Source organism: Dyella sp. NPDC103356 (assembly GCF_055584465.1).
Genome location: NZ_JBVJLZ010000003.1, coordinates 570,237 through 625,962, shown reverse-complemented (window position 1 = coordinate 625,962; position 55,726 = coordinate 570,237). Strand labels below are relative to the sequence as shown.

Below are 55,726 nucleotides of genomic sequence, written 5' to 3'. Positions count from 1 at the left end.
TATTTCGATTGCGCATGGAGTCACCGGCGTTGATGAGGGCCGTTGGCTGCATGCTTTCGACGAAGCGGCGGGGAACAGTACCCATGGAGCCATCGTCGGCGGCAAGCGGCGGGAACTGTTCGATGGCCATTTTGTTTTGCGCCAGTACGGCAGCCATCGCCGCGGGTGTGCGTGATGCGCTCAGCGCCTCGATCGTTTCAGGATGGTTGGCAACAAGGAACGCCTGAGCAAGGTGCCCAGCGATCTCTGCACGCTTTATCGAATCCACGCTTAACTCCGATTCGAGATCCAGGTCCTTGGTGATCGCATGGGGGGGATACCCGGTTCGATCGCATATGGCGGAGATGACTGCTTGGAGAACGTCCGGCATCGAAGGAGTGTTTTGCACCATGGGCGTGGTCTCATCGGCGTCCAGCTTAATGACATCGCAGATGGCGTTTATGGTTCTAGCTTGAGACAAAGCTTCAAGTGTTGCTGGATCATTCTTCGACAGCCATTTCTTTTCATCCATCGATTGCACGATATGGCCAATGATCTCGGCGCGCTTGATGGAGTCGATGCTCAGGTCGCTTTCCAGATCAAGGTGATGTTGGAGCGCGTTCGCGGGGTAACCGGTGCGCTCACTGATGATGTGAGTGACGATGGACTCCACGGAATGGCTGGACGCGGACCGCTCATGCAGCTCCAAGGGCAACGCCGTGGTCGACGGTATCGGGCTTGCCGCTGGTGGTGCGTAGTCGTTGGAGGCCGGCAGAGGCGCTGATGAATGGCCGGGTCGACCCCCCAGATGTTGCAGCAGGACATCGCGCTGAGAAGCAATGGCATGGCTCGCGCTCTGGATAAACTGCTCGACAAGAGCATAGTCATTGGGCTGATCTTGATGGCTCGGCGCTGCGGTAACGCATGTTGCAACAGGCAGTGCAGGCTTGATGCCATCCGTCAAAGGCATGCCATCGGGCGATCGAACGTAATGGCCGTCGACCAGCCAGAACGATTCCGGCTCTCGGCTGGCTCCGCGGAGCGAGTGATTTCGCCCTTCGACAAGCCATGATTCATCGATAGCAACTCCCATGACGGCGAGCGAGGCCAGCGTTTGCATCAAGCCGGCAAGCGTTCCATCGGCCTGCGGGTCTATCGATAGCGCTCGATGAGGACGTTCTCCGAGAATGGCGCGTGTCAGCCCGCAAAGAACATGCCCAGGGCCGACTTCCAGAAAGACTCGGGCGCCGGCATCGTGCATCGCCCTGATTTGATCCACAAAGCGTACCGGGCAAGCAATTTGCTCTGCCAGTTCTTGTGCTATGTTCGATGCGTCCATCTCATACGGCGTTGCCAGACGATTTGACCAGACTTGATGGTTAAGTTCCGACAACGAAAGGTCCGCCAGCACATTGCGGAAAGGCGCGCTTGCCGCCGCGACAATCGGGCTGTGGAAAGCGCACGCGACCGGCAATGGCCTCGCACCGATGCCTTTTTGCTTCAAAAAGGCACATACGGAAGATATGGCTTCAGTTGTCCCGGATATGACGGTTTGTTCGGGGGCGTTGTGATTGGCGCATACGACATCCGAAGCGCCTTCACACATAGCGAGCCATGGCCGAATGGCTTCGGGTGACGCATTGATGGCGGCCATGGATCCTGGATCGTCCCCCAGGGAGTCGAAGATGCACGCGGCTCTGCGCTTGCTCAGTTTGAGCAATGTCTTCGTGTCATAGGCGCCGGCCACGCACAGGGCGACCAGTTCACCGTAAGAGTGGCCCGCCGACATGTCAGGAACGATGCCGAGACATTCAAGCACCTCAGTGACCATCATCGAGGCAATACCCAATGCGGGTTGCGCGATGCGTGTATCTTTTAGTCGTTCGACTTGGTCGTTGCGCGAATAGTCGTCAACCGGCGTGCTCGTAAACCAGCGTTCCTCGATGTCCTTGTCTAGCGCCAGGAATTTGCGTAGCGAGGGAATGTAGGTAGGAAGCTCGCTCAGCATGTTTGGCCGCTGGCTGCCCTGGCCAGGGAAGAGGAAGGCAAGCTTTCCGACGCCAGAATGGTCCGGATCGCGGATATTCAGCTCGCCGGCAATGGGTATGCCTTCAAGTGCGGACCGGAGAAGCTTCGCCAGGTGAGGAACGCTTTTTGCGACGAGAGAAAATTGTACTGGCTGGCGTCGATCAGTTTGCGTATAGGTCTCGACGGTCAGGGCGAGAAGCGACATGGGAGTCGCGCTTTCGATCTTCTCCAGATATCGAGCGGCGATTTCCTCGGCCGCCTCCCTGGTTTCGCCTCGTATCAGTATGAGTTCGCATGGCCTTTGGATCAGTGCGGGATCGATGTCATTTTGATTTCCGGCACTGGAAAGCACGGTGTGGAAATTTGTGCCGCCGAAACCAAACGCGCTCACTCCGGCGATACGCAGCTCTTCGCTTGCGGGCCAGGGTTGAGGTATGGATTGAAGGCGTAACGGGCCCTGGTTCGGCCATGCTGCGTTGGGTGTTGCGATGTGAGCCGTGGGTGGGCGAATGCCCGTATGCAGCGCAAGCGTGGCCTTGATGATACCGGCCATGCCGGCGGCACACTTGGTATGCCCGATGAGCGCTTTGGCGGAGCCCAGCGAACAGCTCTCCTTCGTTGCCTCTGCCTCTTCGAGGATTTGTGATAGCGCCGTCAACTCGGTCTGGTCGCCTACTACCGTGCCTGTCCCATGTGCTTCGATAAGTCGAACAGCCGCGGGGCTTCGCTGGGCCTGTTCATAAGCTCGGCGAAGAGCCGCGCATTGGCCTTCCACACGTGGAGCGGTCAATCCTCGAGCTCGTCCATCGCTTGCTGACCCCACCGCTTCGATGACGCTATAGATGCGGTCGCCGTCGCGTTGAGCGTCTTCGAGACGCTTGAGCACCAAGCAAGCAACGCCCTCACCGAGTACGATGCCGTCACTGCTCGCGTCAAACGGCAGGGAGCGGCCGCTTGGCGACAGCGCCCCAGCGGAATTAAACATCATGTAATCGCTGATGCCGTTGTGAAGATCGGCGCCTCCGCACAGCACCAGGTCGCTGCCATGGCGGCGAAGCTCTTTACACGCCGCATCGAGTGCTGCGATGGAGGATGCGCAAGCCGCATCTATGGTGAAGTTGCTTCCCCCAAGGTCCAACCGGCTGGCAATACGGCCGGCGATGACATTGGAGAGGGTGCCGGGAAACGTATCCTCGGTGAACTTGGGCAGCTGTTCGAGCAACGGAGGCGGAATGGAGTCGGCATACGTCGGCAGCGCCGCACGCATTATCAAGGCATCACGTAGTTCGCTGCCGGCCTCGGCGCCAAAGATGACGGCGGTACGGGAGCGATCGAAACCACCCTGGCTGTAGCCCGCGTGGTCGAGCGCCCGTTGTGCCATCTCCAGGCTCAGCAGCTGGATGGGCTCGATATTTGCCATCGATGAGGGTGGGATGCCGTAGCGAAGCGCATCGAATTTGATCGGCGTAAGAAAGGCGCCTCGCCGGGAGGCGACGGTGTCCTCAGTTACCGCCTGATCACCTTGGTAACGATCTGCATTCCATCGAGTGCTTGGCACATCACTGAATGACGCTTTGGCTTCGAGCATGCAGCGCCAGAAAGCGCTTACGTCTTCAACGCCTGCAAATGTGCACGCCATGCCGATGATGGCCACGTCGTAACGTTCTGGGACATTGTCTTGCTTGCTTTGATGCGCCAGGAATTGCTCTGCGCGTTGCAACAGGTGATCTGCTGCGTCTTTGGTAACCTGCATGTGCAAGCGATGAAGTGTTGACGTCTGATCTTGAAGAATGGATACGTCGCCCGCCATGAACATGCCGTCGTTGAGCTGGCTGCAAGAGTCGGCGACCTCAAGTGACTCGTTACGGCGCAACAGACCTTTGCTCGCCAGACGGAGCCGGCCGAGATTGAGCTGCTCCAGTGCTTGCCAGACTTCGCGCTCGGAAGCTCCCTGTGCGCGCAAGGCCTGCTTATGGCGGTGAAACTCCGGCACAAAAGGTGTGGAGAGGCATCGGGTTGCGTGCCCGGGAGCGGTTTCGAGCAGGCTGGTTTGCGTGGCGTCAACGAGCTGTTGCTGAAAGAGCTCGCCGATCGCGCCGTATTTCACGGCCTCGATGGTGAAAAGATAGGCCGTACCCATCAACAGGCCCGTGCGTACGCGGTCTGCGGGCAGACCGATGGTGAGGGCCATTGCGGCTGCAGCCGACACGGCATCGTGTATGCCGCCAGCGAACACCAGTTCGATGGGATGCGCCTCTTTGCCGGATGTCCTTTCCAGGTAGGTTTCGACGACATCCAATTGAGCTTCCCACAACGGGAAGCTGTTGCGTGGCCCGATATGACCGCCGCATTCGGCTCCTTCAAAGATAAAGCGACGGACACCGGCCTCAAGGAACTGCTCAAGAAGCATCGGCGAGGGCGCATGTAGGAAGCTGGTTATTCCGAGTTTTTCCAGTGCCGCGACCTGTGACGGCTTGCCGCCGGCAATGATGGCGTGGGTAGGTCGAGCCTGCACAATGGCTTCCCATTGCGCCTGGCGAACCGAATCATCGGCAAATCCCAAGATGCCTACACCCCAGGGGCGATCTACGAATTTCTCCTGGCATTGGCGAAGAAGCGTCATGGACGCTAAGCCGTCCAGCAAGGCTAGCGCGACAAATGGAAGTGCGCCGGCGTCCGCCACTGCAACGGCGAAACCGGGTTGGTCGCTGACGCGGGTCATTGGCCCTTGAAGGAGTGGCAAAGGCGTGCCCAGCGTTTCGTACAGCGTGGAGGGCCCCTGGGGTATCGAGGTCGCCAACTGGCGTGGAATGTTCCGGAACGCGGCTATCGTCCGCGACACTGTTTTGAAGCGCTTGGCGAATACTTTGGCTAGATAAGCATCTTGCCCGGCGACCAGCGGCGCTTCTGCCGGGGCATGCTTCCGACGGATGAATCGATAGCCGTTTTCCTTGGTGGTTTCGCTACCATCGACACGACCGAGAATATGGCGAACGTCCAGCGATGCATGGCTTTCGTCAAGCAACGCCAGCTGGATGTCCAAGACGATACCCGCCGCTCCCATGGCTAGCGCAGCAGTCGCCGTTCGCCATCCGATGCCTCCGCACGCCCAGATCGGAATGCCGATTTCCGGTGTGGAAATCAACGCCTGTAAAAGGATGAATGTCGACAACGAGCTACTGTAGCCGCCTGATTCATCTCCTCGTGCGATCAGGCCGATGGCACCGTCTTTTTGTGCCTGAAGCGCTTCGTCGACGCTGCGTACTTCGCGCATGATTGCGAAGCGATCGAACAGTGCTTCCGATGCATTCGTTTCAGCCGACAGGACAATGAGCGTCTCCCGTGGCAGGTCATCGCATAGATCGCCCAATGACGAAGGGGAGTATCCGCTTCCTATCCGAACTCCAAAGGGAGAGCGAGCGTTGTGTTGCAGATCGTCTAGCGCCTTTTTCGCCACCCGTCGGTCCGAGCCGAGGTCCAACACGCCTGTAGCGCCGCTTTGGCAGATGGCTGATGCGAGTCTCGCATCAGGGGTTTCCAGGGGCGTGATCCCCAGCACGATGTGGCTGACGTGTTCAGAAGCGTATTCGCTGCCCATGAAAATCCCTTTCTTGAGGCATGATGGAATGTGGCCATCGTAGGCGTTGTACAGCTGCCGTTTATAGTGGTTTGACACGGCTAACGACGTCGAAGGTTGCGCCATCAAGCGGTAGTCGAAGCGCCCAAACTATGCGTGTAAGGAATCACGTAGCTGACAATCGCAGTCTGGCCAAACACGTTCGGAGTGCGATTCATCGGGGCTGAAGGGCGTGAGTGGCTGTCCCCATGGTCGAGGTAAAGCTGGGTGCCGCCGTTGTGTGTTTTTTGTGTGCAGTGATTTCACAAACCGATCTTTTCTGTACCGCCAGCCAAATGACACACCACGGGTCCCTCCCTGGGTTCAGCCTGTTCCGGGGATAATCCAGCTGCGATAGCCCACTCTGTCAAAGGTCAAAGTTGGCTGGGTATACTTCGCAATCGCCTTAAGGCTTAAGAAAAGACAAACAAACCTGGTGCTCAACGTATGACCGGACAAAATGCGATGCAGCACGAGTTGGCCGTCCTGATCGTCAACGCCTTGAATCTGGAGTCGGTCGAGCCAGAGCAGATCGATGCGGACGCGCCGCTGTTCGGCGGAGAGCTGGGCCTCGACTCCATTGACGCATTGGAAATCGCCCTGGCTGTGTCCAAGCGCTATGGGTTTCAACTGCGCTCGGACAACCCCGATAACGGTCGTATCTTCGCCAGCCTTCGAAACCTGTCCGATTTCGTTGAACAGCACCGCGCTATGGCGCTATGAGCTCCGTCGGGCATACCGTGAGGCTCCTCGTAAGGGAGAGCCATCCCAGCCTAAAGGGGCATTTTCCCGGTAACGCCATTGTGCCAGGGGTAATGATTCTCGAGTCCGTGGCAAGCCAGCTTAAGGTCTGGCAGGGTTTGCGGTTGGCCAAGGTGCTGGAGGCCAAGTTCATGGCGCCGTTGTTGCCAGAGCAGTCAGCGGAGCTTTTGATGACCGAGAAAGGCGACGGACGCTTTGGCTTCACGGTCACGCTGGATGACCGCACACTGGTCCGTGGCGTTATCGAGGGGCAGGTATGAGCGAGCACTGGCAGAACAGGCCTGAAGGGGGAAACCGAATCGCCTTGATGGCGATTCGCGCGATCGCTTTGCATGGCGGACGAGTTCTCGTACATGCGCTGCTTTGGCCAATTACGCTGTACTTTTTATTCCGCCGCGGTCCCGAGCGCAGGGCGTCACGCGACTTCCTCACTCGAGTGTTCAGGCGCCGGGCAACGTTTGCCGAAATCTTCAGGCACATACGCTACTACGGTGCCACTCAGCTGGACCGGATTTTCTTTCTTGCCCATGGCGAGCGTGAGTTCGATATCGCGGTCGAAGGCATTTCCATGCTCGAGAGTTATATCGACCGAGGGACGGGCGTGCTGCTGGTCGGCTCGCATCAGGGAAGTTTCGAAGCGCTGCGAGCGTTGAGTTCCCGTCGCTCCGACCTGTCCTTGCGCGTCGTTCTCGACAAGAAGAAAACGCCGGAGATGACCCTCCTGCTCGAAGAGCTGGCGCCGCACGTAGGCGCCTGTGTCATCGATGCATCACGCGGCGGAACGTCAGTGACATTGGCTGCATCCGAGGCATGCCGGGATGGTGCATTGGTGGCCCTGCTGGCCGATCGCGGCCGCGAGAACGAAACCTTGCGACGCATTCCATTCATGGGTGAGTTGGCGGGCTTCCCGATCGGGCCGTGGTTGTTGGCGCATACATTGAAAGTGCCGGTCGTGCTTTGCTTTGGCATTTACCAGGGCGGTAACCGTTACAAGCTGATCTTCGAACGCTTTGCCGATGCAGTCGATATACCGCGTGATCGGCGTGGGCCTGCGCTGGATGCGATCATGACGCGCTATGCCGCTCGATTGGAGCATTACGCGCGAACTGAGCCGTACAACTGGTTCAACTTTCACGACTTCTGGCAAAGCGATTTTTCCGATGAGCCCATGATTCCGGTCGCTCGTGCGGAACACGCCGATGCCTGATTTGCCAAAGAGCGACTGGGCCCACCTGATTCCGCATGCGGGCAGCATGTGCCTGCTCGACGCGATACGTCGTTTCGACGAAAGCATGATTCATGCCGTCAGCAGTAGCCATCGGAATGCGGATCATCCGCTGCGTAGTACGTCGGGGCTGCATGCGGTGCACCTTGCCGAATACGGTGCGCAGGCAACGGCCGTGCATGGTGCATTGCTGGCGCGTTCGCGCGGCATCGAAACGGTCAGGCCAGGGCGTCTGGTGAGTCTGCGCGAGTTTGTGCTGAACGTCGAAACCCTGGATGAGCTGAGCGGTATGTTGGATATCACCGCACAATGCCTATACGCCGATGAAAGCGGTGCCCAATACAGCTTTTGTATCGAACACGACGGCGCGCAGCTGGCCGGCGGTCGCGTTGCGATTATCCACCCGCAGCCTTAGCGTTGCCAAAGACCGCATTGGGCACATCGCCCACGATCACCGGGGTCTCGCGCGAGCGGCGGTAGGCGCGACGAACGCTGCCGTAGTGAAGTATCTGCTTCACCGTATAGACCGTGATGCGCGTAACGTCGCGCACTGGGCTGAAATGGCTGAGTCGAAACTCGCCTTCATAACGTGAGGCGATCGGCACGGAAACGACGCCCAGATGCTCCTGGCGTGAAGCGGCGATCAGGATGGCCGCTTCGAACACGAAGTTTTCCGCTGGCAGGTCGACGAGATCGAGCGCTGCGCGCGGATACCAGCGCTGTCCGCTTTGCGTGTCGGCAACCGGTTGCGCGCAGGCCCACGAAATACCCCAGTCGGCAAAGGCGTTGGCAAACCGGCGTCCTTTGGGCTGTTGCTCGCGGTCGAGCATGCGTGCGCCGACCACGATATGGTTCGGATAGCGTTGGGCTGCCCTCACGATGCGCGGGATATCCGCGGCCAGATGCTGGCCGTCGCCGTCCATGGTGACGACGGCCTCGAAACCCTGGCGCAACGCCTCGCGAAAGCCCGTGCGTAGCCCTTCGCCTTTGCCCATGCGTTGGGTGTGACGCAACAGCGTGACGGGTAGCTGTTGCACGATCTCGATCGTGCGATCGGTGGAGCCATCGTCGACGACAATCACCGGCAGGTTGAGGGCCAGCACGGAGTTGATGACCCGGGCGATCGCGGCTTCTTCATTCAGGCAAGGAATCAGCACGCACCAACGGGAAGCGGAAGCGTTCATTGGATAATCTCCGTATGGACGTCCAAATGCATAGCAGGCGCCAACGCCAGCGCGGCGCGGCCACCATCCCTGGCCAAAAGCGTCAGAAGCGGCAAGGCACGCGCGCTCGCGTTATCGGTATACCACTCCGGCAGAGTCGCCGAAGGGCTTGTCGTGACGGGCGTTTCGCCGGCAGTCACGCGCAACTGAAGGCTGGCGACGCTGCGGTTACCTTTTTCCGGCGACAGCACCAGCGCGCAGCCAAACGACTGTCGGCAGCCGGTAAGTTCGTTCAATGCACCACTGCCGGCAATGTCGCTGCATACAAGTAATGCCGGACGCTGGTCGGCCTGCACCTGTGTTGCCGCTTCCAGCAACGCGGCACCGAAGCTGGTGTGGCCTGCACAGATCGCGGTAGAGGGCGCATGGCAGCCGATAGCGATCGTCCAGTAACCGACCGGGGCGTTGTGCACGGAATTATGGAAGCGTGTCGGTGAAAGTTCGGTCGGCGCCCGAGCAAGGGTAGAGCACATGTAATCGGTGATGACGTGATCGCCGTGTGCCGATGCGAAAACGCAGGCCAGTTGCGTCTGGTCGGCGCCACTCATGTCGATGGCCTGTCCGGCGACTTCGATCGCCAGTAGAACGCTTTCGGGTGCGCGTCGCCGTTCGTTGGCTGGCAAACGCTCAGCCGGTGGCCGGGTTCGTTCGGCAGGCGAAACGGTTTGTCCCGCGAGTTGTTCTCGCAAGGCGTGGAAGTGCGGCCAGTGAGCGGCCCAAAGCCCTACGCCATCGACGTGCACGCGAAGCGCACTCATGGCGCACGCTCCGCACGTGCAAATGCCAGGCAGATGTTATTGCCGCCAAAGCCGAACGAGTTGCTCAGCGCGACATCGATGCGCTGCCTTTCATTGCGCAGCGCCCACTGCGGGCCGCAGTGCACGTCGGGCTCGTCGCAGCCGGCATTGCCTGGCACGGCATCGTCGGCTATCGCCAGCAAGGTGATGGCCGCTTCGACCATGCCGGCCGCACCCAGGGTGTGTCCGGTCAGTGCCTTGGTCGAGCTGGCGCGTGTCGTCGACGGGAAGCTGCGTGTGACCAGTTGTGCCTCGACTTCGTCGTTCTTCAGCGAGGCGGTGCCATGCAGATTGATGTAGTCGACCTGGGTGGGCTCCAGTCCCGCACGCGCGAGGGCGTCACGCATCGCCAGTTCGGCGCCCAGTCCTTGCGGATGCGGTGACGACATGTGGTGGGCATCGCTGGACTCGCCATAGCCGAGCAGCCGTAGCGCATCGGAGGCCGCTTCGCTGCGCTCCAGCAATGCAAAACCTGCCGCTTCACCGATGGAGATACCGCGCCGGGTACGGTCGAAAGGCTTGCATGGTTCGGGCGAAATCAGTTCCAACGCGTTGAAGCCGAACAGCGTGCTGTCGCATAACGTGTCCACGCCACCGACGACCGCCGCGTCGACCAGGCCAAGGCGGATCATCCGTTCGGCATGAGCGAACGCCTTGGCGCTGGATGAGCAGGCTGTCGATACCGTCAGGGTAGGACCGTTGAGCTCCAGGGCTGCGGCGACAAAGCCGGTTAGGGAGTGCGGGACGTGTATCTCCCGCCGACGCAGATCGGCCGGAATGCGCCCCTGGGCGTCGAGTCGGCGGTAGGCCTCCTCGGTAGCCCCGATGCTGGCGGTCGAAGTGCCCAGGATCAGGGCGATCCGGTCCGCGCCATAGCGTTCCCGGGCGGCGCGTACGGCGCCGGTGAAGTCGTCCTGGTTCAGGCCGAGCCATGCAAGCCGGTTGTTCCGACAGTCCCAGGCGGTCAATGGCTCGGGCAGGCCGGTGGCCTCGATACCCTCCACCCGACCGATCCAGCAGGCCAGCGGCTCGCTGCTGAAGTCATTGGGTTTCAGGCCGCTGCGTCCTGCCTCAAGCGCAACACGATGCGCCTCCAGGCCTTGTCCCAATGCCGAAGTGACAGTGAAAGCGGTGACGGCGAGGGAAGGGATCGGGTTGGGCATGACGCAAGCCTGCGGGCTTTGACTGCTTGTGTGTCGGTTGTGTGACATGGCTGAGCCTGCATGTATCCTCGCTCAGAAACCGTGAACGGCAGGCAGCATGCCGCTTCATCTCGCGACGCCGCGCCGCATCGGCGGGTTAGGGGGCCGCTTGTTAAGCTTCCCCTCCGATCCCCACGACTTAAGGCCAGACATGAGTCAGCAAGCCGACCTTGCCGAATCCTTTTTGCGCGAGCTGCAGGACCGCATCTGTGCGGCCGTCGAGCAGCTCGATGGCGGCCAACGTTTTGTCGAAGATGCCTGGAAGCGCGAGGCCGGCGGTGGCGGGCGTACCCGCGTGCTGCGCGACGGCACCTTGTTCGAACAGGCCGGCGTCAATTTTTCGCGGGTCCATGGCGACAAGCTCCCGCCCAGCGCGACCGCGCACCGGCCCGAGTTGGCCGGCGGCAGCTTTATTGCCACCGGGGTATCGCTGGTGCTGCATCCGCGCAATCCCTATGTGCCGACCACGCATGCCAATGTGCGTTACTTCGAGGCGAGCAAACCGGGCGTCGAGCCGGTATGGTGGTTCGGTGGCGGCTTCGACCTGACGCCGTTCTATCCCTTCGATGAAGACGTGATGCATTGGCATACCGTGGCGCGGGATGTGTGCGCGCGCTATGGCGACGATGTCTACCCGCGCTACAAGACCTGGTGCGATGAATACTTCTACCTGAAGCACCGCAACGAGACGCGCGGCGTGGGCGGTCTGTTTTTCGACGATCTCAACGAAGGCGGTTTCGAGCGTTGTTTTGCTTTCATCCGTGATGTCGGCCAGGGCTTTCTTGATGCGTACAGCCCGATTGCCGAGCGCCGTCGAGATACGGTCTATGGCGAACGCGAACGCGAATTTCAGCTATATCGCCGTGGCCGTTATGTCGAGTTCAACCTGGTCTACGACCGCGGAACCTTGTTCGGGCTGCAATCGGGCGGCCGTACCGAATCGATTCTGATGAGCCTGCCGCCGCGCGTGCGCTACGAGTACGCGTACCAGCCGGAGCCCGGTTCGGCCGAAGCGCGGCTTGCCGAGTATCTCAAGCCGCGCGAATGGGTCTGATCCAGTAAAGCCGGCATGCCTGGCATGCCGGCCTCTCTGACTACGGATTGGCGCCGCTGAACTTCTGTGGCGTCGCGCCCTCGACCGCGCCGATCTGCGCCGAGTCGCTCACATAGAGCTCGACTTCGCGGCGAAATTCCAGCGTGCCCTGCACCACTGCATGCGGGCCGATCACGATGTGCGGCCGGCGGTTGCTGTTGGGGTGCCAGCCGCTGGGCTTGTCGACCAGGATGCCACCCTCGACGCGCGAATCGGCGCCCACGGTGATGTCGCCATTGACGGTTTCGATACCGCCGGCGACGTGCGACTTGTCGAGCGAGATGGTGCCGTTGACGTTGGTGGCACCGCCGAGCACCTCGGCGCCCCTGCCCAGCTCGATCGCGCCATTGGTGGCTTCGACCACGCCGGAGACCTTGACCCCGGCGCCCAGGGTGATGCCGCCATTGACCGTGCTGACCTTGTTGGCCGTTGCCCGGTCGTCCAGCTCGATGGAGCCATTGACCGTGCTGGCCTTCTCGACCGTCGCGCCGGAGGCGATATTCACCGCACCGTTGACGGTGCTGACGTTGCCGGCATGTTGGCCCGAGGAAACGTTGACCGAGCCATTGACCTTGTCGATGTCGTCGCCGGCATAGGCGGTGGCGACCAGGGACAGAGAGAGGGCGAGGGCAAGCAGGGTGCGGCGCATGATGAACTCCGGTTTCGGCGTCTTGAGGTAGTCATAGGATGCCGCTTGCGGGCTTGGGGTTTAGCATGACCTATGACATGGATGGCTGAAGAGCGGGGAACAGGGAACGGGGAACGGGGGTGTGCGTTGGGGGCGTTCCGCTTTACCCTTCACTCTTTAAGGACGGCATGAGCCGTCGACCTTACGGACTCATCCCATGCACAAGCTCGTACTTATCCGGCACGGCCAATCCCAGTGGAATCTCGACAATCGCTTCAGCGGTTGGGCCGATGTCGATCTCACTGCCCAGGGCATTGCCGAGGCGCAAGAGGCCGGCAAGCTGCTCAAGGAGGCGGGTTTCAGCTTCGATATCGCCCATACCTCGGTGCTCAAGCGCGCGGTACGCACCCTGTGGCATGTGCAGGACGCGATGGATCAGATGTGGATTCCGGTCGTGACGGACTGGCGCCTCAACGAGCGTCACTACGGTGGCCTGACCGGTTTGAACAAGGCCGAGACGGCAGCGAAGTACGGAGAGGACCAGGTCAAGATCTGGCGTCGCAGCTACGATATCCCGCCGCCGCCGCTCGAGCGCGCAAAGAACGAATCGGTGCACGACCCGCGTTATGCCGCGCTCGATCCGAAAGACATTCCCGATACCGAATGCCTGAAGGACACGGTCGCCCGCGTGCTGCCGTATTGGCATGAGCTGCTGGCGCCGACCATCCGCGCGGGCAAGCAGGTCGTGGTGGCAGCGCACGGCAATTCACTGCGTGCGCTGGTGAAGTACCTGGACGGCATTTCCGATGACGATATCGTCGAGCTCAATATCCCCAACGGTGTGCCGCTGGTGTACGAATTCGACGCCGAACTGAAGCCGATCAAGCACTATTACCTGGGCGACGCCGCGGCGATCGAGGCGAAGATGGCCGCCGTGGCTAACCAGGGCAAGGCGAAAGCGTAGGAGTGAGTGGCTGACAGCCGTCATGTGTGGGCCAGGTCTTAAGTCAGTGGCGCAAGGCTGGGCTTGGTCCTAGGCTGTGCATTGGGTTTGAGATCGAGCGTTCACAGGCTCAACTCTCACTCCTCTTCACTCAACTCCTCTGCAGGATCCAAGATGGCCCCGCAACTGGTAATGCCACTGATCATGGCTCCGCTGATGGTGTTCGCGGTGTGGCGCCGAGTGCGTCGGACCTTTGGGCCGCAGCCGATCCAGCGCAAGCGGATGACGGCACGCATTGGCTTTCTTGCCCTGGCTGGCGTATTGATCGCCGCGCTCGGCGCACTCAATCTGCGTTTGCTGGAGGGGCTGCTCGGCGGCGTGGCGATAGGTGCGGCATTGGGCTTGCTAGGCCTCAATCTGACGCGGTTCGAGCGCAACGCGGCGGGTGCGGATGTGTATATCCCCAACCCCTGGATTGGCGGGCTGCTGACCGTGCTGTTGTTGGGGCGTCTGATCTGGCGCTTTACGGTATTGGGCACGCAGGCCGGTGCCGCGGCGGCGCCTCATGCGCCGCAGTTCGGTGACAGCCCGCTGACCCTGCTCGTGTTCGGCCTGATGATCGGCTACTACATTGCGTATTACACCGGCCTGCTGATCCATCACCGGCGCTTCGAACAGGAGCAGGTAGCGCGAGGCATCAAACCCCAGGACGGCGCCGGATCCTAAAGGGCGTCGTTGTCCAGCTCGCCGGTGCGGATGCGGATCACCTGCTCCAGGGCGCTGACGAAGATCTTGCCGTCGCCGATCTTGCCGGTGCGCGCGGCGTTCTGGATGGCCTCCACCACACGCTCGACCTGATCGTCGCTGACCGCCACTTCGAGCTTGATCTTGGGTAGGAAGTCCACCACGTACTCCGCACCGCGGTAGAGCTCGGTATGGCCCTTCTGTCGGCCAAACCCTTTCACCTCCGTCACGGTGATGCCCTGCACGCCTACTTCGGCAAGCGCTTCGCGCACATCGTCCAGCTTGAAAGGTTTGATGACCGCCACGACCAGCTTCATGAGTATTCCCCGGATATCGACAACAACAGGGCATTTTGCCCTTCGGAAGGGCGATTGTCGCCTTGGACAGCACTGTGTAGGAGAATTCCTACATTTTCTAGCGGAGCGGGCTGATGGCGCGGCATTTTAAGGATCACCTACACTTTTCGTCGACAAGCTCGAGGTGCCTACCATGATGGATAGGCGGGATATCGACCTACTTGCCCTGCGACTTGTTTCGTTGGTTCCGCCAGGACTGGCAGAGGCGCATAAGGATTTGCGCGCCAATTTCAGCGATGTCCTGGCACAAGGATTGCGCCGCCTCGATCTAGTCACACGCGAGGAGTTTGAGGTTCAAAGCCAGGTATTGGCACGTACACGTGCCAAGGTGGAAGAGCTCGAACGCCGCGTTGCAGCATTGGAGGCTAGCGCCCAGGGGTGATCCGTTGATCGGGTCCTTTGAGCGGTAGCCCACTTTCCGGGAGCCGCCCCCGATCGTCACCCTCACCCCGAGAATGGTCGGGGGCGGCTGTTTTATACAGGTTGCGAAGGAGCTACAGGGATGTCGCGCGATCGCAGCCAAAACGGTGCAGCGAAGTCGTCCCCTGAGCTACGACGCCTTTCGGGGATCTCCCGCACGTCATGAGCCTTGCCGTCACATTGAGCCGCGCCCAGGAAGGGGTTGCAGCGCCGCAGGTGATGGTCGAAGTGCATCTTTCCGCCGGCCTGCCGGGAACCCATATCGTGGGTTTGCCCGAGGCTGCCGTACGCGAGGCGCGTGATCGCGTGCGTGTGGCGATTCAGAGCGCGGCCTTTGAGTATCCCAATCGGCGGGTCACGGTAAACCTGGCTCCGGCCGAGTTACCCAAGGACGGTGGCCGTTTTGACCTGGCCATTGCGCTGGGCATTCTCGCCGCTGGCGGACAGGTGCCGCGCGAGAAGCTGGACGACTGCGAATTTCTTGGTGAGCTGGCCCTGTCCGGTGACCTGCGCGCGGTATCGGGTGTGCTGCCGGCGCTGCTGCGGGCACGGGCGCGTGGCCGTCGCGTGGTGGTTCCGCGCGCCAATGCTTCCGAGGCCGCCCTGATCCCTGAAGTCGACGTGCGCGTTGCCGATACGCTCGCCGAGGTATGCGGCTGGCTGCATGGCGCACAGGACCTGTCGACGCCCAGCACCGCGATGGAATGGGGCAGCGACGATCTGGGGCCGGACTTGTCCGATGTACGTGGGCAATTGCAGGCTCGCCGGGCGTTGGAAATTACCGCCACAGGCGGGCATCACCTGTTGCTGGTTGGGCCTCCCGGTACCGGCAAGACCATGCTGGCCGAGCGCTTGCCCAGCATTCTGCCGCCGCTGACCGAGTCGGAGGCACTGGAAACCTGCGCGGTGCTTTCGGTGGCCGGCCAGCAGGTCGACCCGAAATTCTGGCGCCGGCGGCCGTTTCGTTCGCCGCACCATACGGCATCGGCCGTGGCACTGGTGGGTGGCGGCTCGGAGCCGCGCCCCGGAGAGATTTCGCTGGCTCACAACGGGGTGCTGTTCCTCGACGAGCTGCCTGAATTTACCCGGCACGTCCTCGATGTCTTGCGTGAGCCGCTGGAGTCGGGACAGATCATGATTTCCCGGGCATCACGCCAGTCGGCGTTCCCTGCGCAGTTTCAGCTGATCGCCGCGATGAATCCCTGTCCCTGTGGCTATGCCGGCGATCCACGCCAGCGTTGCCGCTGTACGCCGGATCAAATCCAGCGCTATCGCAACCGTGTTTCCGGTCCGCTGCTCGACCGCATCGACCTGTCGGTAGAAGTGCCGCGCGTGCCCGTGTCGGAGATCGGCGCGCCACGTGCGGCGCAGGACGAAGACTCGGCGACCGTTCGTGCCCGTGTGCTCAAGGCCCGGCATCAGGCGCTGATGCGGGCAGGGCGCCCCAATGCGGAGATAAGCACCCGCGAACTCGAGCGCGACTGCGCCCTGGGGCCCGCCGAAAGGCGCTGGTTCGATGCGGCGCTGGAGCGGCTGGGCCTGTCGGCACGCGCCTACCATCGCACCCTGCGGGTCGCTCGCACGATCGCCGATCTGGACGGCGGTGCGGCGGCACTCGATCGCAGTCATCTGGCCGAGGCGCTGCAGTACCGGCGGTTTTGAGCCGGTAGACATCGAGCACGCTGCTGTCTCTTGTGACAGCAACGTCAGAAAGCCTCGAATAACCTCGCTTTTCCCTACCGTCATCCCGGCGCAGGCCGGACAAGGGCTTGCGCGTAGAACGCCCGTAAGGGCGGCCCCGAAGGGGCGAGCGAAGCGAGTAATCCAGTGGCTTCGATTTCCGGCTTTCGCGCTAGATCAGGGTGTTGCTGGCTCCCGCGATAACCCATCACCCAGTCACTGGGTCCCGGCCTGCGCCGGGATGACGACCAGGGAAGGGCGAGGCGTCCTGAATTTTGAGGGGTAGCCTGAAGCCCGAGCAGGACCTGATCACTCCTTAATCAATTTATGTACCGGAGAGTATTGACTTCCCCGGCCAGAAGTCTATTATCTGCACCGGCTAGTTCTCTAATGGACTATTGCCCCCCGCCACCCCGGTATCGGAACCCCCTCCCCCGCCCGATACCGGGGATTGGCCTTCCCCTTAAGACCCAATCCTTAAAAGACAACGACTGCGGCTGACAAGATAGTTGGCACGATGCGGTGGTTCTGTGCTCCGATAGCCTTCGTTTCGATGTGGTGAAGGACCGCGAATGACACTCGAACTCGGCTTGATGCTGGCGGGCATGCTTGGTATCGGCTTCCTCGCGCAATGGTTGGCATGGCGCGTAAAACTGCCGGCGATTCTGTTTCTATTGCTGGCGGGTATCGTTCTCGGCCCGCTGACGGGCATGTTGGAGCCGGACAAGCTGCTGGGCGACCTGCTGTTTCCGATCGTCTCGTTATCGGTGGCGCTGATTCTGTTCGAAGGCAGCCTGAGCCTGCGCTTCCATGAACTGCCGGACATCGGCCACGTGGTGCGTGGCCTGGTCAGCTATGGCGCCATCATTGCCTTGTTGATGCTTGCCGCCGCCGCACACTACGTTGCCGGCCTGAGCTGGGAGATTTCGCTGCTGTTCGGTGCGCTGACCTGCGTTACCGGACCGACCGTGATTGCGCCGATGCTGCGCACGGTGCGTCCGAACGCGCGTATCGCCAACGTGTTGCGCTGGGAAGGGATCGTGATCGATCCGCTCGGTGCGTTGTTTGCGGTGCTGGCCTACGAGGCGATCGTTTCGCATCGCCAGGGCCATACGATCGGGGTCTTCCTCGGTACGGTGATCTGCGGTGCCGCCGTGGGTGCGCTGGCTGCGTGGGGGCTGGGTACGCTGCTGCGTCGTCAGCTGATTCCCGAGTATCTACAGAATTACGGCGCTCTGGCCGCCGTGCTGCTCGCTTTCAGCATCTCCAATGCGATCGCGCATGAATCGGGTCTGCTCGCGGTGACGATCATGGGTATCGCGCTGGGCAATATGCGCCATGTGCATATCGATGACATTCTCGATTTCAAGGAACACCTCACCACGCTGTTGGTGTCGACCTTGTTCATCCTCTTGGCCGCGCGCTTGCAATGGCCGTCATTGAGCATGTTGTGGGCCGGCTTCGTTGTATTCCTGATCGCGCAGCTGATCGTGCGCCCGGTGACTGTCTTTGTTGCGAGTCTGGGCAGTTCGTTGACGTGGCGCGAGCGGGCGTTGATTGCCTGGGTGGCGCCGCGAGGCATCGTGGCGGCTTCGGTATCGGCGTTGTTTGCGTTGCGCTTGAGCAAGTTGGACAACATGTCCGGCGCCGATGCGCTGGTGCCGCTGGTATTTATCCTCATCATCGGCACGGTGGTATTGCAGAGTGCGACATCACGCACGCTCGGCATGTGGCTCAAGGTGGTCGAGCCTGAGCCGCGTGGCGTGCTCGTGTTCGGTTCTGACCGGGTGGCGCGGGTGCTTGCCAAGGCACTGGCCGATGCGGGTTTTCGCGTGGTGATTGCCGACGACCAATGGAACAACGTGCGCATCGCGCGGATGGAAGGGCTGAGCACCTTCTATGGCAATCCGGCGTCGCACTACGCCGAGCGCAATCTCGATCTTTCTGGAATCGGTCATCTGCTGGCGATGTCCACGCATAGCGAGCGCAACTCGCTGGTGAGCGTGCACTATCGACAGGAGTTCGGGCATAGCAAGGTGTTCTTGCTGCGGAACCTGAGTGACGAAGAGTCGGCCGGGCGAGCGGCGACCGCCGAAGCGACGGTGGCAACGGCATTGATCTCCGATGAGATGACGCACGGAAAACTCGACGAGCTGTTGCAGCAAGGATGGCGTACCAAGTCGACCAAGATCACGGCGACGTTTAGCTGGTCGCATTTTGTGGCGCAGTACGGTGGGCAGACGATGCCGCTGTTTGGTGTCGATGAAAAGGGCGATTTGCGTATCGCGTCGGCGTCGCGGCCGGTTGAGCCGAAGGCAGGGTGGACGGTGATTACGCTGGTGCCGCCGGTGGAAGCTGTCGCTGCTGCTGATGACGCGGTGTAGTTTGGATGCATAGGTGAGGTTTTCGCGAGCACCCGGCCCCCTCACCCCAGCCCTCTCCCCCGGCGGAGCCAGGGGAGAGGGAGCCATGATGCTTCACGCTGCCGATGCGCGGCGCTGCGCCTGGAACTGCGCCTCTTCGGTGGAGCCCTTCAACGCCGTGGTCGACGACTGGCCTTGCTGGATCGCCTGCGTCACCGCATCGAAGTAACCGGTACCCACTTCGCGTTGATGCTTGACCGCGGTGAACCCGCGATCGGCAGCGGCGAATTCTTTTTCCTGCAGCTCGACGAAAGCGCTCATCTGGCGGCGCGCATAGCCGTGCGCCAGATCGAACATGCCGTAGTTCAGGCTGTGGAAGCCGGCCAGGGTGATGAACTGGAACTTGTAGCCCATCGCGCCGAGTTCCTTCTGGAACTTGGCGATGGTGGCGTCGTCCAGATTCTTCTTCCAGTTGAAACTCGGCGAGCAGTTGTAGGCCAGCATCTTGCCGGGATACCTGGCATGAATCGCTTCGGCAAACTTCCTGGCTTCTTCGAGGTTCGGCTTGCTGGTCTCGCACCAGATCAGATCGGCATAAGGCGCGTACGCGAGACCGCGGCTGATTGCCTGATCGAGGCCGGGCTTGACGCGGAAGAAGCCCTCGACCGTGCGCTCGCCGGTCAGGAACGCCTTGTCGTTGTCGTCCACATCGGAGGTCAACAGATCCGCCGCGTCGGCATCGGTACGCGCGACCAGCAGGGTCGGCACGCCGCAGACATCGGCGGCCAGGCGTGCCGCGTTCAACTTGTCGACCGCTTCGCGCGTCGGTACCAGCACCTTGCCGCCCATGTGGCCGCACTTCTTCACCGAGGCGAGCTGATCTTCGAAGTGCACGCCGGCGGCGCCGGCTTCGATCATGGCCTTCATCAATTCGAATGCATTGAGCACGCCGCCAAAACCGGCTTCGGCATCGGCCACGATCGGCACCAGCCAATCGGTATCGTCCAGGCCTTCGGCGTGATGCAGCTGGTCGGCGCGCAACAGCGTGTTGTTGATGCGTTTGACCACCAGCGGCACGGAGTTGGCCGGGTAGAGCGACTGGTCGGGATACATTTCACCCGCGACGTTTGCATCGGCAGCCACCTGCCAGCCGCTGAGATAGATCGCCTGCAAGCCGGCTTTCACCTGCTGCATGGCCTGGTTGCCGGTCAGCGCACCCAGCGCATTGACGAAATCTTCCGTATGCAGTGATTTCCACAGGCGCTCGGCGCCACGGCGAGCGAGCGAATGCTCGACGCCGACGGTACCGCGCAGGCGCACCACATCCTCGGCACTGTATTGACGCTGGACACCGGCCCAACGCGGGTTGTTCTTCCATTCGAGCGAGAGTTGATCGGCGGTCGGCAGTTGCGTCTTCATGATGGACTCCGCGGGTGATAGGTCGATCGTATGCGCTTACAGCTGCGCATACGCGGGCAGGGTGAGAAAGTCGCCGAGTTGCTCGGCATGAGTCAGTTCCGTGAGCAGGCGTGCCGCATCGTCGGCGCGGCGTGCGCCGGGCAGGTCGCTATCGCGCAATTTGTGCGTGTGGGCAGCGAGTGCCTGGTCGAACAACGCAAAATTGATCGGTGCGTGATCGGTGAATTCGACGCCACCGTGGTGCAGCCATTGCCACAACTGCGAGCGGGCGATTTCCGCGGTGGCTGCGTCTTCCATCAGGTGATGGATCGGCACGCAGCCGAGGCCTTCCAGCCACGCCGCGGTGTAGCGCAAGGCCACGTCCACGTTGTTGTCGAAACCGGCGCGGCTGATCGAGCCAGCGCAGGGGGCGATAAGCTGGTCGCGCGTGACGCTCACATCCGTCCGCTCGACATTGAGCTGGTTGGGCGAGGGCATGTACTTGTCGAAAATCTCCTGCGCCACGGCGACGAGAGCGGGATGCGCGACCCAGGTGCCGTCGTGTCCGGCCTGTACTTCGCGCAGCTTGTCCGCGCGCACCTTTTCCATGGCAGCGTTGTTGGCTGCCTCGTCGCCCTTGATCGGAATCTGTGCCGCCATGCCACCCATCGCGAAGGCGCCGCGGCGATGGCAGGTCTGGATCAACAGTTCCGAATACGCCTTCAGGAACGGCACCGTCATCTGCACCTGCCCGCGCTCGGGCAGCAGGCGATCGCGGTGTGCGCGAAATGTCTTCAGGTAGGAAAAGATGTAATCCCAGCGCCCACAGTTGAGGCCGACCGCGCGGCCACGCAGCGCATGCAGGATTTCATGCATCTGGAATACGGCAGGCAGAGTTTCGATCAGCACCGTTGCCTTGATGCTGTCCTCTGGCAGGTCGAGCTCCTGCTCGGCCACGCTCATCACGTCGTTCCAGAGCGCCGCTTCTTCCATCGCTTCGAGCTTGGGCAGATAGAAACACGGGCCGCGTTCGCGCTTGTGGAGCTCCTGGGCGTTGTGGAAGGCGAACAGGCCAAAGTCCACCAGTGCGCCCGACATCGGCGCGCCATCGACGATCAGATGACGCTCGGGCAGATGCCAGCCACGCGGGCGCACGATCAGGACGGCGGGATTATCGTTGAGGCGGTAAAGCTTGCCGTCGGGTGAGGTGAACTCGATCGAGCCGCGAACGGCGTCGCGCAGGTTGATCTGGCCATCGAGCTGATTGGCGAGGGTCGGTGCCGAGGAGTCTTCGAAGTCGGCCATGAACACCTTGGCGCCCGAGTTGAGCGCGTTGATGATCATCTTGCGCTCCACCGGACCGGTGATTTCGACCCGGCGGTCGCGCAATGCGGCCGGAATCGCGGCGACGCGCCAGCTCGATTCACGGACCGTGCGGGTGTCGTCGCGAAAATCCGGCAGCTGCCCCGCGTCATAGCGTGCCTGACGCTCGCGACGCTGCGCCAGCAGGTACTGGCGGCGCGCATCGAAGCGGCGGTGCAGCAGGCCCAGAAAGGCCAGGGCGGCCGGGGTCAGTATCGCCTCGTGTTCGGGCCGGATATGACCCACCACCTGGGCCGCCTCGATCACCACGCGCTCCTTCGGTACTGCCATGAGCTGTCTCCACGCTTGGGTTGCTGTTGCGGCCCAAGCTAGGTCAGTCACTCATGCTTTGACAAAGCAAATGTTTCAATTTTTGCTATTATATTCCTTAATGTATATCTCAAGTGACTGAATTTAATATATGAAATCAGTCCGAAAAAAGCTGAACAAGGCTACAAAACGGTTACCGCGGTCGGAAAAGGCCGCGTCGCGCGAGAGCGAGGACTCGGGTCGGTACTACTACAAGGGCAACCGGCAGAAGCAGCTGCGGGCCTTTGTCTATACCGTAAAGCTCGGCACCCTGACCCGCGCGGCGGAGGCGCTGTATCTGTCTCAACCCGCGGTGAGCCTCCAGCTTCAGGCCCTGGAACGCGAATTGGGCACGCATCTGCTCGAACGCAGCCGTCGACGCATCAACCTGACCGATGCGGGTGAGGCGCTCTACGAGCTGGCGCGCCCGCTGGTCGAGGGCTGGGAGAATCTCGATCGGGAATTCCAGGCCAAGGTCAAAGGCCTGGGGGCCGGGCGCCTCACGATTGCCGCTGGCAGCTCGACCATCCAGTACCTGTTGCCGGAGTGGGTGCGCCGTTATCGGGAGCAGTTCCCCGGCGTGCAGCTGCAGCTGGCCAACGTCACGGGCAAGGACGGTATGGCTTTGCTGCGCGCCGACGAAGCGGATTTTGCCGTGGGCTCGATGCTCGATGTGCCCCACGATATCGCCTGGGCGCCGGTCTACCACTACGACCCCATGCTGATTACGCCGCTGGATCATCCGCTCGCGCAAAAGTCGCGGGTGACCGTGGAAGATCTCTCGCCGTTTGGCTTGATCCTGCCGCCGCAGCGGCTTTCCACCTATCGACTGGTCGATCTGGTGTTCCAGCAACGGCAGGTGCCGTACCACGTCGCCATCGAAGTCGGCGGTTGGGAAGTGATCAAGGAATACGTCGCGATGGGCCTGGGCATTTCCATCGTGACCGGCATCTGCATCACCGATGCCGATCGCAGCCGCCTTGCCGTGCGCAACATGCGCGAATACTTTCCGCAGCGCAGTTATGGCGTCGTGATGCGCAAGGGTAAATACCTGAGCGGCGAAGCGCGTGCGTTCATCGATCTGATCCGGCCCGGTCTGCTGACGCATCGCGATTACGATGAATCGGGGCATTCGGAACGATAGGCGCAGGGCCGTTTATTTCACCAAAGCTGCCGTGCGGTACTTGCCCTTGTAGGGCGCGAACTGCGCCTGGATCGCGGCCATATCGGCGTCGGCGTCGCCGGTGGTGTAGAACGGCGTGCCGAGCGTGAAGCTCTTGCTCGGGTAATCGATGAACAGCGGCAGGATTGGCACCTGGGCATCCTGAGCGATGCGCATGAAGCCGCTCTTCCAGCGCTTCACCGGCTTGCGCGTACCCTCGGGCGTAATGCCCAGCCACATCTTTTCATGCGCGGCGAAGCGCTCGACCATCTGTCCGACCACGTCGGTGGCGGCGCCACGGTTGATCGGGATCATGCCGATCGGGCGGAGAATCACGCCAAGCGGGCCTTCGACGACTTCGCGCTTGATCATGATGCCGATATTCACGCCGGCGGCGATCTTCATCACCAGGCCCCAGAAGCCATCCCAGTACGACGAATGCGGCGCGCCGATGACGATGAGCTTGGGCAGGTCCGGCAGTTCGCCGTGCAGTCGCCAGCCGGACAGGCGCAATATGCCGCGCGCCACGGCCGGCCAGAAACGACTGTTGACCGGCGGTGCGTTCGGCGGCAGCTTGGGCAGGTTCAACGAACTCATTCGCGACTCCAATCGCGCGAACGCGTTTGTTTGATCTTGCCGCGCTGCTGTTTGCCGACAAGGCGACGTTCCTTGGCGGCGCGGCTGGGCTTGGTGGCGATGCGCTTTTTTGGCGGTACCAGCACGCCGCGAATGATTTCGACGAGGCGTTCGCGCGCATCGTCGCGATTGCGGGCCTGGTCGCGGAATCGGCGCGCCTGGATCACCAGCACACCCTCGGAGGTCAGGCGACGATCGCTGCGTGCGAGCAGACGCTCACGTACCTCGTCGGGCAACGAAGGGGACGATTGCACATCGAAGCGCAGTTCCACCGCGCTCTCCGTGCGATTGACGTGTTGGCCGCCGGGGCCGTCGGCGCGCAAAAAGCGCTCGACCAGCTCCGCTTCGGGCAACACGATGGAACGGCTGACGGTAAGCATGACGCGCAGTTTAGCCTAAGGCCGGTAAAACCCATCCGAAGCGCGTAAGCAGGCCCTCGAAAGCGGCATCCAGCGGTGCGTCGATCCGCATCGCCTCGCCGCTGACGGGGTGGCGAAAGCTCAACCGCCAAGCGTGCAGCAGCATCCGGTGGCAACTGAAATATTGCTTGTAAAGGCGGTTATGGTCGCTCCGCCCGTGCTGGCAGTCGCCGATTACCGGGTGGTGGATATGTGCCAGATGCTTGCGGATCTGTCGGAAGCGACCGGTTTCGGGCTCGGCCAGCAACAGGGCGTAGCGCTGCTGCGGATAGCGGCCAAGCGCGATGGCCTGCTCAGTGGTCGCCAGCCGCTGATAGCGCGTGCGCGCATCGCGACGCGGGCCGGTGTCGCGCGAGCCGGGCAGGGGATAGTCGACGATGCCTTGCTCGGGATCGGGCCAGCCGCGGACCACGGTCAGGTACTGCTTGTGCACATCGCGGCCCATGAACTGCTCGCCCAGGGCGGCGGCGATCTCGCTGCTGCGCGCAATCAGCAGCACGCCGCTGGTGGCACGATCGAGGCGATGGGCCAGATAGACCGTGCCACCGACTTGCTCGCGTAGTTCGTCGATCAGAAAGACATCGGCATTGCCGACCATCTTCGAGCGATGCACGGCCATGCCCGCGGGCTTGTTGACCGCGATGATGGCGTCGTCTTGGTGGAGAATCTGGAGCAAGGGCGTCTTGGTTGTGAGTGAAGAGGAGTGAGTGGTAAGGCGCGAGGTTCAGAAATCATCTCCTATTCGTCATTCCGGCGTAGGCCGGAATCCATTCCTCAATGTGGCCGCTTGCCAAAAGTTATCTGACAAGCGAGGGCAGAGGAATGGATCCCGGCCTACGCCGGGATGACGATGTAGGAGGGGTTATCGGTGCTTGCGGGGCCAGCTTGCGATAAACGCCACGATGCCGGCAATACCCGTGATGATCGCGGGCCATATGCCATAGACGCCGACCCCAAGCGCAAGCAACGAGGCAACGATCAGCAAGCTGCCGCCGAGCAACGCGCTTGCCACCGTTCGTCGCTGCATCCGCGCGGCGTATTCCTGCTGCACCAGCATCGACGGATCGGTGCGCTGCTGTTGCTCGCCACGCGCCACCTGACGCAGCGCATCGCGAATCAGCTCCGGAAACTGTGGTGCGGCATGGAACCACTCAGGCAGGCGCTTGCGCACATCGCGCAAGGTGCGCAACGGGCTGTAGCGTTGGCGCAGGATGCGCTTGAGCACCGGGTGCGCCACGGACCAGATATCGATATCCGGGTCGAGCGTGCGGCCGACGCCTTCGATATTGAGCAGGGTCTTTTGCAGCAGGATCAGCTGCGGCTGCAAGGTGAGCTCGAAGCGGCGCGCGGTCTGGAACAATTTGACGACCAGTTCGGCCAGCGAGATCTGCGACAGCGGGCGGGTGAAATAGGGCTCGCACACCGTGCGCACAGCCGCTTCCAGTTCGTCCAGGCGCACGCTGGTGGGCATCCAGCCAGCATCGACGTGCAACTGCGCGATACGCGCGTAATCGCGCTCGAACAGTGCAATGAAGTTCTGTGCCAGCCAATACTGATCGGCTTCGGGCAACGAACCCATGATGCCGAAATCCAGCGCGATAAAGCGCGGCTCGTCGACGCGCTGCACGTCGACCCAGATATTGCCGGGATGCGCATCGGCGTGGAAAAAATTATCCCGGAAGACCTGCTCGTAAAACACGCGCACGCCCTTGGCTGCGAGTGCCTTGCGGTCGATGCCGGCCGCTTCGATGGCGGCAACGTCGTCCGCGCTGACGCCGTACACGCGCTCTAGCGTCAATACGCCGGAGGTCGTCAGATCCCAGTGCACCTCGGGGACGTAAAGGTCCACGCCGCTCTGAAAATTGCGTCGCAGCAGGCTCGCGCTGGCGCCTTCGCGCTGCAGGTCCAGCTCGTTTGCCAGCATTTTTTCGACTTCGGCGACCACGTCGAGCGGGCGAATCTTGTCCGCATTGGGGTGCCAGCGCTGCGCCAGCTCGCCCAGCGAATGCAGCAACGAGATGTCACGGGCGATTTTCTTCTCGATGCCGGGCCGCAACACCTTGACCACTACTGCGCGGCCATCGTGCAAGGTTGCCGCATGCACCTGCGCGATCGACGCGGATGCCAGCGCGGTTTCGTCGAAGCTGCTGTACAGCGTCGTGACCGAGGCTTTCAGCTCGCGCTCGACGATCGCGCGCGCTTCGCCGCCCGGGAAGGGCGGCACCTGGTCCTGCAGCAGCGCCAGCTCGTCGGCGATGTCGGCCGGAACGAGATCGCGCCGTGTCGACAATACCTGGCCGGCCTTGACGAAGATCGGGCCCAGCTCGGTCATGGCCAGGCGCAAACGTTCGCCGCGCGGGAGCTTGGACACGTCGACACGTGGGCGTCCGACGAAGGGTCGTAGCAGCTTCAGCGGACGGAACAGGTGTGCCGCGTCGACCAGTTCGTCCAGTCGATAGGCCAAGAGCACGGAGGCGACGCGCAGCAGCCCCGGTACGACTTTCAAAGGCGTCACGCGCGCGTTCCTTTCAGTTTTTGTTCCAGGCGTGCAAGCCGCGATTCCAGGCGTTCGCTGCGTTCGCGCAATAGATCGACGCCATCGAGAAAACCTTCCGCTTCGCCCGGTGCAACGGCCAGGCGCGCTTCGTCACGCAACCAGTCGGCGCCGTCTTCGGTGAGGTGTTTGGCGCTGATGCGCGCGTGGCTCAATCCTTTGCGGACGGCTTTGGCCAGCGGCACGCCGAGCACGTCGCCGAAAGTACGCGCGAAGGCTTCTTCGAAATCGGGTGCGAACTGGCTGGCAAGTTTCTCCAGCCGACGCGCCAGATCGGCATCGCCGGCAATGTCCACCTTGCCGGGCGCGATCCCATCCTCGCCGCGGCGCAATGCCATCGCCAGCAGGCTGCCGGGCGAGGCGGCTACGCGTAGCTGGCTGTCTTCGCGCGCCGGCCCGACCTTGAGGCGGTCGCCCTCGACGGTGACGGTCATGGCCAGCTCGGGGCCGCGCAGATGGATCTGCACGCTGCGGCCGTCGAGTGCGGCAAGCCGCTGCATGCTGTCCGGATCGAGCGACAAGCTGTGGTTGAGCGCCGTTTCGAGCGCGCGGCCGGCGAGTACGCGCAGCGGTCGCGGCAGCAGGGGGCGTGGGGCGGTATCGGTCATTTGACCATTGTAGCGGCGAGGGGAGCCTTTAGCCTGCGCCGGCAAACCCCAGTTGGCGCCATGCCTCATACACCGCTACAGCGACGGTATTGGAGAGATTGAGGCTGCGGCTATCGGGGCGCATCGGCAGGCGCAAGCGTTGCTCGGCGGGGATCGCATCCAGTACGTCGGCGGGCAGGCCGGCAGTTTCACAGCCGAACAGGAAGGCATCGCCGTCGGCATAGTTTGCCTCGACGTGCGCAACCCGGCCGCGCGTGGAGAAGGCGAACACTCTAGGCGAGCCTATCGCTTGCAGGCAGCTGGCGAGGTCGTCGTGAACCGCCAGCTGCGCGTACTCGTGATAGTCCAGGCCGGCGCGCTTGAGGCGGGCGTCATCGAGCTCGAAGCCCAGCGGACGGATCAGATGCAGCGAGGCGCCGGTGTTGGCGCACAGCCGGATCACATTGCCGGTGTTGGGTGGAATCTCGGGGCGGAAAAGAATGACATGCAGCATGCGGCCATTATCGATCATCGGCCGCGCGAACGGCTGAGTTTCTCAGCCGTTGCTGGCAAGCGGGCAAATCACGCCATCGTGCACCGCACACACTGCCGGGGCGATCAGCTTGTTGCTGCCATTGGCAGCCAGGCGCACGGCGTCGGGCGAGGCGTTGACCATCGCGCCCATCACCAGGGCACATACCAGCATGCAAGCGACAAACAGGCTGCGCATCATCAAGGCTTCGAATTTCATGGCATTGCTTCCTTCGCTGAAGTTATGAGGTCTTGCACGAGGTATATGGCAAGTGCCGTGCCAAGCCGAAAAATGAAGTTATATCTTTGATTAAATGGATTATTTTCACATCGCCTGATTGCCCCTAAGTTGTCCGCGGACAGCGGACGGTCTTGCCCGGACAACCGTGCGGACACTCAAAGCGTGCGGCGGACAACCCTGCCATTGGTCATTTGCACGGTGTCAGGCCCGCCACTAGCCTCGACGGAATCACTTCAGTGAAAAGGAGGTTCGTCATGGCAAGACCTTTCGCCCTGCTGGCTGCGGGAGCAATGATGGTGCTGGGCGCGGGCGCGATGCCGCCGGTGCAGGCCGCCCCGGCCGGCCAGGCCATTCCCGATATCGCGTTTACCCGTTTCACCCTGCCCAATGGCCTGACCGTTGTGGTGCATGAAGACCACAAGGCACCAGTGGTGGCGGTGAGCGTGTGGTATCACGTCGGTTCGGGCGACGAGCCCAAGGGCAAGACCGGTTTTGCGCATCTGTTCGAGCACCTGATGTTCTCAGGCTCGGAAAACCACAAGGGCACCTACTTCCAGCCGTTCGAACTGGCCGGCGCCACCGACCAGAACGGCACCACCTGGTTCGACCGCACCAATTATTTCGAAACGGTGCCGACCACGGCGCTGGACATGGCCTTGTGGATGGAGTCCGACCGCATGGGCCATCTGCTCGGCGCGATCGGCCAGAAAGAGCTCGATACGCAGCGTGGCGTCGTACAGAACGAAAAGCGCCAGGGCGAGAACCGCCCGTATGGCCGCGTCGATCAGAACATTCTCTACAACACCTATCCGGCCAACCATCCGTATCACCACGATACGATCGGCTCGATGGATGACTTGAACGCCGCCTCGCTCGGCGACGTGAAGCAGTGGTTCCACGATTACTATGGCGCTGCCAATACCACCCTGGTACTGGCTGGCGACATCACCGTGGCGCAGGCGAAGGAAAAGGCCGAGAAGTACTTCGGCGATATTCCGGCCGGTCCGCCGGTGCCGCGTCAGCAGGCGTGGATCACGCCGCTGGAAAAGAGCACGCACGGCATTCAGCACGATCATGTCGCGCAGCCGCGCATCTATCGCACCTGGGTAGTGCCGCAGCTCGGTACGGACGATGCGATCCAGCTCGATCTGGCCGCAGCCGCCTTGGGTGGCGGCAAGACCTCGCGCCTGTACCAGCGCCTGGTCTATCAGGACAAGCTGGTCGACAGTGTTTCCGCGGACGTATCGGCGTTTGCGCTGGGCAGTCAGTTCCAGATCCAGGCCGACGTGAAGCAGGGCGTGGATCCGGCCAGGGTCGACGCGGTGATCGACGAGGTGCTCAAGCAGTTCCTTGCCGAAGGTCCGACCCAGGATGAACTCGATCGCGCCAAGGTGGCCGGACGCGCGGGCTTCGTGCGCGGCCTGGAAAAAGTCGGTGGCTTCGGTGGCAAGGCGGTGATCCTGGCCGAGGGTCAGGTGTATCGCGGCGACCCGGGTGCCTACAAGAAAGATCTGCAGCGCGTGGCCGATGCCACCGTCGCCAGCGTCAAGACAGCAGCGGATCGTTGGTTGAACAAGGGCAACTACGATCTGACCGTGCTGCCCGCCGGCAAGGACTTCAATCCCGATCAGGAGGACGCCAAGGTCTCCAAATTGGCAGCTGCTCCAGGTCGTCCGGAGGCGAAGCTGCCGGCCAAGCATGAATACACCGTCGCCAAGACCCAGCTCGATCGCAGCAAGGGCGTGCCGCAGGTCGACCAGTTCCCCGACCTGAGTTTCCCCAAGCTGGAGCGCGGCAAGCTCAAGAACGGCATCGAGGTGATCCTGGCCCAGCGTCACACGATTCCGGTGACCCAGATCGAATTGCTGTTCGACGCGGGCTACGCTGCCGACCACGGCAACAAGCTCGGCACGGCGGCCTTCACCGCGGCCTTGATGGCCGAAAGCACCAAGGATCTCGACTCGGTCGAAATCTCCAAGCGCAAGCAGCGTTTGGGTGCATTGACCGGTGTCGGTTGCAGCCTCGATGCCTGCACGGCCACGCTCAGTGCCCTGAACGATCAGCTCACGTCGTCGATGTCGCTGTTTGCCGACATCGTGCGCAATCCCGCGTTCAAGGCCGAGGACATCGAGCGCATTCGTGGCCAGTGGCTCGCTCGCATCGCGCAGGAAAAGACCCAGCCGACCGGCCTGGCCCTGCGTAGCCTGCCGCCGCTGTTGTACGGCGCGGACAACCCGTACGGCGTGCCGTTTACCGGCTCGGGTACCGAGGCGTCGATCGGCGCCATGCAGGCCGCGGATCTGCAGGCCTTCCACAGCAACTGGTTGCGCCCGGACAATGTGAAGATCATCGTGGCCGGCGACACCACGCTGGACAAGATCATCCCGGAACTCGATGCCGCATTCGGCGACTGGACGCCGGCAGCGACGGCCAAGCCGACCAAGAACCTCGCTCACGTCGCCGCGCAGGCCAGGCCACGCGTGTTCCTGATCGATCGCCCGGATGCGCCGCAATCGCTCATCCTGGCCGGTCTGCTGGCGCCGTCGACCAAGGCGGCGAACAACCAGGCGATCGAAACGGCCAATGGTGCGTTCGGCGGTAGCTTCACCTCACGCCTGAACATGAATCTGCGTGAAGACAAGCGTTGGGCCTATGGCGCTTTCAGCTTCATGCAGGACGCGGTGGGTCAGCGCCCCTTCCTGATGTATGCCCCGGTGCAGACCGACAAGACCGCCGAGTCGGCCAACGAGGTCTACAAGGAAGCCGTGGCGGTCATCGGCGCCAAGCCGCTGACCGAAGAGGAGGTCGACAAGATCAAGTCCTCGGACATCCGCGGCCTGCCGGGCAGCTTCGAAACCACCACTGCGGTGCTGGGTGCGGTCGAGGACATCGTGCAGTTCAATCGCCCGGACGACTATGTGCAGACGCTCAAGCAGCACATCGAAGCCGTGCACCAGCCGGCCGCCCAGGCGGCGATCAAGGAGATCGTCACGCCACAGGCGATCACCTGGGTGATCGTGGGCGACCTGAAGAAGATCGAGCAGCCGGTACGCGCGCTGAAGCTGGGCGACGTGCAGGTCATCGACGCCGACGGCAAGCCGGTGGCGGGCAAGTAAACAGCGTGCCGTTCAGCCGCGCTTGGGCTGAACGGACCATCTCACGCTACGATGATGGCCGGGTAGGCGACTACCCGGCTTTTTTCATGGCAGATACCGCGGAGCTATCCATGCGCAAGACCCTGTTGTTGCTCGTTCCCACCATTGCGCTCAGTGCCTGTACCTGGGGCATCACGCTGACCGATGAGGCCAAGAACGTCCACACGGCCTGGCACGGCGATGTGTCCTCCTGCCGCGATCTGGGCAAGGTCACGGTGTCGGTGCAGGACCATGTCGGTCCGGTCAATCGCAATGACATCAAGGTACGTGACGAGCTGGAAGTGCTGGCACGCAATGAAGCGGCCACCATGCATGCGGACACGATCAAGCCGTTGGCCGAACCGGTGGATGGTTCGCAGGCCTGGGGTGCGTACTCGTGCGGTGCGCGTCCCGTCGGCGAGGAGCGTCGTCGCGACGCCGGTACGAGCCAGCCGCAGCAGCCGGGCTCGGCAGGCGGGGCACAGACGTTTCCTGTCAAAGGGAGTTAAGCCGGCCGCGTTGCGGCCTGTAAAGTCGGTCGCTGCGCGACCTGTAAAGGGTAAAGGGGAAAAGCCGGCGGCAACCGTGTGGGCTTTGAGCTCTTCCTCTTTACTCTTTCCCCTTTTCAGGCTGTGCAGCAGCCGACTTCACCCAACAAAAAAGGCGGCCCTCAGGCCGCCTTTTTTGTTGCCACGCGCCAGGAAGAGGCGCGCGACGTAAGACTTAGACCGCTGCGTCCTTGAGCTTCTTCAGCGGACGGATCTTCACCTTCACGGTGGCCGGCTTGGCGGCGAACCACTGCTCTTCCTTGGTGAACGGGTTGATGCCCTTGCGCTTCGGCTTGGCCGGAACGCTGATGGCGGTGATCTTCAGCAGGCCCGGCAGGGTGAAGGAGCCAGCGCCCTTCTTGTGCACGGAACCTGCAACGGCGCCTTCCAGCGCGGCCAGGACGGCGCGCACGTCTTTGGAGACAACGCCGGTGGCTTCGACCAGGTGGGCGACCAGGCCCGACTTGCTCAGGGTTTCTTTGATCGGCTTCGGAGCGGCCGGAGCTTTGGCCGCGGCCTTCGGGGCCGCTTTCTTGGTTGCTGCTTTCTTCGCCATGGATATCCCCGTGGTGGTTTGTGTAGTTACCAGTTTTGCCGGTTGGCAGTGCGAAATGTAGGGGAAGTTTGCGTATTGAGAAACCCCTTTTTTGCACGACGTTAAGGCGTTTTTCCGAGAACGGTCTTGCGGCAGTGCCCGAGGGGGCATATCATTCATATATAGATAATACATATATGTAACAATTTTAGCCGTCCAAACGCCCTGATCGAGCACGCGCAGATGAGCAGTTTCGAAACAACCGAACAACGCCTGGCCATTACTTGCCGCCGTCATCCGGCCTTTCCGCGCGAGCCTGCGGTAGTAGTACGCCTGATCAAGCATTTGCACAAACGCATTCACGACGACGCCAATGCCGTGCTGCGTCCATGGGGCATCAACCATCCGGAATACAACATCCTGATGATGATGTACGGCACGGAAGGGTATACCTTAAATCCATCACAGTTGGCCGATGCCGCCGGGGAGAAGTCGGCCAACATCACGCGATTGACCAACGAACTTTGCGACAAGGGACTGATCGAGCGCACGGCCAGCGATGAAGACCGCCGCAAGATCACCCTGACCCTGACTGCCGAAGGTGTAGCGATGATCGAGAGCTTTCTGCCCGATATCTGCGCCCTGCTCGAACGCCAGACCACGGGCCTGCAGTCGCGCGACCTGGCGCAGCTCGAGCGCCTGCTGAAGAAATTCCTCGGCCAGCTCGAACGGGATTGAACCAGATGTCCGCGGTCATCAAGGAAAACCTCTCGACCTGGACCCGGCGCTGGCCATGGCTGCCGGAGTTCCTTGCCGGCGAGCGCAGTTCGTGGGCGTTCGTGTTCAAGGCGCTGCTGGCGATGTACCTGGCCGCATGGCTGGCGATGTGGTTGCAGTTGGAGGCGCCGGCCACCTCGATGATTACCGTGGTGCTGGTGATCCATCCGCACAGCGGCATGGTGCTGGCGAAAAGCTTCTATCGGGCGATCGGTACGCTGGCAGGCAGCACGTTCGGCCTGGTCTTGATGGGATTGTTTCCGCAGCAGCGAGAGCTGTTCCTGCTCAGCCTCTCGCTATGGGTGGGCCTGTGCGCCGGCGGCGCCATGCTGTACCGCAACTTCATGTCCTATGGCTTCGTGCTGGCCGGCTATACGGCGGCGATCGTCGCCCTGCCGGCGATCAATGCGCCGCTGACGGTATTCGACTCGGCCGTGATGCGCGTGAGTGAGGTGATGCTCGGAATCATCGTGGCCGGCGTGGTCAGCGACGTCGTCTGGCCGGGTAGTCTGCGCAATGTTCTGCGCCAGCGTCTTGCCGAACACTTTGCGCATTTCATCGATTTTGCACGCGACAGCCTGGTCGGCGGGATCGCGCGCGAAGACATGGAGCGCGCGCATCTGCGCTTCGTTCGGGCGGCCGTGGAACTGGAGGACCTGCGTTCCAGCGTGATCTTCGAAGATCCCGAAGCGCGCGCCCGCAGCGGCCGCATGCAGTTGCTCAACCAGCGCTACATGGCGGCGGCGACCAGCTTTCAGTCGTTGCATCACCTGATCAATCGCATGTTGCGTCATGGGCGTCAGCCGGTCGCCGATGCATTGATCGAGCTGTATGCGCCCATCGGCGAAGCGTTGTCGCCGGAAGTACGCGACCGCCACCAGCCGGAGGTTCTGGCCACGCGCCTGCAGGCGAGCGTAACGCGCATTCCGCCGCTGGCGGCCCAGTTGCGCACGCGCTTCGAAGACGCCACTTCACTGCTCGAATTCGATACCGGACAGTTGCTGCTGCGCCGTTTCGCCGAAGAGCTGCGCGAGTTCAGCGCGCTGTATGCCTCGATGCGCGAGCAGCACCAGCGCGGCAGTGTCGAGCGCGCGGGATTTCATCGCGGCAACGACTATGCCGGCGCCTCGGTGGCGGTATTGCGTACGTTTCTTACCATGATCGCGTTGAGCGCGATGTGGATCATCAGTGGTTGGACGTACGGTGCCGGAGCGATGCTGCTGGCAACGATCTTCAGTGGACTGTACGCAACCTCGGCGCACCCGCTGGCAGCCACGTCGTACACCTGGGTGGGTTATGCGTTGGGCCTGTTGGCAGCGTTCATCGTGACCTTCTGGCTGTTGCCGGGCAGCGATGGCTTTGTGATGCTGATTGCGGCGAGCGCGCCCTTGTTGCTGATCGGCCCCTATCTGATGACTCGCAACACGCTGCCGGGGACGGGCGTGGGTTATACGCTCGGTTTCGTCTACATCCTGGCGTTGAAGAATCCGATGGTCTACGACCCGGAGCGTTTCATCAACGATGGCATCTCGCAGCTGGTGGGCCTGGGCCTGACGGGTGTGGCCTTCATATTCGTGCCGGCGGTAACCGGCAGCCTGTGGCAGCGTCGCCGCCAGTTGCAGCAGCTACGACGTCAGGTTGTATTGGCCGCCACGGCACCCGTAGACGGTTTGTTGTATCGCTTCGAAAGCATCAATCGCGATCTTTTTCAGCAGATCACCGTGCATACCAGCCCCGGCTCGGACGAATCGCGTCAGCTGCTGGCGTGGGCTTTTTCGGTGCACGAATGCGGGCGCGCGGTGATCGAATTGCGCCAGGCCGCCGCGCAGGGCGATCTACCTGAGCGCGTGGAGAGCGCGGTCGATGACGCAGTCGCGCGGGTGGCCGAACTCTATCTGGCGCCCGATGCGATGCGTTGGAGTCGCGCTGAACACGCCGTCGAGCTTGCGATCGATGCTGGCATCCAGGTGCCATCCTCGGCGCAAAGCCGTTGCCGGGCGATCCTGGCGCAACTGCATATATTGCGCGGCGCGCTGCATGACGACGAAACCGCATTGGCCACGTACATCACGCCCAAGGAGATGCCCGATGCCTCGTGAAATCGCTATCGGCGGCGCGCTGATTCCCGGCTTGCTCCCGGTCTTTCTGGGCTGCCTGCTTCTGCTTTGGATCATCGATGCGATCGTCGGTCGCTTCGGCCTCTATCGCTACGTCTGGCATCCACCCCTGTTTCGCGTTGCCCTGTTCGTCTGCCTGTTCGGCGTTGCCGGCCTTTTGCTGCTTCCCTAAAGAGCGTGTCATGAAGAGTCAATCCATACTTCGCGTTGCGATCACCGCCCTGGTGGTCGTCATGGCGGCCTTTCTCGGCCACGCCTTGTGGCGGCACTACATCTACTCGCCGTGGACGCGGGACGGACGCGTGCGCGCGGAAGTCGTGCGGATCGCGCCCGATGTGTCAGGGCTGGTGACCAAGGTGCCGGTATACGACAACGATTTCGTGCACAAGGGCGACCTGCTGATGGAAATCGACCAGGAGCGTTACCGCAATGCAGTGTCGCTGGCGCAGGCCAACCTCGCGTCGGCCGAAGCCAATGCGCGTGCCGCCGGCGCCAATATCAACGCGGCGCTCGCTGCCGCAGCGGCACGCAAGGCGGAGTTCCAGATGCGCCGGGAGCAATCCGATCGCCGCGAGAAACTGGGCGAGCTGATCGCCAAGGAAGACCGCGCCGATGCCGCATCCACCGCCAACTCCGCCCTGGCAAGCTGGCAGCAGGCGCAGGCCGGCGGCAATCAGGCGAATGCGGCGCGTGCGCAGGCGCAGGCGGCGGTGGAGCAGGCGCAAGTATCGCTGGATCTGGCTACGTTGAACCTGGAGCGCACCGCCGTGCGCGCGCCGGTCGATGGCTATGTCACCAACCTGGACGTGCGCGTCGGCGATTACGCCGCCACTGGCAGTCCGCGCATGGCGCTTATCGATAGCCACAGTTATTACATCTACGGCTATTTCGAGGAAACCAAGATTCCGCACCTGCGTATCGGCGACCCGGTGAAGATCCGCCTGATGAGTGGCGGTACGCGGCTCGACGGCAAGATCATCGGCGTCGCCCGCGGCATCACCGATGCGGACAATCCCACGGGTACCGATCTGCTGGCCAAGGTCAATCCGACGTTCAACTGGGTGCGTCTGGCGCAGCGCGTGCCGGTGCGCATTGCGATCGATACGGATCACATGCCGGAGGGGACGCTGTTGGCTGCGGGAATGACGGCGACGATCGAGGTGCAGCCGCATCGGTGAATCAGGTCGTCAACCGCCCAAGCCGCAAACCCAACCACTTCTCCACATCCGCCCATTCGCGATCGAGAATGCTGTAGCAAACCGTATCGCGCAGTGAGCCATCAGGCCGGCGCTTGTGGTTGCGCAGCACGCCTTCGCGCACGGCACCCAGCCGTTCGATGGCGCGCTGCGAATCCTGGTTGCGATGATCGGTGTGAAACTCCACCGCCACGCAGCCGAGCGTTTCGAAGGCGTGCTTGAGCAACAGGCGCTTGCAGGCGGTGTTGACGTGGCTTTTCTGCCAACGTTTCGCATACCAGGTATAGCCGATGGCCACGCGACGCGGATCGTCCACATAGTCGTAGAAACGCGTGGTGCCAACGATTTCACCGCTGCGCTTTTCGCGGACGGCGAACGGCAGCATCAATCCCGCCTGATGACCGGCCAGGGCCTTGTCCACGTATTGGCCCATCTTGCCGGGCGCCGGCGCGCTGGTGAACCACAGGTTCCAGAGTTCGCCATCGGCAGCCGCCGCCTCCAGGCCCGGAATGTGATCGGGTTGCAGCGGCTCGAGGGCGACATGGTCGTCTTCCAGCACGGCAAGGGGCAGGGGCATGCCGGTTCAGGCGTCCAGATCGGGAATGAGCTTGCTTTCCAGGCGCGCGATCGCGTCCTTGAGCAGGAGCTTGCGCTTTTTCATCCGGGTGAGCTGCAGCTCGTCGCGGCCGATGGCCGCGGCCATATGCTCGATGGCGGCGTCCAGGTCGCGGTGCTCGATCCGCAGCTCGGCCAGGAGATGGGCGATTTGGGCGGGATCTTGAACCGGCATGAGCACTTGGCACTTAAAGGAACGGCGGTGGAACCCCAAGTGTACGCCAGCCGGCCGGCCCCGGGGCGGTTACAATGGCCGCAGGTCCCTTCATCTTTCCTCCCTTCATGTCCGCCCAGCCCGAACCCTCTCGCAAGCAGGCCTACGAGGCCGGCAAGCTCGCCAAGCGCCTGCGTCATCAGGTCGGCCAGGCGATCGCCGACTTCAACATGATCGAGGCCGGCGACAAGGTGATGGTGTGCCTGTCCGGTGGCAAGGACTCCTACACGATGCTCGACCTGCTGCTATCCCTGCAGGCCAAGGCACCGGTGCGCTTCGAGCTGATCGCGGTGAATCTTGATCAGAAGCAGCCGGATTTCCCCGAGCATGTCCTGCCGGAATACCTGCGTGAGCGTGGTGTGCCCTTCCACATCATCGAGCAGGACACCTACAGCACGGTCACGCGGGTGATTCCCGCCGGCAAGACCATGTGCAGCCTGTGCTCGCGCCTGCGGCGCGGCGCGCTGTATCGCTGGGCGTCGGAGAACGGCATCACCAAGATCGCGCTGGGGCATCACCGGGACGACATCCTGGGGACGTTTTTCCTGAACATGTTCTACCAGGGCAGCCTCAAGGCGATGCCGCCCAAGCTGCGCTCGGACGACGGCAGCCATGTGGTGATCCGTCCGATGGCGTATTGCAAGGAAAGCGACATCGCCGAATACGCACAGGCGCGCGAATTTCCGATCATTCCCTGTAACCTGTGCGGCTCGCAGGAAAATCTCCAGCGCAAGGCGGTCAAGCGCATGCTGGAAGACTGGGAGCGTCAGCAGCCCGGGCGCAGCGAGACGATTTTTCGCGCGCTGGGCAATGTCGCGCCGTCGCAGCTGACCGACCGCGCCCTGTTCGATTTCGCTTCGCTCGGTGCGCGCGTGGAAGCACCGCCAGTCGATGTCCATGCATGGCTGGCCGGAACCTCCGATGACGCGTAATGTGTTTCTTTTGACTGTCCTTCACTTGTGAGTAGCGCCGTGTCCCTTTTTGCTTCCGTTGAAATGACCCCGGGCGATCCGATCCTCGGGATGACCGAGGCCTTCGTGGCCGACCAGCGCCCGGGCAAGGTGAACCTTGGCGTGGGCATCTACTGCGACGAACAAGGCAAGATTCCGCTGCTGCGTGCCGTGCGCGAAGTGGAAGAGGCGATGGCGCGCGAGGGCAAGCCGCGCGGTTACCTGCCGATCGATGGCCTGGCCGCTTATGACCAGGCCACCCAGCGCCTGGTCTTCGGTGCCGAATCGCCGCTGCTCGAGGCGGGCCGCGTGGCCACCTCGCAGACCATCGGTGGCAGCGGTGCGCTGCGGGTCGGTGCCGATCTGCTGCGCAAGGCGCTCCCCAAAGCCAAGATCGCGATCAGCAGCCCGAGCTGGGAAAACCACCGCGTGGTGTTTATGGCGGCGGGTTTCGAAGTGGTCGATTACACGTATTACGACGCCGCTACGCATGGCCTGGATTTCCCCGGCATGCTGGCCGATCTGGGCAAGCTCGAACCCGGTACCGTCGTATTGCTGCATGCCTGTTGCCATAACCCGACTGGCGTCGATTTGACCGTCGAGCAGTGGCAACAGGTCGTCGAACTGGTGAAGGAGCGTAATCTGCTGCCCTTTATCGACATGGCGTACCAGGGCTTCGACAAGGGCACCGATGCGGACGCTGCTGCGGTGCGCCTGTTTGCCGCCTCGGGCATCGATTCGTTCGTCGTGGCCAATTCGTATTCGAAGTCGTTTTCGCTCTACGGCGAGCGCGTCGGCGCCTTGTCGATCGTCGGCGCCAATCGCGAAGAAGCGCAGCGCGTGCAGTCGCTGGTCAAGCGCACCATTCGCTCGAATTACTCCAGCCCGGCCACGCATGGCGGCGCTTTGGTCGCCGGCGTGCTCGGCAGTGCCGAACTGCGCGCGCTGTGGGAAAGCGAGCTGACCGAAATGCGCGAACGTATCCATGCGATGCGTGCCGGCATGGTCGAGAAGCTGGCCGCGCAGGGCTTGGGCCGGTATGAATTCATCCAGCGCCAGGCCGGTATGTTTTCGTATTCGGGCTTGAGCAAGGCGCAGGTTGATCGCTTGCGTGAAGAGTTCGCCATCTACGCGATCGGCACCGGTCGTATCTGCGTGGCGGCGCTCAATCGCGCGAATCTCGATACGGTGGTCAACGCCGTCGCCGCTGTCAGCAAATAACTGCCTGCACGGACATCGCCCCGGCCTATGCCGGGGCATGCTGGCTGTGTCTTTGAGCGAAAGATATTGGGTCACGGCAAAAGCCGGGACGACGAAACTATTTTCCTGATCGGATTATTCATGTTCTTCCGCAATCTCACGCTGTTCCGTTTTTCTCCCGCCGTTGCCGAAGATCTCAATCGCCTCGATGAAGTGCTGGGCGAGCATCGTCTGCGCCCCTGTGGCCCGTTGGAAATGGGCACCAAGGGTTTCGTGCCGCCGGTGGGGCGCGGCGAGGAAGCGGCCATGACGCATGCCGTCAAGGCATGCACGCTGGTGACGGTTGGCAGCGAGGACAAGCTGCTGCCTTCGGCGGTGGTCAACGACGAGCTACAGCGCAAGGTGCAGAAGATCGCCGAGGAAGAAGGGCGCAAGGTGGGTGGCCGCGAGCGCAAGCGGATCAAGGAAGACCTGCTCACCGAACTGCTGCCGCGTGCCTTCGTGCGCAGCTCGCGCATGTCCGCCTATGTCGACAAGCGTCATGGCTGGCTGGTGCTCGACACCTCCAGCCGCAAGTCGGCGGAGAACGCGCTGACCCAGATGCGCGAAGCACTGGGCAGCTTCCCGGCTGTGCCGCTGGCGCCCGAAGAAGGCCCACGTGTGCTGATGACCGACTGGCTGGCCACCGGCAATCTGCCCGGCGGCCTGGCCCTGGGCGACGAATGCGAGCTGCGCGACCCGGCGACCGCTACCGGCGCCATCGCCCGCTGCCGCCGCCAGGACCTGGAAAGCGAGGAGGTGAAGGAGCACCTGCGCAATGGCAAACAGGTGTTTCAGCTCGGTCTCACCTTTGATGAGCGCATCAGCTTCGTGCTCGGCGAGGACCTGATCGTCCGCAAGATGAAGTTCCTGGACGCGGTCCTGGACGAGATGGGCGACAGCCAGCAGGACGCCGCAGCCGAGATGGATGCTCGTTTTGCCCTGCTCACCCTGGAGCTGGAGCGCCTACTGGGCAAGCTGGAAGAGTGGTTCGGGCTGCCACGCCCAGCCGATGCCTGACACCGATCCGGTCATCTGCCCGTCTTGGGACGGGGGCAAGCTTGCCCCATATTGGTCTTCCCGGCAGGTTTCCTCGGAAACCTGAACAGGGAGGGGCCCCGGCTGCGGAATGACAAGTTTTTCAGCCTCCCCCAAGCAGAATGCTCTCACCCCGCCGGCGACCCCTCGCCACGGCGTAGAGTAGGAGTCCCCCTCGGGGATAGGTCGTGCAGGCAGGAACCGGAACACCATGGCGCAGCATCTGGAAGGCGACTGGTTGGAACTGGCAACCACGGGTGGCAACGTCATCCGCGTGCAGAAGAGCGTGCATCCACGCTCGCGTCGTCTGCGCCTCACCGTCACGCCCAAGGGCGCGCGCGTTACGTACCCCAATGGCACGCATCCGGCGCAAGTGAGCGCGTTCCTGCGCAGTCATGCGGACTGGCTGGAGCAGAAGCTCGACGAACTGCATCTGGTCACCAAGCCGCTGCCGCCGTTGCGTCTGGGTTATGCCACCGATTTTCCGTTGCGCGGCGAGGTGACCAAGCTGGAGTGGGCCGAAGGCCCGTATCCGAAGGTCGAGCCGTTCGACGGTGGCGTGACGCTGATCATTCCGCGTCCGCATACGCGGGCGTTACCTGTTGCGCGCGGTCTGCTTGCATCGTATTTCGAAGCGCAGATTCGCCGCGATGTATCGCGCTGGCTCGCCGGTTATGTGCCGCAGTTGGGGCTGGCGCCTACAGCATTGCGCATTCGTCCGATGAAAAGCCTCTGGGGCAGTCTGGACACTCGCGATCGCATCAATCTCGATCTTGCGCTTGCGCTAGCGCCGCCGACCGCGTTGCGCTATGTGCTGGTGCACGAGCTTTGCCATCTGAGAGTGCGCAGCCACTCGCGGCGTTTCTGGACACAGGTGGAAAGCCTGTTTCCCGAATGGCGTGAAGAACGCGACTGGCTGCGCCAAAATGGGGCGATTCTGAAGGCCGAGCTCGATCGGCTGATCGCCGACGTTGCCGATTAATTTTCCTTCTCGTCTCGCCCGTCGTTGTTTCTCATTTCTTCGCGAGCCACGCACGCACGGTGTGGCGCAGCATAGCGATGGACACGGCGAGCAGCACCAGATCCTTGATCAGAAAGCTGGTGGCGCCGCCCATGGCGGGAAAACCGCCGGCAGAAGCCTGCCATGCGCCTGGCGTCGAAAAAATCATCGTCGGCGTGATCGCGAACGTCACGATCGAACCCAGGGCGCCGAGAAAGGCTGCAGGCGCCCAGCGAAGACCGGCCAATAACAACAAGCCGATGCCCCATTCGGCCACGCCCAGCGCGTAGCTGGCTCCGTGCACGCCGAAAGCGGTATGCATCCAGCCGAGGATCGGACTGTTGCCGATCAACGGAACGAGGCCCTGTGCTTCGTAATCGAACCACTTCGTATAGCCGAACATGAAGAAGATGAGCACCATGACGGCGCTGAACAGACGCATCTCGAACGTGCCGGACAGCGAGACGAGCGCCTTCTTCGGTTCGGAATATCCTTGCGTGACGTACGACAGATTCGAAGCAGATGTATTAAGTGGAGTGTTCAAGATCGTGGCTCCTATGTAGGCGGGGACGGCCTGAGGCTGTCCGCGAAGCGGATCATCCTCAAGTGCCTCCACGATAAAAGCTCGGTCTCGTTCCGACATCACCTCAACGTCCGGATATGCTGCTCGTGCATCCGGACATGTTCATATGCATGAAGAAAAGTCGGCTTGAGTCGCGTGCCGGCTGATTTCGGTGCCTTTGTTATCAGTGCGACAAGGCGAAGGAAGTGATAATGCGCGCCACCTCATCGGGCTTTTCCAACAGCGGCATGTGATTGCAACCATTCAAGATGCTCGAGCTGATCGCGCTGGAGTTCTTCAAGCCATTGCGCAGACTGTCCAGACCGGAGATGTCCATGACCTTGTCGTCATGGCACCACAGGCCGAGTACCGGCATGGTGAGCTTGTCCAGGCGATTCTGCAGGGAAAGGTATTGCGACTCGTCACGCAGCTCGTTGAAGACCTTGTCGTTGAACGCACGGTTGGCGATGTTGCGCTTGACCAGCACATCGACGATACGGCCGGGCACTTGCGGTGGCGTGGCGAAGGTCAGCGCGGTGGCGCGCTCGAAACCGGCACGGTCGTCGTAGTCGAACAGATTCTTGCCGGCCAGACCGGCACGGGTGAAGTCGTTGGGATTGGTCTTCAGTCCCAGTGAATCCATCAGCACCAGTTCGGCGACGTGCTCGGGATGCTCGGCCGCATACACGCCGGCGATCGCACCACCCATCGAATGGCCAACCAACACGAAGCGCTGCAAGCGCAGTGCGGTGACAAAGTCGTTCAGACGTGCCGCCTGCGCATCGATGTTGTAGCTGGCACCGTCCACGCGTGTGGATTCGCCCCAGCCCGGCAGGTCGGGGATGATCACGTGGAAGTGTTCGCCGAGAATCTTGGCCTGCTTGAGCCAGACATTCCTGTCTGCGCCAAAGCCATGCAGCATGACCAGCGTGATACTGCCCTGGCCGCTTTCGTAATAAACCCAGTGCGTGTCGCCCACGTCGACCGAGTGCGTCTCCAGATGCGCGGCCATCGCTTGTCGCGCGGCATCGGCGCGCATCAGCCATTGCGGGGCGAACAGGTAGCTGCCGCCGAACGCGACGCCAAGCACGACCGCCACGATGGCGAGAAACTTCAGGCGACGGATCAGCATGCGCTGCCACAGCGGGCGTTGCGTGGAGGAGGTAACGGGGTTGTTCGTATTCATATCGATCAATGGCTGCTTGCGGCTGTTGCGGGCGCGTACATCGCGTCCGATTCTTTCAGGTAGTCGTCCAGAGGTTCCAGGCCCATGGTCGCGCGCTGCTCGTCGACATGCGCGGCGTCTTCCATCGGCAGCGGCACGCTGCGGCCATCCTTGACCTCCACCTGCGAGCCGTAACGCTGCTTCTTGCCTTGCGCCAGCAAGACGCGGTCGGTCAGCAGGGCAAACTGTTGACGTGACAGTTCGCCGTTATGCATGAGCGGCTCGGCCTTTTCCAGCACTTTGGCCTGGAATGCCGGATCCCGGTCCGCATGTTGGACAAGCAGGAAGAAGTTGGAGACGCCGCTGCGTCCGACCATGGCGGCGTCGGGAAAGCCGACCTTGTCGAAGATCGCCTTGATGCGTGGCAGATGTGCTGCATCGATGGCTATGATGCGTTTCTGTTCGGCCGAACCCTCTTTCATGCCTTTCATGACATAGGTCGTTCGTGCGACTTGTTCCGACGACACCATTTCATGCAGATCGGTTCGCAGCTGCGGGTTGCTTACCGGATGGTTATCTGTCGAAAGGCGCGGAATGGCCGCGGCATCGGCAAGCGATTTGCCGCCGTCGACCTGGGTTTGCACCTGTTTCAGATAGACGTCCAAAAAGGGCAGGCCGGCCGAGTCACGATACGCGTTGGCCGTTGATGCCTTGATCGCGGGCGATGTCACTACGTTGCCTTTCTCGAGCGCGAGCAGCGTGCCGAATTGCTGTGGCCGCTGGTGTGCCACCTCGATCCGGTCGTTAAGCGCGGCGAAGGCGAGGGCATCGATATCGATGCCGATGCGCGAGGCGAAGTGCGATTCGGCGTCGCCCTGAAAATCTTCGTCGATGCCCGCACGTTCGGTCAGGTGGCCAATGGCGTCGACGCCGTCACGCCCGGCGTTCTTGACGGTCGGCCAGCCGTATTGGCCGATCAAGGCCTTGAGGCGATGCACGGCAGCGGCGTCGAGCGCGGTACCGGGGGTGTTGTCCAGCGCAATCAGGGCATCGTGCAATGCGGGTTGGGTTGGGACGACCGTCTGCGCAGCCATTGCGGTCGACATCAGCGCAAAACAGAGCGCCGTCCATGCCAGTCTTGCTGAAGCTTTCATGCGAAATCCTTCCTGATGCGCTAGATCGAGCGGACGAACCGCCGACGCATGCTAAACGAATGGCCGCGCCAAGTTGCGAAACCCGGCGCGGCCACTGAGATCACGACTTCTTGTCGCCTTTCTTTGCCTTGGCGAGCACGCCTTCCACGGCCTGCTGCGTCAGCGGGTGATAGCCGGCCTTGGCCTTGTCATAGACTTGCTGGGCAAAGGCCAGGCCGTCGGGCGTGGCGACCAGCGACTTGTACAGCGGCAGCGTCAGGTACAGGCGGCCGATCCGGGTCATATGTTCGGCGGCGGCCGGCCATACGTCCTTGTCGCCAGCGGCGATGGCGTGGCTGTACCAGCGCATGCCGATCTCGGCGTTCGGCGTACCGGTGAGGTGCCAGGCCGCATCGAGCTGCTTGAGCTTGTCCAGCGGCGCTACGTCGGGCAGGCGGTCGAGGAAGTACATCCATTCCTGCGTGTTCCAGCCTTTGGCGTCCAGCTTGGACGCATCGAGCGAGCCGGCGAGGAAGTCGGCGCGTTCCTTGTCGATGGCGGTGAAGCGCGGCGAGTCGGGCAGAGGCGCGTTCTTCGGCACGCCCGGCTCGTAGACCCACTCCTTCACTTCGTCCCAGCTCATCTTGCCCGGGTATTTGTCGATCAGGTTGGGCTTCAAGTAATCGAGCATTTGCTCGGTATCGATGCTCTGGAACGCAAAGTGGGCGAAATACCCCTTCAGGTAGGCGTCGAACACGTCACGGCCAAAGCGTTGCTCAAGCGTGCGCAGGAACCACGAACCCTTCGAGTAGGCCACGTCGGAAAGCGAATCGTCTGCACCGACACCGTGCGGATCGGGTGCGAGCTTCTGCGAGTTCGCCGGCATGTGCTCGAGCTCCTTCTGCAGCCCGCGTGCCGACAGCAGCGCTTCTTCGTCGGCCAGCGCCTTGCCGTAGACGGCTTCGGTGATACGGCCCTGCACATAGGTGGTGAAGCCTTCGTTCAACCAGATGTCGCGCCACGCGGCGCTGGTCACCAGGTTGCCCGACCACGAATGCGCAAGCTCATGCGACACCAGCGAGACCAGGCTCTTGTCGCCGACCAGTACGGTGGGCGTGGCGAAGGTCATGTTCGGATTTTCCATGCCGCCGTACGGGAACGAAGGCGGCAGCACCAGGATGTCGTAGCGGCCCCAGGCATACGGGCCGTACAGTTTCTCGGTGGTTTCGATCAGCTTTTCGGTGTCTTCGAATTCATGCGCGGCTTTGCCGACGATGCTCGGTTCGGCGTAGATGGCCGAGCGAGGGCCGGTTTCCTTCACCTGCAGGTCGCCGGCGGCAATCGCCAGCAGATAGGACGGAATCGGATGCGGCTGCTCGAAGCTGAAATCGCCGTCGAGCGGATGCCTGGCGTCGTTGAGCGCGCTCATTGCGACGCGTACTTCCTTGGGTGCGCTGACATGTGCCTTATAGGTAAAGCGAATCGCCGGCGAGTCCTGCAGCGGCACCCAGGAGCGCGCATGGATGGATTCGGACTGCGAGAACATGAAAGGCAGTTTCTTGTCCGCCGTCTGGGCCGGGGTCAGCCATTGCAGGCCCGAGGCCTCCGGTGCCGTGGTGTACACGATGCGAACCTGGCCGGGGTGCTTGGGCGCCTGGATGGTCAGCTTGCTGCCCAGTTCCTTGTCGCGCGGCGCCAGGGCGTACTTCAGCGGACTGGTCTTGCCGTCGGCGGCCACGGCCTCGATGCTGGCGATCTTCAGGTCGCGCGTATCGAGCACGAGGTCCTTTGCCTTGGGGTTCTTCCAGTCCAGCTTCAGCGTGGCCTGGCCATCCAGTTCCCGCTTGGTGAAGTCCAGCTTCAGATCGAGATCCAGATGGCTCACCCGGACCATGTCCGGCTGAGCGTACGAGTGCGGGTCGGCGGCGTAGGCGGTTACGGGCAGTACGAACGCGGCGACCGTGAAGACAGGCAACAGGCGCATGTGGGGCTTCCCTGACGGTAAACGTCAAGTATGCCACTGCGCCTGGGCTAGGGCTTCATGACCAGGGGCACTGGGGATTCGGGTCGAAATCTCATTGCTGTTTCGGAAACGAGTGCGAGTGCAGCAATCTACTAGAAGCTCTCTCCTATCCGTCGTCCCGGCGAAGGCCGGGACCCAGCGCCTTATGCTTCAAGTTGCGAAAGACGCTGGGCCCCGGCGTTCGCCGGGGCGACGATGGAAACAGAGGTAACTCATGGAATCGCTTCGACGAAAAGCTCGCTTCAGCCGAATCACGACTTCTCCAACGCCACATTCCACATCGCCCGTGTCAGCGGTCGGTCCTCGTGCGGCGTCTGCAGTACCACCAGCGTGGTGGTGCTGATGCTGGGATGGATCTTGAGCAGGCGGTCGAGGATGTTTTCCAGGTGCGAGACCGACATCGCCACCACACGCAGCGACGCGGAATCCTCGCCGGCCAGGCGCCGACAGGTGATCACTTCGGGAATGTCGGCCACCAGCTCGCCCACGCGCGCGCACACGCCGCCGTCGCAGCGCAGGCGCACCATCGCGTCCAGGCCGAAGCCGAGCGCCTTGGGTTCGATCACCGCGCGGTAGCCGCGGATGACGCCGCCTTCCTCCAGGCGCTTGACGCGCTCGGCGACCGCCGGCGCCGACAGGTGCACCTTGCGGCCCAGCTCCGCATAGCCCAGGCGCGCATCCTGCTGTAGCGCCTCGATCAGTTGCCAATCCTTGATGTCCAGTTCGAGTTTCGATTCCATAGCCAGAACACCGTCTTTTGAGGATATCGATGGTAAATCGATGGATGAGCCTATGATCCATCATTCACGCTTTTTCGTGTCCTCGCTAGGATATTCGCGTTCTCCCTCCCCGGTGCATCCATGGAAAACGAACGTCTGGACGGTCGCGCACTTATCGCGATCGCGATTGCTCTATTGACCTGGTCCTCGGCGTACGCGGCGATCGCGTATAGCCTCGCGTCGTTTACGCCCGGGCAGGTGGCGTTCGCGCGCCTGCTGATCGGCTCGCTGTGCTTTGGCGTACTGCTGCTGGTCAAGCGGGTGCCGATGCCGGCCCATCGCGACTGGCCGGCGTTGATCGGGCTGGGGCTGATCGGCCTGACTGTCTACCACGTGTGTCTTTGCTACGCCGAAACGCGCATCGCCAGCGGCACGGCGGCGATCCTGATTTCCCTGGTGCCCGGTGCGACCGCGGCGCTGTCGGCGATCTGGCTGCGCGAGCGATTGGGTGGGCGCAAGCTGCTCGGCCTGGGCGTGGCACTGGCCGGCGTGATCCTGGTGGTGCTTACCAGTGGCAAGCAGCTCAGCTTCGAGCCGATGGCGGCGCTGGTGCTGATATGCGTGGCCGCTTCGGCGATCTACTTCGTCGGGCAAAAGCCGTTCTTCGCTCGCAGCAGCACCTTGGGCGTCACCGCCGCGACCTTTTTCGGCGGCACGCTTGGCGCGGCGCCGTTCGGCCTGTCCGGTTTGAGCGAGGCCGTGATGCAAGCTCCCGCTTCGCACCTCGCCAGCCTGTTGTGGCTGGGTGTCGCGCCGACCTTTGTCGGCTATATCGCCTGGAATATCGCACTCAAGCGTGCATCGGCATCGCAGGTCAGCAGCTTTATCTACCTGTCGCCGCCGATCGCCGTATTGATCGGCTGGCTGTGGTTGAGCGAGCGGCCGACCTGGCTGACCCTGGCCGGCGGCGTGTTGACGGTGGCGGGCGTGGTGTTGGTCAATGCACGTCGCCGTGCCGTACCCGTACCGGCGCAGGCGGTCGCACTCAAGCATTGAAGCCATCGTTCTCGGGGAGAAAACGTGTACACGCTTTATATCGCCAACAAGAATTACTCGTCGTGGTCGTTGCGGCCATGGGTATTGATGCAGGCCTTGGGCATTCCTTTCGAGGAGCGCATCGAGCCGTTCGACGAAACGATTGCACGCGGTCAGTTTCTGCGCGTTTCGCCCAGCGGCAGGGTGCCTTGCCTGCACGATGGCGATGTGGTCGTGTGGGATTCGCTGGGCATCACCGAATACCTGGCCGAGCGTCATCCCGGCGTATGGCCGGCCGATGCCCGCGCGCGCGCCTGGGCGCGTTGTGCGGCTGCGGAGATGCACAGCGGCTTTCAGGCATTGCGCGATCATTGCCTGATGAGCTGCGGCGTTCGCGTGCAGCTGCATGACACGCCGGCTCCCGTGCATGCGGATATCGCGCGCATCGATGGATTGTGGAGCGAAGGGCTGGCTCGTTTCGGCGGCCCGTTCCTTGCCGGCAAGGCATTTACGGCTGTCGATGCGTTCTTTGCGCCGGTGGTGTTTCGCGTGCAGACCTACGGGCTTGCGCTGAGCGATGCTGCAAAGGCTTACGTCGAGCGCATGCTGGCGTTGCCCTCGCTGCAGACCTGGTATGCGCAAGCGGTCGCGGAGACTTGGCGCGATGGCCCGCATGAAGTGGATATGTCGCGCGTGGGTCGCGTGCTGGTGGATCTTCGCGCAACCGGTTGAGCATCAGGCCGCCAGCGGAAGCCGGCGCGCCTGCCATCGCCCGAGTGCGATCAGCACGAGGGCGATCACCAGGAAGGCGGCGAGTACAACGATCGCGTCGAGCAGCACCTGCGCATAACCGATCGCCTTCACGTCCAGGAAGGGATAGGGATACCAGCCGTCATACGCGCCGCGCAGCAAGGCGTAGACGAAGTACGCGGCCGGATACAGCAGCCACACCCACACCTGGCGCCAGTGCAACGTCTGCTTGGGTACGCCCAGCCACCAGTAGACGAGAAACCATACCGGCATGACGACGTGCATGATGTTGTCGCCGATGATCTGCAAGCCCTGCGGGTGCCAGAGCTGGCGCAGCATGATGTTGTAGACCAGACCTACCACGGTCATGCTCATCGCGATGGCGGTATGCACGCCCGGGCGTTGAAAGAACCGTATCGATGGTCGATCCGACCGCAGGCTTGCAGCGGTCAGTGCCCACGCGGCCAGGATGTTGCTGAGGATGGTGAAGTAGCCGAAGTAAAGCCACAGCGCCGCGCCGATGCCCTCACCGGCGATACGCTTGAGTTCGATGGTGAGGTAGAGCTGCAGCAACAGGCCGAACCAGCCGACGATGGCACCGAGCAGGGCGAGCGGGCGATAGCGGTTCGGCATGAGTGGCTACTCCGTGTTTTTGCTCTTCGGATGGTCGCAGCTGAAGGAAACCCGGAATAACCTCAGTTTTTATCGTCATTCCGGCCTTCGCCGGGATGACGGATAGGAGAGGTTTGAGAGACTCCCCAAACCGCGGCGAAACCAAAAATCAGAACTTATAACCGCGATGAATCGCCACGATGCCATTGGTCAGGTTGCGCACATCGACGCGGCCGAAGCCGGCGCGCTCCATCATGCTCTTGAGCGTTTCCTGGTCCGGATGCTTGCGGATCGACTCGGCCAGGTACTGGTAACTGTCGGCATCGCCGGCAAACAGCTGGCCGAGCTTGGGCAGCACCTTGAACGAATGGAAATCGTAGAGCTTGCTGAAAAGCTCGTTCTGCACGCGCGAGAACTCCAGCACCAGCGCGCGGCCACCCGGCTTGAGCACGCGGCAGATATCGGCCAGCGCCTTTTCCTTGTCGGTGACATTGCGCAGGCCAAAAGCCATCGTCACGGCGTCGAAACTGTTGTCCGGGAACGGTAGTGCCTCGGCATTGAGCTGCGCCCAGCGCAGGCCGTTGACCAGCCCACGGTCGGTCAGTCGATCGCGACCGACGCTCAGCATCGCCGCGTTGATATCGCCCACGACGACATCGCCTTCCTCGCCTACCACCGGCTTGAGCAGCGCGGCGATATCGCCGGTGCCGCCGGCCAGATCGAGCACGCGATCGCCGCGACGCACGCCGCTGACCGCCACGAAATGGCGCTTCCACAAGCGATGTACGCCGAACGACATCAGGTCGTTCATCAGGTCATAGCTGCGCGCCACCGAGGTAAACACCTGGCCGACGAGCTTTTGCTTGTCGCCGACCGGGACGTCACGGAAGCCGAAATGAGTGGTGTTCTGGGGCTGCTCGTTCATGGTGTTCATGCTACCAGTTTGCTCGAAGGCTCAGGGGCGCGGTCAGCGCTGTTCGTGTTCGCCGTGCTCGGTTTCGACATGCCGATCATGCAGCTCTTCGCTCGTGCTTGGCGGGCTGGCGGTGGTTTCTTCTTCGGTCAGCACGCCTTCTTTTTCGTTGTCGCCACCCGGGGTGATCTTCAGGATCGAGTGGCGTACTTCGCGTGACAGGATCACGCGCGCATCGCGCACCATGTCTTCGAGTGCGCGGTCATAGTCGAGCTTGCCGTTTTCGTCGGTGGTCAGGACACGGCTTTCGCGCAGCTTCTGGATGAAACCGCGGAAAAGTGCCTTGTCGAAGAACTCGGGCGCGGACAATTCGTTGAGCAGGCTCAGTCGTTGCGCGGTCAGCGCGCATGCGTTTTCCAACTCGGCGGCGGTCAGCGTATGCGGGCCGTTCTTTACCAGCGCCGCGATGGTGATGTAGTAGCGCTCGAACGCCTGAATGAGCGTGCGTGCGATCACCTTGAGCTGATAGGCGCCGTCATCCTGGCCGGGGCCGCGTTCAAGTACGCGACCTTCGCCGGTCGATTCGAGCAGGCCGCGACGCACGAAGAAATCGATGGTCGCCTGCAGCTGCTGCGAGAAACCTTCGGCATCCCAGGGCAGGAACAACTCGCCCTGGATAAACGGATAGATGATCTTGCCCAGGCGCAGGATCGACACGCGCGTCATGCGACGGTTGTTGAGGAAACAGCAGGCGACCCAGGCCGCGGTGGCGGTCAAGTGCAGGACGTTGTTGCGGAAATAGCTCAGCAATACCGCCTGTTCGTCCTCGGTAACCAGCACGTCGCCCAGCGGATGGCGCACGCGGCGAATCCAGCCCATCTGCTCGCCATAGGCGATGATGCCAGCCGGGTCCATCGGGGTCAGCGTGACGCGGTCGGAGTAGGGCAGCTCGGCGATCAATGCCTTCATCAGCTCCAGCTGCACCAGCAGATCGTTCTCGGCCATCGCATGCTTGGGCGTGGCCAGTAACGCGAGTGCGAGCAGGTTGATCGGGTTGACGTCCGCCGCGCGGTTGATATTGATCTGGATCTTGTCGGCCAGGCTGTCGACCACGCTGTTCAGCCATTCCGGCTTGGCATCGGGATCGCCGCTGGCGGCTCGCCAGTCGGAGCCGGTGGCGTCGAGCAGCGGGGTCAGTTCGATCGGCTCGCCGAAATTCAGCGCGACATGGCCGTAGTGCTGGCGCAACACCTTGAGGCCACGCAGCAGACCGAGCAGCGATTCTTTTTCCTTGGGTTTGCCGGACAGCTCGCCCGCATACGATTTGCCTTCCATCAGCTTCTCGTAGCCGATATAGACAGGCTGGAACAGCACCGGGCGGCGCGGCGCACGCAGGAACGCACGCACCGTCATCACCAGCATGCCGGCACGCGGAGCAAGCAGGCGACCCGTGCGTGAACGGCCACCTTCGATGAAGTACTCGATCGGTACGCCACGATCGATCAGCTGCGCCAGGTATTCGTTGAACACCACCGAATACAGCGCATTGCCCTTGAAGCTGCGGCGCAGGAAAAATGCTCCGCCACGGCGCAGGATCGGTCCGATCACCGGCAGGTTGAGGTTGACGCCTGCGGCGATATGCGGCACCACGACGCCGGCCATGTGCAGCTGATAGCTCAGCAGCAGGTAATCGGTATGGCTGCGATGGCAAGGCACGTACACCACTTCGTGGCCGGGCGCGGCAGCGCGGGCCTTGTCGAAGTGGTGCATGGCGATACCGTCGTACAGCTTGTTCCAGAAGTTCGACAGCAGGAACGAGACCGAACGCACCACCGGATGCGAATAATCCGCGGCGATTTCCATCGCCAGCTTGCGCGCCTTGCTCCACGCCTTGGCATGGCTCAGGTTTTCTTTGCTCATCGACGCGGCAATGGCCTCGCGCACCGGCTCGGCATTGAGTACGGCGTCGACCACGGTGCGGCGATGCGACAGATCGGGCCCGATCACCGCCGCACGGATACGGCGGAAATGCGTGCGCAGAACGCGTGCCAGCTTGCGCGCAAAGCGTTCAGGGCGAACATCGCCAGCGTCGTTGACCACGCTGCGCAACGACACCGGGGCGGAGAAGTGCACGGCGGTGTCGCGGCCGTTGAGCAGCAGCGCCAGCATGCGGCGGAAGCGGCCGACGACGACCCAGTTTTCCGAGAACAGCACGCTGAACCAGCCACTCTCGCGGTTGGGCGCGCGGCCGACATAGATCGACACGGGAACGATCTGGATGTCGCGATCGGGCTGTGCCTCCAGCGAGCGCACCAACTGGCCGAGCGGTTCGTTCGGTGCGCGATGACGGTTGCGCCCGAACAGCCAGCCGTCGCGGCGGGCCAGCGCAAAGACCGACCGCCGGCGTCGCGTGCCGGCGAGTGGCTGCATCGGGCTGGGCAGGCCGGCTTCGCGGCAGGCGCGCTCGAGGATCAGCGCGTCGGACAGCCCATCGCGCTCGATGACATAACAGACCGGCACGCCGGGCTGCAGCATGGCAGCCGGCTCGGCCGGGTCGCGCCGCAGGCGCACCCAGGGTTCAAGAATCTGTCCGGCCAGGTGAAACCACCAGGGGGAACGGCTACGGGAGGCGGTGGAATCCGCGGTCGAGATAGTCGGCATGCCGCTATTGTAACTATTGCGGCGCTCCGCCTCTTAAGAACTCGTTTTGGCGGTGACGGTCGATGCCGCAGGCGCCGGCGCGGCCGTTGTGCTGGGCGCCGGTTCGCTGAGCCGCTTATGCGTCTCGCGGGCGTTATTGAGCAGGTCCTCGCTGTACCAGCGGCCGTCTTGCTGGATCAGCACCGATTCGGTCGAAAGCGGCTTGCCCAGCAGGACATAGTCGATCTTTACGCGTGCGTGGCCGTTGGCGTTCTCGATCGTGCTGAGCTTGACCGAGTCCCAGGTCTGGTCCAGCGACAGGCCATAGAGATTCAGCACCTGCTTCAAGCCTTCATAGCCGATCGAGTATTTCTGCATGGCGGTGGCGAAATCCATGCCACGCAGCTCATCGGCCGATTTCAGATCCAGCTTGCGCGCCGTGGCGACGACGATGGTGACGCTCTGCCTGGCTTTGTCCTGGTCGAACCATGGCGCCTGCTGCACCCAGGGCGCCAGTGTGTCGACGACCGCATTGGCCTGGGCTTTCTGCGTGGCGGTCATGTTCTTGTCCTGCTCCACGCCGGTTTTGGCGATCTGCTGGACGATGCCGATCATCACTGGCATCTGGTCGCGATACTGCTGGGAGAGCTGCACAAGCTTCGGCTTGAGTTCGGCGTAACGCTTGTTTTCCGCATCCGGCTCGGTCCAGGCGGTGTAGTTCTTGGTGAACTCGGCCCGTTGCTCGTCGGTAAGCGGCTGGCGGTCGGGATCGGGTTTGCTCCAATCCAGTTGGAGTGTGGTGAAGTCCGCGGGCGGCAAGGCGTGCTTCCAGAACCCGGCGAAGTCACCGTTCTTGATCAGGGTGACCGACTGCTGCACCGCCGCTTCCGGCGTCTCGCCGCCCGATGTCGCAGCTTGCTGCTGGTCCTTGTCATGGCAGGCGCCAAGGGCCAGGGTGGTGGCGGCGATAAACAGAAACGAGCGAAAGCGAAGGCTGCGCATGGGTGATCTCGCGGTGAGTGGCTGTTCGCAGCCAGGCGGGACGGCCGGCGGAGCGTATAGGTGGGGGTGGCGCCTAAACAAGAGGCGGAAGGCGCGTCGTCGCTGCCGCTGGTGCCTGTTACCGGGGGCTACGCTTGAGCGTCAACAGGCCCTAAAAGAAAACCCCGCGGGCGTTGGGCCTCGCGGGGTAATCCGGCAGAGCCGGAAGGGAAATGGCCTCGCCTGCAGTGAATTAGAGGTCAGCAGGATTTGGCGAGGGAGATATTACTTCTCCGTTAAAGCTAAGGCAATACCTTACATATACATATCTAAGCTATTGATATTAAAGAATTGGCTTGGGTCAGTTGTAGCGCAGCGCGCCGATCTTCTGCTGCCGGCGCTGTTCGCGGGGCAGGCTCCAGTCATTGTTGAACAGTGCCGGCTCCCACGAACCGTAGCTCGGGTTCGGCAACACGAACCAGCGCGTGCCGATCCAGGCCATATAGGGAGCGATGGCTTTCTGGCGACCTTCGGCGGTGTTGGCCAGCACGTTCGCGAAATCGCCGATCTGATCGCCGAACTGCATCAGCACGCGATATTTGCGGCTGATCAGCTGACGACGGCAACCCTTCTCGGTGCCGACCTGCTCGCAGTCCTGCACAAAGGTGCCCAGGCCGAGGAAGGATTCAGGGCCCGATACCGGTACGCCCGCCTTACGCAGATTGCCCAGAGTGGCTTCGTCCAGATCCTTGGCGCGGTTGGATACGTAGATCACCGCAATGCCGTGCTTCGCGGCGAACTGGGTGAATTCCACCACGCCTGGCAGGGCACGTGCTTTCTCTTCCTTGCACCAGGCCGCCCAGTCGGCTTCGTTGAATTCGCCGCCGCTCTTGATCAGGCGCGCCTGGTAGGGCGAGTTGTCCAATACGGTCTCGTCGATATCCAGCACCACGGCGGGCTTCAGACCGGCAGCGGGAGCGACGCGATCATCCTTGGCCAGCGCGTCCCATTGCTTGTCTTTCATCGCGGCCAGCAACCGGCTCTGCGCATCGCGGTAGGTCTGCAGATAAATCAGGTCGTGCTCGACGGCTGTCTGGGTCCAGGCGACCGCATTGAGATTGTCGTCGGCGGACGTCGCGGGTGTGGACGCAGCGGGGAGGGCCGGCTCCGTTATCGTCGATGCATGGGCATCACGGTGAGACGGAGCGGACGAGCAACCGGCGAGCAGAACAAGTGCGGCGAGCGTTGCCGATGAACGGATAGACATGCTTTGGACCCTGTGGCTGAGACAAACGGATAATCTCGCTAAAGTTTACGACAGCACTGTGTCTGAACAGATCCCAGGGTGGCAGGGCTGGCGATAGCGGCGAGGTACTGACAGACTCCCCGCAATTTCCTATGCGGCCGATCCATGGACCTTCATCAGCCCGCCCCGCGCCCCGCGCAGCCTGTCATTACCGTCGCCAGCTACATCCTGGTGGGCCTGGGCCTGCTGTTGATCCTGCTGCTGCACCTGTTGCCGGCGTTGCTGGCCGGGCTACTGGTATTCGAGCTGGTGCAGTCGCTGGCGCC

The 55,726-nt window shown here is 62.3% G+C and carries 52 protein-coding genes (2 of these 52 only partly in view); 24 read left to right on the top strand and 28 right to left on the bottom strand.

The features are described from left to right. Window positions 1-5,710, bottom strand: partial view of an SDR family NAD(P)-dependent oxidoreductase gene (locus ACZ6WW_RS09615; protein ID WP_465274055.1) — the 5' portion only. It extends 1,322 nt beyond the left edge of the window; the window shows 5,710 of its 7,032 coding nt (coding positions 1-5,710); the start codon lies at window positions 5,708-5,710; its stop codon lies beyond the left edge, outside the window. A 360-nt stretch (window positions 5,711-6,070) separates the two neighbouring features. Here ACZ6WW_RS09615 and ACZ6WW_RS09610 point away from each other — a divergent pair, with 360 nt between their 5' ends. Genes ACZ6WW_RS09610 through ACZ6WW_RS09595 form a run of 4 tightly spaced genes read left to right on the top strand, consistent with a single transcriptional unit; the run spans window position 6,071 to window position 8,025 of the window. Then, window positions 6,071-6,346: a phosphopantetheine-binding protein gene (locus ACZ6WW_RS09610; RefSeq protein ID WP_465273986.1), complete on the top strand. Its 276-nt coding sequence runs from the start codon at window positions 6,071-6,073 to the stop codon at window positions 6,344-6,346. After that, window positions 6,343-6,645 (top strand): ApeI family dehydratase, encoded by a 303-nt coding sequence (locus tag ACZ6WW_RS09605; protein WP_465273985.1) that lies wholly within the window; start codon window positions 6,343-6,345, stop codon window positions 6,643-6,645. The genes ACZ6WW_RS09610 and ACZ6WW_RS09605 overlap by 4 nt, the downstream gene beginning before the upstream one ends. Beyond that, window positions 6,642-7,592 carry an LpxL/LpxP family acyltransferase gene (locus ACZ6WW_RS09600; protein WP_465273984.1) on the top strand — a complete coding sequence of 317 codons (951 nt, stop codon included), beginning with the start codon at window positions 6,642-6,644 and terminating at the stop codon, window positions 7,590-7,592. The genes ACZ6WW_RS09605 and ACZ6WW_RS09600 overlap by 4 nt, the downstream gene beginning before the upstream one ends. Next, a complete protein-coding gene (locus tag ACZ6WW_RS09595) occupies window positions 7,585-8,025 on the top strand; it encodes a hotdog family protein (RefSeq protein WP_465273983.1) in 441 nt (146 codons plus the stop codon). Before ACZ6WW_RS09600 ends, ACZ6WW_RS09595 begins: the two co-directional genes overlap by 8 nt. Here the strand turns inward: ACZ6WW_RS09595 and ACZ6WW_RS09590 are convergent. From ACZ6WW_RS09590 to ACZ6WW_RS09580, 3 genes are read right to left on the bottom strand one after another with little or no spacing between them, the layout of a single operon-like run. Further along, window positions 8,006-8,794 carry a glycosyltransferase family 2 protein gene (locus ACZ6WW_RS09590; RefSeq protein WP_465273982.1) on the bottom strand — a complete coding sequence of 263 codons (789 nt, stop codon included), beginning with the start codon at window positions 8,792-8,794 and terminating at the stop codon, window positions 8,006-8,008. The genes ACZ6WW_RS09595 and ACZ6WW_RS09590 overlap by 20 nt on opposite strands. Further along, entirely contained in the window at window positions 8,791-9,591 is an 801-nt protein-coding gene (locus ACZ6WW_RS09585) for a beta-ketoacyl synthase chain length factor (protein WP_281850706.1), read from the bottom strand. The genes ACZ6WW_RS09590 and ACZ6WW_RS09585 overlap by 4 nt, the downstream gene beginning before the upstream one ends. Continuing rightward, a complete protein-coding gene (locus tag ACZ6WW_RS09580) occupies window positions 9,588-10,793 on the bottom strand; it encodes a beta-ketoacyl-[acyl-carrier-protein] synthase family protein (protein WP_465273981.1) in 1,206 nt (401 codons plus the stop codon). The genes ACZ6WW_RS09585 and ACZ6WW_RS09580 overlap by 4 nt, the downstream gene beginning before the upstream one ends. 190 nt (window positions 10,794-10,983) lie before the next feature. Between ACZ6WW_RS09580 and hemF the strand changes: the two genes are divergently transcribed. Next, entirely contained in the window at window positions 10,984-11,886 is a 903-nt protein-coding gene (gene hemF, locus ACZ6WW_RS09575) for an oxygen-dependent coproporphyrinogen oxidase (RefSeq protein WP_465273980.1), read from the top strand. A gap of 40 nt (window positions 11,887-11,926) precedes the next feature. On the opposite strand, the gene ACZ6WW_RS09570 is transcribed toward hemF, so the two are convergent. Then, window positions 11,927-12,574: a DUF4097 family beta strand repeat-containing protein gene (locus ACZ6WW_RS09570; protein ID WP_465273979.1), complete on the bottom strand. Its 648-nt coding sequence runs from the start codon at window positions 12,572-12,574 to the stop codon at window positions 11,927-11,929. A gap of 196 nt (window positions 12,575-12,770) precedes the next feature. On the opposite strand from ACZ6WW_RS09570, the gene gpmA reads away from it, so the two are divergent. Then, complete coding sequence (gpmA, locus tag ACZ6WW_RS09565; RefSeq protein ID WP_465273978.1) at window positions 12,771-13,517, top strand: 2,3-diphosphoglycerate-dependent phosphoglycerate mutase; 747 nt, start codon at window positions 12,771-12,773, stop codon at window positions 13,515-13,517. A gap of 153 nt (window positions 13,518-13,670) precedes the next feature. Further along, window positions 13,671-14,222, top strand: coding sequence for a CcdC protein domain-containing protein (locus ACZ6WW_RS09560; RefSeq protein WP_465273977.1), 552 nt, complete (start codon window positions 13,671-13,673; stop codon window positions 14,220-14,222). Here the strand turns inward: ACZ6WW_RS09560 and glnK are convergent. Next, a complete protein-coding gene (gene glnK, locus ACZ6WW_RS09555) occupies window positions 14,219-14,557 on the bottom strand; it encodes a P-II family nitrogen regulator (protein ID WP_281850700.1) in 339 nt (112 codons plus the stop codon). The two genes, ACZ6WW_RS09560 and glnK, sit on opposite strands and share 4 nt — an antisense overlap. Window positions 14,558-14,729: 172 nt before the next feature. On the opposite strand from glnK, the gene ACZ6WW_RS09550 reads away from it, so the two are divergent. From ACZ6WW_RS09550 to ACZ6WW_RS09540, 3 genes are all read left to right on the top strand, one after another. After that, window positions 14,730-14,978, top strand: a complete 249-nt coding sequence (locus tag ACZ6WW_RS09550; RefSeq protein WP_281850699.1) for an accessory factor UbiK family protein — start codon at window positions 14,730-14,732, stop codon at window positions 14,976-14,978. Window positions 14,979-15,178: 200 nt separating this feature from the next. Continuing rightward, a complete protein-coding gene (locus ACZ6WW_RS09545) occupies window positions 15,179-16,678 on the top strand; it encodes a YifB family Mg chelatase-like AAA ATPase (RefSeq protein ID WP_281850698.1) in 1,500 nt (499 codons plus the stop codon). Window positions 16,679-17,268: 590 nt separating this feature from the next. Beyond that, entirely contained in the window at window positions 17,269-19,080 is a 1,812-nt protein-coding gene (locus tag ACZ6WW_RS09540; protein WP_465273976.1) for a cation:proton antiporter, read from the top strand. A gap of 93 nt (window positions 19,081-19,173) precedes the next feature. On the opposite strand, the gene aceA is transcribed toward ACZ6WW_RS09540, so the two are convergent. Together aceA and aceB are read right to left on the bottom strand one after the other, a co-directional pair. Continuing rightward, window positions 19,174-20,478, bottom strand: coding sequence for an isocitrate lyase (gene aceA, locus ACZ6WW_RS09535; protein WP_281850696.1), 1,305 nt, complete (start codon window positions 20,476-20,478; stop codon window positions 19,174-19,176). Between the two features lie 36 nt (window positions 20,479-20,514). Further along, entirely contained in the window at window positions 20,515-22,110 is a 1,596-nt protein-coding gene (gene aceB, locus ACZ6WW_RS09530) for a malate synthase A (RefSeq protein ID WP_465273975.1), read from the bottom strand. Between the two features lie 130 nt (window positions 22,111-22,240). Here aceB and ACZ6WW_RS09525 point away from each other — a divergent pair, with 130 nt between their 5' ends. Further along, on the top strand, window positions 22,241-23,272 hold the full coding sequence (locus ACZ6WW_RS09525) for a LysR family transcriptional regulator (RefSeq protein WP_465273974.1): 1,032 nt from the start codon (window positions 22,241-22,243) through the stop codon (window positions 23,270-23,272). Between the two features lie 12 nt (window positions 23,273-23,284). On the opposite strand, the gene ACZ6WW_RS09520 is transcribed toward ACZ6WW_RS09525, so the two are convergent. The 7 genes from ACZ6WW_RS09520 to ACZ6WW_RS09490 all read right to left on the bottom strand — a co-directional run bounded on the left by ACZ6WW_RS09520 (window position 23,285) and on the right by ACZ6WW_RS09490 (window position 28,237). Continuing rightward, window positions 23,285-23,887, bottom strand: a complete 603-nt coding sequence (locus ACZ6WW_RS09520; RefSeq protein WP_281850693.1) for a 1-acyl-sn-glycerol-3-phosphate acyltransferase — start codon at window positions 23,885-23,887, stop codon at window positions 23,285-23,287. After that, the gene (arfB, locus tag ACZ6WW_RS09515; RefSeq protein WP_465273973.1) at window positions 23,884-24,306 is read right to left on the bottom strand and encodes an alternative ribosome rescue aminoacyl-tRNA hydrolase ArfB; all 423 of its coding nucleotides are present in this window, start codon (window positions 24,304-24,306) and stop codon (window positions 23,884-23,886) included. The genes ACZ6WW_RS09520 and arfB overlap by 4 nt, the downstream gene beginning before the upstream one ends. Before the next feature lie 10 nt (window positions 24,307-24,316). After that, a complete protein-coding gene (locus ACZ6WW_RS09510) occupies window positions 24,317-25,021 on the bottom strand; it encodes a pseudouridine synthase (RefSeq protein WP_465273972.1) in 705 nt (234 codons plus the stop codon). 186 nt (window positions 25,022-25,207) lie between these two features. Further along, window positions 25,208-26,860, bottom strand: a complete 1,653-nt coding sequence (gene ubiB, locus ACZ6WW_RS09505) for a ubiquinone biosynthesis regulatory protein kinase UbiB (RefSeq protein WP_465273971.1) — start codon at window positions 26,858-26,860, stop codon at window positions 25,208-25,210. Beyond that, the gene (locus ACZ6WW_RS09500; RefSeq protein ID WP_465273970.1) at window positions 26,857-27,507 is read right to left on the bottom strand and encodes a ubiquinone biosynthesis accessory factor UbiJ; all 651 of its coding nucleotides are present in this window, start codon (window positions 27,505-27,507) and stop codon (window positions 26,857-26,859) included. The genes ubiB and ACZ6WW_RS09500 overlap by 4 nt, the downstream gene beginning before the upstream one ends. Window positions 27,508-27,535: 28 nt before the next feature. After that, window positions 27,536-28,000: a tRNA (uridine(34)/cytosine(34)/5-carboxymethylaminomethyluridine(34)-2'-O)-methyltransferase TrmL gene (trmL, locus tag ACZ6WW_RS09495; RefSeq protein WP_465274054.1), complete on the bottom strand. Its 465-nt coding sequence runs from the start codon at window positions 27,998-28,000 to the stop codon at window positions 27,536-27,538. Between the two features lie 42 nt (window positions 28,001-28,042). Continuing rightward, a complete protein-coding gene (locus ACZ6WW_RS09490; RefSeq protein WP_281850688.1) occupies window positions 28,043-28,237 on the bottom strand; it encodes a hypothetical protein in 195 nt (64 codons plus the stop codon). A 275-nt stretch (window positions 28,238-28,512) separates the two neighbouring features. Between ACZ6WW_RS09490 and ACZ6WW_RS09485 the strand changes: the two genes are divergently transcribed. Next, a complete protein-coding gene (locus tag ACZ6WW_RS09485) occupies window positions 28,513-31,374 on the top strand; it encodes a M16 family metallopeptidase (protein WP_465273969.1) in 2,862 nt (953 codons plus the stop codon). A gap of 110 nt (window positions 31,375-31,484) precedes the next feature. Next, window positions 31,485-31,901 (top strand): DUF4156 domain-containing protein, encoded by a 417-nt coding sequence (locus ACZ6WW_RS09480; protein ID WP_465273968.1) that lies wholly within the window; start codon window positions 31,485-31,487, stop codon window positions 31,899-31,901. Between the two features lie 214 nt (window positions 31,902-32,115). Here the strand turns inward: ACZ6WW_RS09480 and ACZ6WW_RS09475 are convergent, their stop codons facing one another. Beyond that, window positions 32,116-32,496 (bottom strand): HU family DNA-binding protein, encoded by a 381-nt coding sequence (locus ACZ6WW_RS09475; protein ID WP_281850685.1) that lies wholly within the window; start codon window positions 32,494-32,496, stop codon window positions 32,116-32,118. Between the two features lie 222 nt (window positions 32,497-32,718). On the opposite strand from ACZ6WW_RS09475, the gene ACZ6WW_RS09470 reads away from it, so the two are divergent. Genes ACZ6WW_RS09470 through ACZ6WW_RS09455 form a run of 4 tightly spaced genes read left to right on the top strand, consistent with a single transcriptional unit; the run spans window position 32,719 to window position 36,547 of the window. Next, window positions 32,719-33,213 carry a MarR family transcriptional regulator gene (locus tag ACZ6WW_RS09470; protein WP_465273967.1) on the top strand — a complete coding sequence of 165 codons (495 nt, stop codon included), beginning with the start codon at window positions 32,719-32,721 and terminating at the stop codon, window positions 33,211-33,213. Between the two features lie 5 nt (window positions 33,214-33,218). Next, window positions 33,219-35,351: an FUSC family protein gene (locus ACZ6WW_RS09465; protein ID WP_465273966.1), complete on the top strand. Its 2,133-nt coding sequence runs from the start codon at window positions 33,219-33,221 to the stop codon at window positions 35,349-35,351. Further along, complete coding sequence (locus ACZ6WW_RS09460; protein ID WP_465273965.1) at window positions 35,341-35,541, top strand: DUF1656 domain-containing protein; 201 nt, start codon at window positions 35,341-35,343, stop codon at window positions 35,539-35,541. The genes ACZ6WW_RS09465 and ACZ6WW_RS09460 overlap by 11 nt, the downstream gene beginning before the upstream one ends. A 10-nt stretch (window positions 35,542-35,551) precedes the next feature. After that, window positions 35,552-36,547, top strand: coding sequence for an HlyD family secretion protein (locus ACZ6WW_RS09455; protein ID WP_465273964.1), 996 nt, complete (start codon window positions 35,552-35,554; stop codon window positions 36,545-36,547). A 1-nt stretch (window position 36,548) separates the two neighbouring features. Here ACZ6WW_RS09455 and ACZ6WW_RS09450 read toward each other — a convergent pair whose 3' ends face one another. Together ACZ6WW_RS09450 and ACZ6WW_RS09445 are read right to left on the bottom strand one after the other, a co-directional pair. After that, window positions 36,549-37,142, bottom strand: a complete 594-nt coding sequence (locus ACZ6WW_RS09450; RefSeq protein WP_465273963.1) for a GNAT family N-acetyltransferase — start codon at window positions 37,140-37,142, stop codon at window positions 36,549-36,551. Between the two features lie 6 nt (window positions 37,143-37,148). Then, window positions 37,149-37,355 carry a YdcH family protein gene (locus tag ACZ6WW_RS09445; RefSeq protein ID WP_281850679.1) on the bottom strand — a complete coding sequence of 69 codons (207 nt, stop codon included), beginning with the start codon at window positions 37,353-37,355 and terminating at the stop codon, window positions 37,149-37,151. A 107-nt stretch (window positions 37,356-37,462) separates the two neighbouring features. Here ACZ6WW_RS09445 and ttcA point away from each other — a divergent pair, with 107 nt between their 5' ends. The 4 genes from ttcA to ACZ6WW_RS09425 all read left to right on the top strand — a co-directional run bounded on the left by ttcA (window position 37,463) and on the right by ACZ6WW_RS09425 (window position 41,603). Further along, a complete protein-coding gene (gene ttcA, locus ACZ6WW_RS09440) occupies window positions 37,463-38,326 on the top strand; it encodes a tRNA 2-thiocytidine(32) synthetase TtcA (RefSeq protein WP_465274053.1) in 864 nt (287 codons plus the stop codon). Between the two features lie 39 nt (window positions 38,327-38,365). Then, the gene (locus tag ACZ6WW_RS09435) at window positions 38,366-39,565 is read left to right on the top strand and encodes an amino acid aminotransferase (RefSeq protein ID WP_465273962.1); all 1,200 of its coding nucleotides are present in this window, start codon (window positions 38,366-38,368) and stop codon (window positions 39,563-39,565) included. Between the two features lie 120 nt (window positions 39,566-39,685). Next, the gene (locus ACZ6WW_RS09430) at window positions 39,686-40,603 is read left to right on the top strand and encodes a recombination-associated protein RdgC (RefSeq protein WP_281850676.1); all 918 of its coding nucleotides are present in this window, start codon (window positions 39,686-39,688) and stop codon (window positions 40,601-40,603) included. A gap of 229 nt (window positions 40,604-40,832) precedes the next feature. Beyond that, window positions 40,833-41,603 carry a M48 family metallopeptidase gene (locus ACZ6WW_RS09425; RefSeq protein WP_465273961.1) on the top strand — a complete coding sequence of 257 codons (771 nt, stop codon included), beginning with the start codon at window positions 40,833-40,835 and terminating at the stop codon, window positions 41,601-41,603. Between the two features lie 31 nt (window positions 41,604-41,634). Here the strand turns inward: ACZ6WW_RS09425 and ACZ6WW_RS09420 are convergent, their stop codons facing one another. The 5 genes from ACZ6WW_RS09420 to ACZ6WW_RS09400 all read right to left on the bottom strand — a co-directional run bounded on the left by ACZ6WW_RS09420 (window position 41,635) and on the right by ACZ6WW_RS09400 (window position 47,244). Beyond that, complete coding sequence (locus ACZ6WW_RS09420) at window positions 41,635-42,165, bottom strand: YkgB family protein (protein WP_465273960.1); 531 nt, start codon at window positions 42,163-42,165, stop codon at window positions 41,635-41,637. A gap of 202 nt (window positions 42,166-42,367) precedes the next feature. Continuing rightward, the gene (locus ACZ6WW_RS09415; RefSeq protein WP_465274052.1) at window positions 42,368-43,315 is read right to left on the bottom strand and encodes an alpha/beta fold hydrolase; all 948 of its coding nucleotides are present in this window, start codon (window positions 43,313-43,315) and stop codon (window positions 42,368-42,370) included. 59 nt (window positions 43,316-43,374) lie between these two features. After that, window positions 43,375-44,502 (bottom strand): DUF6624 domain-containing protein, encoded by a 1,128-nt coding sequence (locus ACZ6WW_RS09410; protein ID WP_465273959.1) that lies wholly within the window; start codon window positions 44,500-44,502, stop codon window positions 43,375-43,377. 100 nt (window positions 44,503-44,602) lie between these two features. Then, window positions 44,603-46,465 (bottom strand): M1 family metallopeptidase, encoded by a 1,863-nt coding sequence (locus tag ACZ6WW_RS09405; protein ID WP_465273958.1) that lies wholly within the window; start codon window positions 46,463-46,465, stop codon window positions 44,603-44,605. A gap of 290 nt (window positions 46,466-46,755) precedes the next feature. Beyond that, window positions 46,756-47,244, bottom strand: a complete 489-nt coding sequence (locus ACZ6WW_RS09400) for an Lrp/AsnC family transcriptional regulator (RefSeq protein WP_281850670.1) — start codon at window positions 47,242-47,244, stop codon at window positions 46,756-46,758. Between the two features lie 120 nt (window positions 47,245-47,364). On the opposite strand from ACZ6WW_RS09400, the gene ACZ6WW_RS09395 reads away from it, so the two are divergent. Then, the gene (locus ACZ6WW_RS09395; RefSeq protein ID WP_465273957.1) at window positions 47,365-48,279 is read left to right on the top strand and encodes a DMT family transporter; all 915 of its coding nucleotides are present in this window, start codon (window positions 47,365-47,367) and stop codon (window positions 48,277-48,279) included. A 24-nt stretch (window positions 48,280-48,303) separates the two neighbouring features. Then, entirely contained in the window at window positions 48,304-48,990 is a 687-nt protein-coding gene (locus ACZ6WW_RS09390; protein WP_465273956.1) for a glutathione S-transferase family protein, read from the top strand. A gap of 3 nt (window positions 48,991-48,993) precedes the next feature. Here ACZ6WW_RS09390 and ACZ6WW_RS09385 read toward each other — a convergent pair whose 3' ends face one another. The 5 genes from ACZ6WW_RS09385 to ACZ6WW_RS09365 form a co-directional block, all read right to left on the bottom strand. After that, entirely contained in the window at window positions 48,994-49,641 is a 648-nt protein-coding gene (locus tag ACZ6WW_RS09385; RefSeq protein ID WP_465273955.1) for a Pr6Pr family membrane protein, read from the bottom strand. 148 nt (window positions 49,642-49,789) lie between these two features. Beyond that, window positions 49,790-50,545: a bifunctional demethylmenaquinone methyltransferase/2-methoxy-6-polyprenyl-1,4-benzoquinol methylase UbiE gene (gene ubiE, locus ACZ6WW_RS09380; RefSeq protein WP_465273954.1), complete on the bottom strand. Its 756-nt coding sequence runs from the start codon at window positions 50,543-50,545 to the stop codon at window positions 49,790-49,792. Window positions 50,546-50,587: 42 nt separating this feature from the next. Continuing rightward, window positions 50,588-53,194: a glycerol-3-phosphate 1-O-acyltransferase PlsB gene (plsB, locus tag ACZ6WW_RS09375; RefSeq protein WP_465273953.1), complete on the bottom strand. Its 2,607-nt coding sequence runs from the start codon at window positions 53,192-53,194 to the stop codon at window positions 50,588-50,590. A gap of 33 nt (window positions 53,195-53,227) precedes the next feature. Further along, window positions 53,228-54,175, bottom strand: coding sequence for a hypothetical protein (locus ACZ6WW_RS09370; protein WP_465273952.1), 948 nt, complete (start codon window positions 54,173-54,175; stop codon window positions 53,228-53,230). Window positions 54,176-54,515: 340 nt separating this feature from the next. Beyond that, window positions 54,516-55,421: a 5'-nucleotidase, lipoprotein e(P4) family gene (locus ACZ6WW_RS09365; protein ID WP_465273951.1), complete on the bottom strand. Its 906-nt coding sequence runs from the start codon at window positions 55,419-55,421 to the stop codon at window positions 54,516-54,518. 144 nt (window positions 55,422-55,565) lie between these two features. On the opposite strand from ACZ6WW_RS09365, the gene ACZ6WW_RS09360 reads away from it, so the two are divergent. After that, a protein-coding gene (locus tag ACZ6WW_RS09360) for an AI-2E family transporter (protein ID WP_465273950.1) crosses the window boundary here: on the top strand, window positions 55,566-55,726 show its beginning. It continues 871 nt past the right edge of the window; only the first 161 of its 1,032 coding nucleotides appear in the window; it begins with the start codon at window positions 55,566-55,568; the stop codon falls past the right edge of the window.

Excerpts from the sequence above, each read along its gene's own strand:
- aceA (WP_281850696.1), bottom strand. The coding sequence starts at position 20,478 with ATGAAGACGCAACTGCCGACCGCCGATCAACTCTCGCTCGAATGGAAG.
- plsB (WP_465273953.1), bottom strand. The coding sequence starts at position 53,194 with ATGCCGACTATCTCGACCGCGGATTCCACCGCCTCCCGTAGCCGTTCC.
- ACZ6WW_RS09570 (WP_465273979.1), bottom strand. The coding sequence starts at position 12,574 with ATGCGCCGCACCCTGCTTGCCCTCGCCCTCTCTCTGTCCCTGGTCGCC.
- ACZ6WW_RS09580 (WP_465273981.1), bottom strand. The coding sequence starts at position 10,793 with ATGCCCAACCCGATCCCTTCCCTCGCCGTCACCGCTTTCACTGTCACT.
- ACZ6WW_RS09540 (WP_465273976.1), top strand. The coding sequence starts at position 17,269 with ATGACACTCGAACTCGGCTTGATGCTGGCGGGCATGCTTGGTATCGGC.
- ubiE (WP_465273954.1), bottom strand. The coding sequence starts at position 50,545 with ATGAACGAGCAGCCCCAGAACACCACTCATTTCGGCTTCCGTGACGTC.
- ACZ6WW_RS09525 (WP_465273974.1), top strand. The coding sequence starts at position 22,241 with ATGAAATCAGTCCGAAAAAAGCTGAACAAGGCTACAAAACGGTTACCG.
- ACZ6WW_RS09605 (WP_465273985.1), top strand. The coding sequence starts at position 6,343 with ATGAGCTCCGTCGGGCATACCGTGAGGCTCCTCGTAAGGGAGAGCCAT.
- ACZ6WW_RS09490 (WP_281850688.1), bottom strand. The coding sequence starts at position 28,237 with ATGAAATTCGAAGCCTTGATGATGCGCAGCCTGTTTGTCGCTTGCATG.
- ACZ6WW_RS09430 (WP_281850676.1), top strand. The coding sequence starts at position 39,686 with ATGTTCTTCCGCAATCTCACGCTGTTCCGTTTTTCTCCCGCCGTTGCC.
- trmL (WP_465274054.1), bottom strand. The coding sequence starts at position 28,000 with ATGCTGCATGTCATTCTTTTCCGCCCCGAGATTCCACCCAACACCGGC.
- ttcA (WP_465274053.1), top strand. The coding sequence starts at position 37,463 with ATGTCCGCCCAGCCCGAACCCTCTCGCAAGCAGGCCTACGAGGCCGGC.
- aceB (WP_465273975.1), bottom strand. The coding sequence starts at position 22,110 with ATGGCAGTACCGAAGGAGCGCGTGGTGATCGAGGCGGCCCAGGTGGTG.
- ACZ6WW_RS09600 (WP_465273984.1), top strand. The coding sequence starts at position 6,642 with ATGAGCGAGCACTGGCAGAACAGGCCTGAAGGGGGAAACCGAATCGCC.
- ACZ6WW_RS09450 (WP_465273963.1), bottom strand. The coding sequence starts at position 37,142 with ATGCCCCTGCCCCTTGCCGTGCTGGAAGACGACCATGTCGCCCTCGAG.
- ACZ6WW_RS09370 (WP_465273952.1), bottom strand. The coding sequence starts at position 54,175 with ATGCGCAGCCTTCGCTTTCGCTCGTTTCTGTTTATCGCCGCCACCACC.
- ACZ6WW_RS09585 (WP_281850706.1), bottom strand. The coding sequence starts at position 9,591 with ATGAGTGCGCTTCGCGTGCACGTCGATGGCGTAGGGCTTTGGGCCGCT.
- ACZ6WW_RS09385 (WP_465273955.1), bottom strand. The coding sequence starts at position 49,641 with ATGCCGAACCGCTATCGCCCGCTCGCCCTGCTCGGTGCCATCGTCGGC.
- ACZ6WW_RS09395 (WP_465273957.1), top strand. The coding sequence starts at position 47,365 with ATGGAAAACGAACGTCTGGACGGTCGCGCACTTATCGCGATCGCGATT.
- ACZ6WW_RS09545 (WP_281850698.1), top strand. The coding sequence starts at position 15,179 with ATGAGCCTTGCCGTCACATTGAGCCGCGCCCAGGAAGGGGTTGCAGCG.
- ACZ6WW_RS09595 (WP_465273983.1), top strand. The coding sequence starts at position 7,585 with ATGCCTGATTTGCCAAAGAGCGACTGGGCCCACCTGATTCCGCATGCG.
- ACZ6WW_RS09405 (WP_465273958.1), bottom strand. The coding sequence starts at position 46,465 with ATGCGCCTGTTGCCTGTCTTCACGGTCGCCGCGTTCGTACTGCCCGTA.
- ACZ6WW_RS09500 (WP_465273970.1), bottom strand. The coding sequence starts at position 27,507 with ATGACCGATACCGCCCCACGCCCCCTGCTGCCGCGACCGCTGCGCGTA.
- ACZ6WW_RS09560 (WP_465273977.1), top strand. The coding sequence starts at position 13,671 with ATGGCCCCGCAACTGGTAATGCCACTGATCATGGCTCCGCTGATGGTG.
- glnK (WP_281850700.1), bottom strand. The coding sequence starts at position 14,557 with ATGAAGCTGGTCGTGGCGGTCATCAAACCTTTCAAGCTGGACGATGTG.
- ACZ6WW_RS09425 (WP_465273961.1), top strand. The coding sequence starts at position 40,833 with ATGGCGCAGCATCTGGAAGGCGACTGGTTGGAACTGGCAACCACGGGT.
- ACZ6WW_RS09410 (WP_465273959.1), bottom strand. The coding sequence starts at position 44,502 with ATGAAAGCTTCAGCAAGACTGGCATGGACGGCGCTCTGTTTTGCGCTG.
- ACZ6WW_RS09400 (WP_281850670.1), bottom strand. The coding sequence starts at position 47,244 with ATGGAATCGAAACTCGAACTGGACATCAAGGATTGGCAACTGATCGAG.
- ACZ6WW_RS09365 (WP_465273951.1), bottom strand. The coding sequence starts at position 55,421 with ATGTCTATCCGTTCATCGGCAACGCTCGCCGCACTTGTTCTGCTCGCC.
- ACZ6WW_RS09480 (WP_465273968.1), top strand. The coding sequence starts at position 31,485 with ATGCGCAAGACCCTGTTGTTGCTCGTTCCCACCATTGCGCTCAGTGCC.
- ACZ6WW_RS09485 (WP_465273969.1), top strand. The coding sequence starts at position 28,513 with ATGGCAAGACCTTTCGCCCTGCTGGCTGCGGGAGCAATGATGGTGCTG.
- ACZ6WW_RS09445 (WP_281850679.1), bottom strand. The coding sequence starts at position 37,355 with ATGCCGGTTCAAGATCCCGCCCAAATCGCCCATCTCCTGGCCGAGCTG.
- ACZ6WW_RS09460 (WP_465273965.1), top strand. The coding sequence starts at position 35,341 with ATGCCTCGTGAAATCGCTATCGGCGGCGCGCTGATTCCCGGCTTGCTC.
- ACZ6WW_RS09550 (WP_281850699.1), top strand. The coding sequence starts at position 14,730 with ATGATGGATAGGCGGGATATCGACCTACTTGCCCTGCGACTTGTTTCG.
- ACZ6WW_RS09455 (WP_465273964.1), top strand. The coding sequence starts at position 35,552 with ATGAAGAGTCAATCCATACTTCGCGTTGCGATCACCGCCCTGGTGGTC.
- ACZ6WW_RS09415 (WP_465274052.1), bottom strand. The coding sequence starts at position 43,315 with ATGCTGATCCGTCGCCTGAAGTTTCTCGCCATCGTGGCGGTCGTGCTT.
- ACZ6WW_RS09610 (WP_465273986.1), top strand. The coding sequence starts at position 6,071 with ATGACCGGACAAAATGCGATGCAGCACGAGTTGGCCGTCCTGATCGTC.
- ACZ6WW_RS09470 (WP_465273967.1), top strand. The coding sequence starts at position 32,719 with ATGAGCAGTTTCGAAACAACCGAACAACGCCTGGCCATTACTTGCCGC.
- ACZ6WW_RS09465 (WP_465273966.1), top strand. The coding sequence starts at position 33,219 with ATGTCCGCGGTCATCAAGGAAAACCTCTCGACCTGGACCCGGCGCTGG.
- ACZ6WW_RS09475 (WP_281850685.1), bottom strand. The coding sequence starts at position 32,496 with ATGGCGAAGAAAGCAGCAACCAAGAAAGCGGCCCCGAAGGCCGCGGCC.
- arfB (WP_465273973.1), bottom strand. The coding sequence starts at position 24,306 with ATGCTTACCGTCAGCCGTTCCATCGTGTTGCCCGAAGCGGAGCTGGTC.
- ACZ6WW_RS09590 (WP_465273982.1), bottom strand. The coding sequence starts at position 8,794 with ATGAACGCTTCCGCTTCCCGTTGGTGCGTGCTGATTCCTTGCCTGAAT.
- gpmA (WP_465273978.1), top strand. The coding sequence starts at position 12,771 with ATGCACAAGCTCGTACTTATCCGGCACGGCCAATCCCAGTGGAATCTC.
- ACZ6WW_RS09520 (WP_281850693.1), bottom strand. The coding sequence starts at position 23,887 with ATGAGTTCGTTGAACCTGCCCAAGCTGCCGCCGAACGCACCGCCGGTC.
- hemF (WP_465273980.1), top strand. The coding sequence starts at position 10,984 with ATGAGTCAGCAAGCCGACCTTGCCGAATCCTTTTTGCGCGAGCTGCAG.